This window comes from Mesorhizobium qingshengii, assembly GCF_900103325.1.
Lineage (GTDB): Bacteria > Pseudomonadota > Alphaproteobacteria > Rhizobiales > Rhizobiaceae > Mesorhizobium > Mesorhizobium qingshengii.
Genome location: NZ_FMXM01000006.1, coordinates 1 through 57,671, shown reverse-complemented (window position 1 = coordinate 57,671; position 57,671 = coordinate 1). Strand labels below are relative to the sequence as shown.

Sequence of the window (57,671 nt, the reverse complement as noted above, 5' to 3'; positions counted from 1 at the left end):
GGTCCGTTCCGGCCGCGCGCCGGCGCGTCGAAGGCCGTGAAGGCTTCGCTGCGGACAAAGCCCGGCAACAGCCCTCGATAAGACCAACGTTCGCCGCCGGCTTGCGCCCAGGGTTCGAAATCATCGGGATGGCCACGCACATAGGCCATGGCATGCAGGCAGCTCGAACCGCCGACGATTTTTCCGCGCGGCCATTCATGGACGCGGTTCGCGGTAAACGGTTGCGGCACCGTCCGGTAGGCCCAGTCGTAGGCGCGGCCTTGCAGCATCGTCCATTTCAGAGGGTCGGCGATATCTGGATCGGATGGCATGACGCCGGCCTCGATGAGGCCAACCTGGCACGAACTGTCCTCGCTCAGCCGGCTAGCCACCACCGCCCCGGCGGATCCCGCGCCGATGACCAGCACATCGAAATGACGCGTCAATTTGGAAGTCCCCGCGAGCAGGCTGGTTGGCTAGAACGCGCAACGATCATGCGGCAAAAGCGCCGGCATTCGACCGTTCCGTGATCTGTCTTTGCACGGACAGCAAATGCGCGCGCATGGCGGCTTCCGCCGCTTCGGGATCGCGCTGCGAGATCGCCTCGGCAATCAGACGATGTTCGCCATCGCGCTCGGCGATCCGCTTGGGGCAGGTGGGCGCGGCGGTACGTGCGATCTTCACCCGCGCATCGACCCCGACCTGACGCAGCATCTTGTAGAATTCCGCGGCGAGATGGTTGCGGGCAGCGGCGACGATGGCGAGATGAAAGGCGAAGTCGACCGCGCCCGAGGGGGCGTTCTCCGGCGTGGTAGCGGCGTCCATGATGCGCGCCGTCTCGAAGGAGGAAGCGCGCAGCGATGCAAGCCGGGCGAGGCCGGGCTCCATGAGCAGGCGCAATTCCAGAACCTCGATCGGGTTGGTTACCCTGACCAACTCCTCCCCATATCTCGGCAGGGCGGTCGGCGCCCGCCTGGCGCGCGCCGGCTTGAGGTCGCCTGAATGGCGCAGCACTTCAAGCGCCTTGCGAAGCTGATGGCGCTTAACGCTCAGATGTTCCGCAAGATCGCGCTCGGACGGAAGTTTGCCGCCGCCTTGTTGCAACTGGCGGACCGCGGCAATGATGTCGTCGAGATCCGATGGTTCGACCTGCAGCTCGAATGCGCTCAAAACCAAATCTCCTGTCCGATCGGCAGGTGCCGACTCAACGTCCGGTTATCATATTGTGACACGAAACCTGATGGAAACGGCACTCAACCAACTCAACCAATGTACATCTGCATGCGATGGTTGACAACACCAGTTGCGCGATGGTTGACTGACTTCGTTGACGGCTGCCATCGTGGCTGTCCTTCTCCCGAGGATCACGCATGCCGGCTGGCGAAACCTTTGACTACGTCATTGTCGGCGCGGGTTCGGCCGGCTGCGTGCTGGCAAACCGGCTGAGCGAGGACCCCGCGATTTCCGTGCTGCTGCTGGAGGCAGGGGAATGGGACCGCGATCCGATGATCCACATCCCGCTCGGCTGGGGCAAGATCCTGACCGAGCGCCGTCACGACTGGATGTATTTCTGCGAGCCCGAGGCCAATGTCGGCGGGCGCAAGGTCGAGTGCGCGCGCGGCAAGGTCATCGGCGGCTCTTCCTCCACCAATGCCATGGCTTACGTGCGCGGCAATCGCGGCGATTACGATCGCTGGGCGGCAAGCGGACTGACCGATTGGTCGTTCGACAAGGTGCTGCCCTACTTCAAGAAGCAGGAGCGCTGGGAAAAAGGTGAAAGCCGGTATCGCGGCGGCAGCGGGCCGCTGAGCACCCAGTTCTGCCGCTACAAGGATGAACTGATCGATGCTTTCGCCACGGCCAGCCGGGATGCCGGATATCCGCAGACCGATGACTACAACGGCGCCATTCAGGAGGGGTTCGGCCGCCTGCAGATGACAATTGCCAACGGCCGCCGCTGCTCGACCGCGTCCGCCTATCTGCGTCCAGCCATGCGCCGCGGCAACGTCAAGGTGCTGACCGGCGCGATGGCGACGAGGGTTCTCTTGAGGGACGGGCGCGCGACGGGCATCGCCTACATCAGGGGTGGCGCGACACACGAGGTTCTGGCGCGACGTGAGGTCCTGCTTGCCGGTGGCGTCATCAATACGCCGCAGCTCATGATGCTGTCGGGGATCGGTGACAGCGCCGAACTTGCGGCACATGGCATCGAGACCAAGGTCGATCGCCGGCAGGTCGGCAAGAACCTGCAGGACCATGTTTCGGTCATCCTGATGTATCGGCGCAAGCAGCCGGGACCGTTTCTCAAGATGATGCGGGCCGACCGCATCGGCCTCGATTTCGTCAAGACCTATCTCACCGGAAAGGGCTTTTCGGGAGATGTGCCTGGCGGGGTCGTGGCGTTCCTGAAAAGCGATGCAACCCGGCCGTTGCCGGATGTCCAGCTGCTTTTCACCGCGGCACCTCTTGCCGCGTGGCCCTATATGTCGCCGTTCAAGGCACCCTTCGCCGATGGCTTCGCGACACGCATCGTCGCCGTGCAGCCGGAGAGCCGCGGCAGCGTCAATCTGGCGTCGAGCGATCCGCTCGCCGCTCCGCTGATCCATCAGAACTTCCTGTCTTCGCAGCGCGACTGGCAGTCGCTTCGCGCCGGCTTTCGTGTCGCGCGCAACCTTGCCAGCCAGCCGTCCATGGCTCCGTTCGTTGGCGCGGAATTCTTCCCCGGTCCGAAATGCGAGAGCGACGACGAAATCGACGAGCATATCCGCAAGACATCGATCACCGTGCATCATCCGGCCGGCACCTGCCGCATGGGCGTCGATGCGGATTCGGTGGTCGATCCGGAATTGCGCGTGCGCGGCGTTGCCGGACTTCGTGCCGTGGACGCTTCCGTGATGCCGGATCTCGTCTGCGGCAACATCAATGCGGCGGTCATCATGATCGCCGAAAAGGCCGCGGATCTGATCCGCAGCCGCGCTCAACAGAGCGTAGCGGCCTGACAATGGCGGCTGGAATGCAACCAAAATCTTTTGGTTGAGATTAAAATCTGCATTGGTTGAGCTGCCATGTGATCGTGCATGGCCGTAGCGGGGTGGTCGCAACTCGCATCCATTAGCCCATTTTGTGCGCTCTTTGGCCATTTTCTGCCTATTTTCGGGCATTTGCTTCTGGAAAACGCACCTCAACCAAAAACTTTAAAATTTCGCAATTTGGGGATTGTCGAGCAAAACCAATGCGAATATGGTTGAGTTGGTTAGAAGCATTTTCTTCGCGATGAGAGGTGTCCGATATGTCCCTGGCGCAACCAGCTAACGATGGGCTCACCAACAAGAAGGCGGCCCTCAAGGGCCTCTATGACGCCCTCTACGAAAAGAACATGTTCCCATTCTGGGCGACGTCGGAAGGCGTCGACCATGACGAGATCAAACAGCTGATGGCGACGTCGAAGGCCATTCCCTTCGTTTGGTCCTATTCGGACATCGAGCCGCTGCTACAGCGCGCCGCCGAACTGGTGACCATGGACGACAGCGAGCGCCGTTCGCTGATCCTGGTCAATCCTGGCCTGGCGCCCAAGCGTGCATCGGTCAGCACCATGTACACCGCCTACCGCCTGAATGATCCGGACGAGATCATGCCGCCGCACAAGCATTCGCCGAGCGCCATCCGCTTCGGCCTGACCGGCAAGGGCAACTTCACCGGCGTCGAAGGCGAGGACGTGGTCTTCGGCCCAGGCGACATGGTGCTGACGCCCAACGACGCCTGGCACAATCATGGCACCGTCGGCGGTGAGCAGGCGGTCAACCTGTCGGTGCTCGACCTGCCGCTGGTCGAGACGCTGCACGCCGTCCATTTCGACCACAAATACACCGAGATGGTCGATGGCAAGGAAGTCGAGAAGAAGGTGCAGACCGCGCGCTATCCGAACGACTACTCACAGCGCATCTATGGCGAGGGTGGCCTGATGCCGCGCTTCGTCGACCATAAGCGCGGCGGCGGCCTGTCGTCGCCGATGTATGTCTATCGCTGGGAGAAGATGGAAGCGGTCCTCGACGCCCACAAGGATTGGGATGGCGACCCCCATGAGGGCATCGTCGTAGACTACATCGATCCGACCACCGGCGGACCGGTCTTCCGCACCATCAATTTCTACGTTCAGATGCTGCGTCCAGGTGAGAAGACGCTGCCGCAGCGGGAGACCGCCAGCCTGCTTTTGGCGCCGTTCCGCGGCAGCGGCCATTCGATCATCGACGGCAAGCGTTACGACTGGAACCAGTTCGACACCCTCGCCATACCGGGTGGCTCGTGGGTCGAGCACGTCAATGGCTCCGCGACGGAGCCGGTGATCTTCTTCGGCGCGACCGACGCGCCGACCCAGAAGGCGCTGCTCCTCTACAAGCGCTGGGGCCGCAACCAGGCCGGCGATCTGCTTCGCCTCGCCTGATCCCGGTCCTCCGGCAAGCAATGTCGCGCCGCCAATGGCGGCGCGGACATCGAAAAAGACGTTTCAGCAGCAAGGGCGTATGCATTTGGTTTCGGCGTTCAACACCAAGCAGATCGGCCATGTCGACTGCCCAGGCGGCGGCCAGGTCTGGGTCGACGGCAACATCCTCTATATCGGCCACATGCGGCCGCCGAGCGGCACGACGCTGGTCGACATTTCCGACCCGCGCAATCCGCGCAAGATAACGACGATCGATGTCCCGCCCGGCTGGCACTCGCACAAGGTACGCGCCAAGGACGGGCTGATGATCATCAACCACGAGCGCTTCGGCAGCGAAGGCCCGGCCGACTTCGGCGGCGGACTGGCACTTTACGACACCACCAAGCCAGCACAGCCCAAGCTCATCTCGAAATGGATAACCGGCGGCAAAGGCGTCCACCGCTACGATTTCGACGGCCGTTATGCCTACATCTCGCCGACCGCCGACGGCTATGTCGGCAATATCGTGATGATCCTCGACCTGATCGATCCCACGAAGCCGGTCGAGGTCGGACGCTGGTGGATTCCCGGCCAGTGGACCGGCGGTGGCGAAGAATACCCCTGGCATGACTATGTCACGCCGCGTTGCCACCATCCGCTGCGCATGGGCGACCGGCTCTATGTCAGCTACTGGCATCACGGCCTGTTCATCCTCGACATTTCGGACATCACGAAGCCGAAGCTGGTCTCGCACGTCAATTCGAGCCCGAGCTTCCCGCATCCCACGCACACCTGCCTGCCCATCCCGCAGTTGCTCAAGGGTCGTAACATCATGGTGGTGGCGGACGAGGATGTCGCCAAACTCCGACCCTCGGCGCCGGCCTTTACCTGGATCTACGATATCACCGACGAGACGAACCCCCTGCCGATCTCGACCTTCCAGGTGCCGGGCCTCGACACGGACGGCGCACCACAACCGCCGATGACGGGATGCCATCAGCCTTCCGAACGGTTCAAGGGCACGGTCATTCCGTTTGCATGGTTCGCGCAGGGGCTGCGGCTCGTCGACATCGCCGACCCGTTCGCGCCAAAGGAAGTCGGCCATTTCATGCCCGACGCGCCGGAAGGTGCGGAGCGGTCCTCGTCCAACGACGTGACCATCGACGACCGCGGCATCGTCTATCTGATCGACCGCATCCGTGGCGTCGACATCATCGAAACCAGTGTTCTCTAGGAGCAGGCATTGAGCGACAGCACGCGAAAATCCGCCAGCCACTACGCCATCGGCAAGAAGAATCCGAACCTGCCGTTTCATCCGGCGGTGCGTGCCGGCGACTTCATCTTCGTCTCCGGCCAGGTGCCGAAGGACGAGAACAACAACATGATCAGCGGCACGATCGAGGAAGAGACGCTGGCCACGCTGAAGACCATCGCGCGCGTCATCGCGCATGAAGGCGCGACGCTGTCGGATGTCGTGCGGATCACAACCTATCTCGAGGATACGCGCGATTTCGGCCGCTACAACAAGGCGTTCCTCGAAGGGATCGGCGACGCGGTGCTGGCGCGCACGACCGTCGAGGCCAAGGCGGTCATCAACACCAAGATCGAAATGGACGCCATCGTCTACAAGCCGCTGCCGGCCGGCAAGTAGCCCTGGACACAATCGAGGAGACGACATGTACAAGCTCTTAGGCCGCCAGACATCAGGCAACGTTCAAAAGGTGCTCTTCATGCTCGAGGAGCTTGGCGCCGCGTACACGCGCGAGGATTACGGCCGCCAGTTCGAGAATACGCAGACGGCGGAATACAAGGCGCTCAACCCAACCTCGAAGGTCCCGACGCTGGTCGACGGCGACACCGTGATCTGGGAATCCAACACCATCCTGCGCTATCTCGCGGCATCCGGCGGCGAACACTTGAATGGCGCCACGCCGGCGGAAAAGACCGAAGTCGAGCGCTGGATGGACTTCCTGCTGGCTGCCGTCAATCCCGGCTATCTGGCTGCTTTCAAAGGCGCGAAGCTTACGCCCGAGGAACAGACCGCCGAATACAAGGAACAGGTGAAGGACCTTGTGGCGCAGCTCAAGATCATCGACAGCCACCTGGCCGGCAAGGATTTCCTGGCGCTCGGCAAGCTGACCCTTGCCGACATCGCCTGCGCGCCAATCCTGAAGCGCTGCATCGACTTCAAGATAGACCGGCCGTCGATGCCCAATCTGGAGCGTTGGGTGGCCGCGATCGCCGCTCGCCCGGCCTTCAAGGCGGCAACCGCCGCGGCTCCGGCAAAGGCCGCATGATGATCAAGCGCGCCGCCCTCATCGGACTGGGTACGATGGGTCCGGGCATTGCCGCGCGGCTTTCGCGTGGCGGACTCGATGTCACGGCGTATGATGTTTCGCCGGCAGCAGTCGAGCGTGCCCGGGGCATGCTTGATCTTGCCGGCGGCGTGCTCGACCGTCTCGACATCAAATCGCCCGGAACTGGCGCCGGCAGCGTGCGTTTCGTCGAGACGATCGCCGAGGCCGTCGATGGCGCCGAGCTGGTCATCGAGAACGTGCCGGAGACTATCGACATCAAGGCGCAGACCTATCGCGACATCGATCCGCTGATCGGCCCGTCGGTCATCGTCGCGTCCGACACGTCGGGCATCCCGATCACCAAACTGCAGGCGCACATCTCGCATCCCGAGCGGATGGTGGGCATGCACTGGTCGAACCCGCCGCACATCATTCCGATGATCGAGGTGATCGGCGGCGAAAAGACCGCGCCTGAAACCGTGGCTATGATCCGTGACCTCATCCGCTCGATCGGCTTGCTGCCGGTGGTGGTGAAAAAGGATGTTCCGGGCTTCGTCGAGAACCGTGTGCTGTATGCGCTGCTGCGCGAGGCGGTCGATCTGGTCGAGCGCGGCGTCATCGAGCCGGAAGATCTCGACACCTGCGTATCCTGGGGCATCGGCTACAAGATCGCCGTCATCGGGCCCATGGCGCTGCTCGATATGGCGGGGCTGGATATCTACAAGTCCGTCTCGTCCTTCCTGAATGCCGACCTCTCCAACCGCGACGATGTCGCGCCGATGGTGCTGGAGAAGACCGGCGCGTCGAAGTTCGGCATCAAGTCGGGCGAGGGGATGTTCTCCTACACACCCGAGCAGACAAAGGCGCTGCAAGGCGAACGGGCACGCAAGCTCGTCGCGGTGCGCCGCATCCTGGAAGGCCGGGAGTAGCCAATGTCACACAGCGCGCGGAGGGCCGGCCGGTTTGGGGAGTTCCGTCGGTCGGCCGTTTGTGTGAAGGCCACCTTCGCAATCGAGACGGCGCGGGCGCGGCCGGAAACAGCGCGCGGGGCGACCAGCCATGCGCATTGAAACCATCCGGGCCGCCGGCGACAGACCGTCCCACATCCGCCATGACGACCTCATCTCGACCAAGGGTGTTTCGGTGGTCATGGGCCGGCAACTGGTCCTCCAGAACATCGATCTTTCGGTGCCGAAGGGGTCGTTCGTATCCCTCATCGGTCCTTCCGGTTGCGGCAAGAGCACCTTGCTCAAGGTGCTGGCCGGGCTGGTGCAGCCGAGCCAGGGCAGCGTTTCGATCGCCGGGCTCGCGCCGGCCGAGGCGACGCGCAAACGAATGATCGGCCTCGTCTTTCAGGACGCCAACCTGCTGCCGTGGAAGAACGCCGTCGACAATGCCTCGATGCTGCTGGGCATCGCCGACAGGTCGCTGTCGCGCTCGCAGTTGCGGGCGCGCGGGCAGGAGATGTTGGAGCTGGTGGGGCTGGGCGATTCCGCCCACAAGCGCCCAAACGAACTGTCGGGCGGCATGCGCCAGCGGGTCGCCATCGCCCGAGCCTTGGCGCTCGACCCGGCGGTCCTGCTGATGGACGAACCGTTCGGCGCGCTCGACGCCATCACCCGCGATTCCATGGGCCAATCGCTGCTGGAGATTTGGCAGCGCACCGGCAAGACGATCGTGCTCGTGACCCATTCCATCGACGAGGCCATTCACCTGTCGCGCCATGTTCATGTGCTGGGGATCAAGCCGGGGCGCATCACCGAGAGCCTCGACATTGCGCTGCCCTATCCGCGCGACCTGTCGGTCACCGAAGATCCGGAGTTCGTCAGGCTGGTGGTGCAACTGCGCACGATGCTGCGCTCCAGCCATCAGCCGGGAGGCACGTCTTGAGCGAGCAACCCATCACTCATCTTTCCGAGCCGCGGCTGGTCTCGGGCTGGAGTGCCGCGACGGGCAGCTGGCTTCCGGCAGTCATCCTCCTGCTGGTGACGATCGTGGTGTGGGAAGCCGCCGTGCGGATCTTTGCCATATCCTCCTTCGTCGTTCCCGCCCCGTCCGAGATCGCGCAATCGCTGGTCGCGCAATGGGGCACGCTGATGCAGGCGACGCTGGTGACGGCAGGCGAGATCCTGTTCGGCTTCCTCGTATCGGTCGTGGTCGGCATCGCAATCGCGCTGGTCATCGTGCGTTTCGATTGGTTGGGTCGAGCGCTCTATCCACTGGTGGTGCTGTTCCAGAATGTGCCCAAGGTGGCACTCGCGCCGATCTTCATCCTGTGGTTCGGTTACGGGCTCGCGCCCAAGATCGGCCTGATCCTCGTCATTGCCTTCTTCCCGGTGACATTGTCGATGCTGGCCGGCATGCAGTCGGTCGACCGCTCGCTGCTGTCGCTGATGAATTCGGTCGGTGCCAGTCCGACGCAGATCCTGTTCAGGATCCGCGTTCCGCACTCGCTGCCAAACCTGATGGCCGGAACCAAGATCGCCGCCACCTTGAGTGTGATCGGCGCCATTGTCGGCGAGTTCGCCGGCGCCTCCGACGGTCTCGGCTACGTCATCCAGTTCGCTTCGACCCAGCTCGATACGGTGCTGGTCTTTGCGGCGCTGCTGCTCGTTTCCGTGCTCGGCATCGCCTTCTACTACGCAGCCGAAATTCTCGAACGCATCGTGGTGCCGTGGGCGCCGAAATTCAGCCAGGCCTAGGCCCTCGAACAACCAACGTCACAAAAGGGGAACAAAAATGCTGAGACGCTCGCTTATCAAGGCCGCTACATTCGCGGCGTTTGTCGGGGCCATCGGCTTCTCCAATGCGGCCCTGGCGGTCGACAAGGTCAACGTCCAGCTCGACTGGGTGGTGCGTGGTAATCACGCCATGTTCTTCGTCGGCAAGGAAAAAGGCTTCTTCGCCAAGAACGACATCGATGTGGCCGAGATCCGCAAGGGGTCCGGCTCGCCCGACGCAATGCGGCTGGTGGGCAATGAGAACGCGGATTTCGGATTCGGCGATCTTCCCACGCTTGCCGTCGCGCGGTCGCAGAATGTTCCGGTCGTGGCGCTGGCGGCCGTCAACCAGCACTCGCCGCTGGCAGTCATTTCGCTGGCCAAGACGGTGAAGCTCGCAAAGCCGTCCGACCTCAAGGGGCTGACCATCGGCATTCACCCCGCAGGCTCCACCTACATCTTCTTCAAGGGCTTCCTGGCCGCCAACGGCCTGACCGAAAAGGACATGACGCTGAACAGCGTCTCGCCGCCCTATGAGAGCTACCTGCTGCTCGGTCGCGTCCAGACCGTGGTCGGCTATGTCGATGCCGAGGTTCCCGAACTGGAGGCCAAGGCCGGCGGTCCCGGTTCGCTCAGCATCATGATGGGCTCGGATTATGGCTGGAAGGCCTATGGTTCTGGCCTGTTCACCTCGCAGAAGATGATCAAGGACAAGCCCGAAATCGTTCACCGCTTCGTCAAGGCCTACAGGGAAGCCTTCGACTATGTCGTTGCCCATCCCGAAGAGGCCGCCGAGATCACGGCCAAGGCCGCCCCGGGGTATGCGGACAAGAAGGACGTCTTGCTGGCGCAGATCAAGGCCGACATCGCATCGACGTTCACCAGCCCCGATACCAAGGAACACGGTCTCGGCTGGATGACGAAGACGCAGTGGGAGGAAACCTTGAAGACGCTTACGGATCAGGGCGTGCTCAAGACAGCCCTGTCCGCGGACGATGTCTTCACCGACACGTTCCTGGCGAAAGAATAAGGGGCGCGCGGTGTTCGAGCGGACGGATCGATGACCGCCTACCGGCAGACGAGGCTGTCCTGCGCCATGGTGCAGGACACGGCACGCTCGCCTTTGGCGGCGTCGGCGCGGTCCAGCGTGATCTGCACGCGGGTGGCATATGCGCGGCCCGACAGGCCGCACCAAAGCCGCTCGACGGGCAGGTTCTCTCGCTTGTCGTTGAGGATCGCGAACGTGCCGGTCTTCGCATCGAACCATAGCTCGACGCGGGCGCTCTTGCCCGGTTCGACCGTCGCGATCCCGGCTGAGTACCAGTGGGCGAAGTCGGCGTTGCAGGACAGGCCTTCGCTGCCCGCATTCGAAATCGTCAACGACACCATGTCGAGCCCGTCAGTGCCGGTGCGGACGGTGACATGGTGCAACTCAACCGCGTTGGCGAAGGATGAGAACGCCAGCATCACCGGGAGGACATAACGGATTTCCACTTTGCCTGAGCTCCATATGTAATTTTCTTGGGCAGTCTATCTCGCTTTCGCGCAATAACAATAAGAATATTGATTGGTAGATCAAACAGAGAGGGTAACATGTTAAAGCTTCTTAAGAGCAGTGTAAGTGCAGTTATATTGAGCGGCGTCTTGATGAGCGGCGCGCTTGCCGCCGAGATCAAGTCGATTGCTATCCTGACGCCTGAAGAAGGCACGGATTATGGCTGGAACCAGCAAGGCATCGACGCCGCCAAGGCGGCGGGCAAGGCCGCCGGCGTCGAAGTGGTCGTGGCCCAGGGCCTCGGCTATGGCGATGTTCGTCCGACATTGCGCGAACTTGCCTCCGACGGCGCCAGCCTGCTGATTGCCCACGCCAGCGGCTACAACACCTCGGCGCCCGAGATCGCCAAGGAATTGAAAGTTCCGGTGGCGATCGTCGACACGCCGAATGGCCTGGAGAAGGGTCTCGTCGCCGACTACACGCTGAGCGGCCACCAGGGCGCCTATCTCGCCGGCCGTCTCGCCGCCAAGATGTCGCGGTCCAAGTCGGTCGGCATCGTGGTGTCGGGTGAGCCGCCATCGTGGAATTCGCAGTCGGCGGCGTTCGCGCAGGGCGTGAAGGCGGAGAACCCGGCCGTCAAGATCACCTATGCGGTGATCGGACCGGCCGCCTACAGCGATGCGGCCGGTGGCAAGCGCGTCACCGAAAGCGTGATCGCGTCGGGCGCCGACATCATCTTCGGGCAGGGCAACGGTTCGAGCTTTGGCATGCTGCAGGCGGTCGAGACGACCAAGGCAGCCGATGGCGGCAAGGTCTATTTCATCGACGTCATCGGCGACAAGTCGCCGATCGACAAGGGCTTCCTGCTGTCGTCGGTGGTGTGGAACATCGAGCCGGTTTACGCGGCGATGATCGCCGACCTGAAGGCCGACACGTTCGGCACCAAACACTATACGATCGGCCTCAAGGACGACTCGGTCAAGCTTCTCAAAACCGCCGCGATCCCGGATAATGTCTGGGCAGAAATCCAGGCGCTGCGCGAAGACGTCATTTCCGGCAAGATCGCGGTCGATCCGGTCTATGACGCGGCCGCCGTCAGGGCGCTGATGACAAGCGTCGCCCAGTAAGGCGACCAAGGTCGGCTGCCGGAGGGGTGATCCATTCACCCCTCCGGACGATTCCCATTTTCTGGTGCTGGGTTTTCATGAGCGGTTTTTCTTCATCGTCTGCTTCCGGGCGCGACATCGTCGCGCTTGAAGGCGTGACCAAACGGTTCCCCGGCATCGTCGCCAATGACAGCATCGACCTGGCGATCCGTCCGGGCGAGGTGCATGTGCTGCTTGGCGAGAACGGCGCCGGAAAATCGACATTGATCGGCATGCTGTCGGGCCTGCAGCAGCCGGATGAGGGACGCATACTGGTCGACGGCAAACCGACCCCGATCACCTCGCCACGCCATGCGCTGGCACTCGGCATCGGGACCGTATTCCAGCACATGATGCTGGTGCCGACGCTGACGGTGGCGGAAAACCTCTTGCTTGGCGGGCCGTGGTGGCAGCGCCCCAGGACCGAGGAACTGGCGGCGCGCGTCGCCGAGATCACCAGCACGCTCGGCATCACCATCAAGCTGCATGCCAAGGTATCGGAGCTTTCGCTCGGCGAGCAGCAGCAGGTCGAGATCCTGCGCGCGATGGTGCGCAACAGCCGGTTGCTCATTCTTGACGAGTCCACCTCCATGCTGACGCCGAAGGGCATCGACGAACTGGGCGCGCTGATGCGCCGCCTCGTCGAGCAGGGCCTGGCGATCGTCTTCATCACCCACAAGCTCAAGGAGGCGGCGGCCTTCGGCGACCGCATCTCGGTGCTGAAGCTCGGCCGCAAGGTGGGCGAGATCCCGCCCGAGCGGTTTCGGGCGCTGGGCGAGCAGGAGATCATCTCGGAGATCGTAGAGTTGATGTTCGGCCAGCAGAAGGATGATCCGGAAGCTGTCGAGCGTCCGGTCCGTACAGTCCACGCCGAAGCGGCTCCGCTGCTTCGGGTCGCGGATCTGGCGGTCGCGCCGACAGACAATGCACCAGGCCTGTCGTCGATCTCCTTCGACATCCGCCCAGGCGAGATCCTGGGCATAGCCGGCATCGACGGGAACGGCCAGAAACAGCTGGCGGAAGCGCTGGCCGGCCAGCGCGCGACCACCAGCGGTTCAGTGCGGCTGGACGGCGCCGCCATCGAGACGCTGAGCGTCGGCGAACGCCGTCAGCGCGGCCTTCGCTACCTGACCGACGACCGGCTGGGCGAGGGCACTGTCGGCACCTTCCCGGTCTCGATCAACTTCTTCCTCAAGCAGGTCGGCGCGGCCCCGTTCTGGAGCAAGGGCGTCGAGCAGCGCGCGGAGATCGACAAGCGCGCCGCCCAGCTCGTGCGCGAATACGACGTGCGCACGCCGAGCCTGAAGACGCCGGTCGCCCGGCTGTCCGGCGGCAACATCCAGAAGGTGCTTCTGGCGCGCGAACTGGCAGAGGGCGCCAAGGTGGTGATCTTCAACAAGCCGACCTATGGGCTCGATCTCGCCAACACACTGGCGTCGCGCCAGCGCATCCGCGACACGGCGGCGCGCGGCCTTGCCGTGCTGCTCATCTCCACCGACCTCGAGGAATTGCTGAGCATGTGCGACCGCATCGCCGTCATCGCGAACGGAGCGCTGGTCGGTATCGTCGACAATGCCGACGACGCCCGCACCAAGGTCGGCCGCCTGATGATCGGACTTGCCGCATGAGCATCGACACCGCGCCCACAGTCAGTGCGACCGCACTCGATGCCACGAGCGGGGCGGCGACGCGCCGCGACATCCTGCATCGGTTGCTGATGACGCTCGGCCCGATCCTTGCCGCTCTCGTCATCGCCGGCGGCATCCTGCTTGCCGTCGGCGTCGACCCGCTCGCCTACTATGGCTACGTGCTGGAGAAAGGTCTGTTCTCGCCGCTCGGCATCCAGCAGACACTGACGCGCATGGCGCCGTTGCTGTTTCTTGCCGCCGGCCTCATCGTGGCCTTTCGCGCGGGCATGTGGAATCTCGGCGGCGACGGCCAGTTCCTGCTCGGCGCGGTGACGGCGGCGGCCAGCGCTCCCGTGTTCGTTCAGATCATGCCGGCCTGGCTGGCGCTGTTCTGCTCGTTCCTCATCGCCATGGTGGTGGCGATGACCTGGTCCCTGGTGCCGGCCCTGCTGCGTGCCTATCAGGGCGTCAACGAGATCATCACCACGCTGATGATGACGTTCCTCGGCACGTCGCTCGCCAATGTGCTGGTCAAGCTGGTGTTTCGCGATCCAGGCACGACCGTGCCGCAGACCCGTACGCTGCCGGTGGAAGACCGGTTGCCGCGCCTGTTCGAAACGACCATCACCAGCGGCCTGCTGCTTGGGTTGGCGGCGATCATCATCGTGCATCTGGTGATGACGCGCACGGCGTTCGGGCTGAAGCTGAGGATCGTCGGTGCCAACCCACGCGCGGCGGTTCACTCAGGGCTTGGCGTCCCCGGCCTGACCATCGCTGTCTTCGCCATTTCGGCCGGGCTGGCTGGCCTTGCCGGCGCCGTCGACATCATCGGCGTGCAGGGCAATGTCCGTGCGGACTGGAATCCGGCCTACGGGCTTGCCGTGATTCCCGCCGTGTTTCTCGCCCGCATGAACGGCTTTGCGGCCATCGGTTTCGTGTTCCTGCTTTCGGTGCTGTCGATCGGTGGCGAGAGCGCGGCGCGGCGGCTTGGCGTGCCCAATCATTTCACCCTGGTGCTGGTCTCCATCGTGCTGATCGTGCTCGCTCTCGCCGAGTATGTCGATCACCGCTACAGCCAATCGAGAAAGGCCTGAGGCATGACCGGGCTGTTCAGCGAAGTCTTTCTCAGCGCGCTGCTGTTTGGCGCGGTCACCGCGGCAATCCCGCTGCTGCTTGCCGGACTTGGCGAGCAGATGTCGGAAAAGGCCGGCGTGCTCAACATCGGCATCGAAGGCATGATGCTGGCCGGCGCCTATCTCGGTTTTGTCGGCGCCTTCTATTCCGGGTCGCTGTGGCTGGGCTTTTTCGCCGGTGCGGCCGGCGGCGTCGCGGTGGCGCTTGTCATGGCGCTGCTTTGCGTGCGCATCGGGCTGAACCAGATCGTCATTGGTATCGCGCTGACGTTGGGACTGGAAGGTCTGACGGCACTGCTCCACCATTTCCAGTTTTCGCGGAGCTATCCGCGCCTGCCGGCGGCGGAAGTGACGGTCATTCCACTGCTATCGGACATTCCGGTGATAGGGCCGGCGCTCTTCAAGCAGCATCTCATCGTCTATCTGGCGGTCGCGCTGGTTTTCGGCATGGGCTATGTCTACCGGCGCACGCAGCTAGGTCTCAACCTGCAGGCCGCGGGCGACAAGCCGGCCGCGCTCGATGTCGCCGGCATCGACGTCGTGCGAACCCGCACCGTCGCCGTGTTGACGACTGGAGCGCTGGCCGGGCTTGGCGGCGCCTATCTGGCCAATGTCGGAGCCGGGCTGTTCATTCCTTTCATCACCAATGGTGCGGGCTTTCTCGGCATCGTGCTGGCCATGCTGGCGCGCGGTCGCCCGATATGGGTGCTGTTCGGCGCGTTGCTGTTCGGCGTCTGCTTGTCTTTGACGACCGCGATGCAGGTGGCCGGCATCAACATACCGACCGACATCATCCAGATGCTGCCGTTCCTGGCGGTGATGATCATGCTGGTGCTGTTCGGCCGGCGCGCCAGCCTGCCGGCGGCGCTTGGCATTCCATACGAGCGCGGCGCGCGCTGACCACAATTCATGCGCGGACGGGACCCGCGCCAAAACAGGAGGCAAGAATGTCGGATACCAAGGTCTACCTGCTCGACGGCGGCTCGCTCGTTCTCGACGGGTATCACGTGTTCTGGAACCGGGGCCCTGGCGGCGAAGTGCGGTTCCCCGTCTATTCGATCCTGATCGAGCACGCGGAGGGCCGGTTTCTCATCGACACCGGCTATGACTACGATCACGTGATGAAGGTGCTGCCTTTCGAAAAGCCGATCCAGGATAAGCACCAGACCATCCCCGGCGCCCTGGCGCTGCTCGGCCTCGAACCGAAGGACATCGACGTCGTCGTCAATTCGCATTTCCACTTCGACCATTGCGGCGGCAACAAGTATTTTCCGCATGCCAAGAAGATCTGTCACCGGAGCGAGGTGCCGCAGGCCTGCAATCCCCAGCCCTTCGAACATCTTGGCTATTCCGACCTGAGCTTCTCGGCTGAAGCGGCGGAGGCGCGTGGCGCGACCGCGCAGTTGCTGGAGGGCACGACGCGCGCCAACTCGACCTTCGAGGGCATCGACGGCGACGTCGACCTCGCCAGGGGGGTCAAGCTGATCTCGACGCCCGGCCACTCGATCGGCCACTACAGCCTGCTGGTGGAGTTCCCCAAACGCAAGCCGATCATGTTCACCATCGATGCCGCCTACACGCAGAAGAGCCTTGAAACGCTGTGCCAGGCATCCTTTCACATCGATCCGGTGGCGGGCGTCAATTCGATGCGCAGGGTGAAGAAACTCGCCGAGGACCATGGCGCCGAGCTGATGTATTCGCACGACATGGACAACTTCAAGACCTACCGGACCGGCACGCAATTCTACGGCTGACCGTTACCAATGCGGAGACAAGACCATGCGCTATTCCGACCATGCCGAACCGGTCATCACACTCACCTCAGGGCCGGTGAATGCCTATCCTGACGTACTGCGCGGCCTCGGTCGCACGGTGCTCTACGACTACGACCCAGCGTTCCAGCTCTTCTACGAGAAGGTGATCGACAAGGCGCAGAAGGCGATGCGTCTGTCGAACAGGCCGGTCATCCTGCATGGCGAGCCGGTGCTTGGCCTGGAGGCCGCCGCCGCCTCCCTGATCGCGCCCGACGACGTCGTGCTCAACCTTGCCTCCGGCGTTTATGGCAAGGGGTTTGGCTATTGGGCGAAGCGCTATTCGCCACACTTGCTCGAGATCGAAGTGCCCTACAATGAGGCGATCGACCCGCTGGCGGTCGCGGCAATGCTGAAGGCGCATCCGGAAATCACCGTCGTTTCCGTCTGCCACCACGATACGCCGTCTGGCACCATCAATCCGATCGACGCCATCGGCGCCCTGGTTTCGGCGCATGGCGGTTATCTCATCGTCGACGCCGTCTCGTCGTTTGGCGGCATGAAGACGCATCCGGAGGATTGCAGGGCCGATATCTATGTCACCGGCCCGAACAAATGCCTGGGCGCGCCTCCCGGCCTTACGATGATGGGTGTCAGCGAGCGGGCCTGGGCCAAGATGAAGGCCAATCCCCTGGCGCCGCGCGCATCGATGCTGAGCATCGTCGACTGGGAAAATGCGTGGTCGAGGGACGAGCCGTTTCCGTTCACGCCGTCCGTCTCCGAGATGAGCGGGCTCGACGTCGCGCTCGACCTCTACCTTGGTGAGGGACCGGAGGCGGTGTGGGCGCGCCACGCGCTCACCGCCAAGGCCATGCGCGCGGGCGTCGCGGCGATGGGCCTGTCGATCTGGGCCGCCAACGACAAGATCGCGTCGCCAACCACGACCGCCGTCCGCACGCCCGAAGGCGTCGACGAGAAGGCGCTTCGCCAAGCCGCGCGGGCGCGCTACGGCGTGGTGTTTTCGTCGGGCCGCGGCGAAACATTGGGCAAGCTGACGCGCATCGGCCATATGGGACCGACCGCCCAGCCGATCTATGCGATCGCGGCGCTGGCGGCACTTGGCGGCGCCATGAAAGCGGCAGGGCAGAATCTCGCGATCGGCAAAGGCATTGATGCCGCGCTGGCCGTGATCGACGCCGACGCCTGAACAGACATCACCAGATCACGGATTGAGGGAGTATTTTCATGACTGAACGGCTTGCGGGAAAGACGGCCCTGGTTACGGGCGCCGCGCAGGGTATCGGCAAGGCGATCGCGGCGCGGCTTGCCGCCGACGGAGCAACCGTCATCGTCAGCGACATCAATGCCGAAGGCGCCAAGGCGGCGGCCGCAGCGATCGGCGGAAAGGCGAAGGCGATCGCCGCCGACATTTCCGATCCGGCATCCGTCAAGGCACTCTTCGCTGAAATCCTGGCCCTGACCGGGGGCATCGACATTCTGGTCAACAATGCCAGCATCGTGCCGTTCGTTGCCTGGGACGATGTCGATCTCGACCATTGGCGCAAGATCATCGACGTCAATCTGACAGGCACCTTCATCGTCAGCCGCGCCGGGACGGACCAGATGCGTGCGGCGGGCAAGGCCGGACGGGTGATCAGCATCGCATCCAACACCTTCTTTGCAGGCACGCCGAACATGGCGGCCTATGTCGCGGCCAAGGGCGGCGTCATTGGCTTCACCAGGGCGCTCGCCACGGAGCTCGGCAAATACAACATCACCGCCAACGCGGTAACGCCCGGCCTGATCGAGAGCGACGGCGTCAAGGCGAGCCCGCACAATGAAGCGTTCGGCTTTGTCGAGATGCTTCAGGCGATGAAAGGCAAGGGCCAGCCGGAACATATCGCCGATGTGGTTTCGTTCCTGGCCTCCGACGATGCGCGCTGGATCACCGGCCAGACGCTCAATGTCGACGCCGGGATGGTGCGCCACTAGAGGGCATCGCGTCCCAATACCGCTGCACACTTTTGGGCGACCTGCATCGGGTCGCAACGGCGGACGGGCATGGCCAAAAGCCTATCCGCAAGGCCTGACATGGACGGCCAATCAAGGGGAATATCATCGTGAATTTCGGGTTCGACACGTCGATGTTCGACGGGCTGACAATTGCCATGCTGGTCGCCGGCATGGCTGTAACCGGTGTGGCGTCCGGCGTGCTGGCCGGCTTGCTGGGGGTCGGCGGTGGCATCGTCATCGTCCCCGTGCTGTTCTGGGTGCTTACGCTGTTTCACTTTTCGCCGACGGTGATCAGTCACCTGGCGGTCGCGACGTCGCTTGCCGTCATTATCCCTACCTCGATCTCATCGATGCGGTCGCACAACAAGCGCGGCAATGTCGATCGGCCTCTGCTCGATCTGTGGGGGCCGGCTATTTTCATCAGTGCCCTCATCGGCGGCATCATGTCGAAATTCATTCCGGGCGCCGGCTTGCGGCTGGTTTTCGGCGTCGTTGGAGTGCTGGTGGCCGTCAATATGGCGATGCCGAAGAATCTGGTGATCTCCGATCATTTGCCGCAAAGCGGCTGGATCAACCGTGCGGTTGCCTCTGTCATCGGCTTTGTTTCTTCGCTGATGGGAATTGGCGGCGGCACGCTCTCGGTGCCGACGCTTTCCAGCTTTTCCTTTCCGGTCCATCGGGCTGTCGGCACGTCGTCGGCGCTTGGCCTTCTTATCGCGCTTCCAGCGGTGGCCGGTTTCATCTGGTCGGGTCTCGCGGTTGCTGGCAGGCCTCCGCTCAGTCTCGGTTACGTCAGCCTGCCAGCGGTAGCCATCATAGCGCCCGTGAGCTTTTTGTTCGCACCCCTGGGCGCGAGGCTCGCCCACGCGCTCAACCCGCGCTACCTGAAACTTGCCTTTGCGTTCTTCCTGGCGATCACGGCCGGGCGGATGTTGCTTTCCTGAATCCTGGCTGTCGATCGCCTCGTTCAAGCTGATCGGAGCCGAACGGGATGGCCTTGGTTCGGGAGCGCAAGCTGGTCTCGACGGAGCCCGAACGCGATGCCGTCCGGCTTGGAGGCGAGCACGGTTCCACCTGCGTAGGGATCAGACCGACTCCGCCCTGGATGGTTTTCGTTCGAGACCCGGCTTCAGATCGAAGGGGCTGCCTGCCAGCCGGGCTTGCCATGGGCGTATCCATCGACGAGCGTGCCGGGCAGATCGAGGCACGAGAGGATGAAGCGTGCAGCCTTGGGGTCCTCTCTCCCATCGGCAAGCGCTCTATAGGTCTTTGCCACTTCGACCATGTCGCACGTGTGCGGAGACAGGCGGATACGCCGGACGCCTCTGGAGGTGAGATCCGCGGGTGCGGGGCAGAAGGCCTGCACCTGGTTGGAGAGCGTCTGCACGCCATTGATCGTGAGGAACTGCTGGTCGTCGAGCGTGTCCACGGCAAGACCATCCGGGTCCCGTTCGCAGGTAAACTGACAGGAATCCTTGTGCAGGCCGTGGATGCGGGCGTGATAGCATCGGCCGGAAAGCGCCAGCGGCAGCCGACCGAAGACGAAAATCTCGAATTCCGCCTCGGGACATGCGCCGGCCATGGCGCCGACGGCGGCGAGCGACAATTCCACGGGCGGGCATATCGTTGTGGCACCGCGCTGGATCAGGAACCGCGCGGAAGCCTCATTGTAGACGTTCAGGAACGGACCGGTCACGAAGGGCTTGCCGGAGCGTGAGGGCAGGGCGGTGACATCGTTGATCTCCACCAGCCGCTCGTCGGTGCAGAGATCCGCGATGCTTCTTCGTTCTCGAACGGTTGCCGGCGCCGCCAGCGTGGACAGCACCACTTCCTTTCCCGCACGCTCGAGGCGTTCGATGATCTCGGGCCATGCCGAGTCGGAAAACGGCATCCGCTTGCCGCATATGACTTCGCCGACATGAACGCGGTCGATCGGAGCCTCGTCTGCTATCCTGCGGTAGAAGTCCAAGAGGCGGTCGGGCGACCAGTGGAAGAACACCGGCCCAAGCGTCAACGCAATTGCGGACAAGATGCTATCTCCACTTCTTGCTGTACGCTCCTGCCGTCTGCCGGGAACCTTCCGACTGGCCAGCAAGAATCCGATCGATCTCGATCGCGTCGCCACCTTGCTCGACGGCGTCGACGGCCTTCCGGAAGGCACGGACCACTTCCGTCACGTAACCTTTGCCACGCTGGCGCCCTTCGATCTTCAAGGCGGTTACGCCGGCGGCTTTCAGCCCGGCAATCATCCCGCCGGCGTTCAGGCTGACGGGGTCCTCGAACAAATAGGAGGTCTTGCCGCCGGCCTTGAATTTGCCCTTGCACAAAGTGGGGTAGCCCACTGGCTCGCCAGGCTCGTAGCGGTCGATCGTGAACCCTGAAAGCCGCGCCGCCGTGCTGTTCGGCTCGTCGTCGTAGCTCACCATTTCGGGTGGCGAACAGACGCCATTCAGATTTGGCGATTTTCCTGTCGCGTATGAAGAGAGATAGCATCGGCCTTCGATCATCACGCAAAGGCCGCCGAACACGAATGCTTCCGTTTCCACTTCGATCGCACGGTTGAGCGCCGCGATCTCCTGAATCGAAAGCACCCTCGGCAGGACGACGCGACGGATGCCGAAACTGGTCGCGTAGAATCCGATTGCTTCCGGCGTCGCGGCCGCGGCTTGCACAGAGAGATGAAGACGAACTTGCTTGTGGTTTTTCGCGACGTGATCGAGGACGGCGATATCCGCCGCGATGATCGCGTTTGCGCCGCATTCGGCCGCCGTGTCCGCGGCCTTCTTCCACAGGTCGACATCATTGACCCGCGCGAAGGTGTTGATTGCGACCAGAACCTTGCTGCCGTGGTCATGCGCGAAGCGGACGCCCTCGGCCAGTTCTTCCCCGGAGAAGTTGAGTCCGGGGAAATTCCGGGCATTCGTTTCGTCGCGAAATCCGCAATAGACGGCGTCCGCGCCTGCCTGGACGGCTGCCCTCAACGTTGCGGGGGTTCCGGCCGGGCAGACAAGTTCCATGCGTCCGCTTGTCATGCCTCTGGTGCCTTGCTTCTGGAGTTGCGATCGGCCATTTGGCGCGCGACATCCAGCGCACCGAGAATTCCCGTATCGACAAGACGTGCCAGTGCGCCGCGCAAGCCGAGCAGATCCGCCGGGCGAAGCTCGGCATCCTCGATCGTGTTCCTCAGCGCGAGCACCGCCGCCGTGCGGCCGCTGATCGAGATGATCCGGCTGAAGAAAAGCGCGTCGCCATCGAGCGTGCCGTCGAGCAGGCTCAACAGTGTCAGAATAGGTCCCCTGATCTGGACGCTTGATGTCGCGGCCTCACTTTTCCCGACGACACGAACGATCGAGCGCTCCGCGTCCGGTACCACGGTAAATGCGAAGGCGAGGTCGATCGGGTCGATGAAATAGCAAGCTGTTCGATGTTCGCCGAGGCGATCGAACAATCGAGGCTGTCGCCCGGCCAAAGAGCGCAAGGACAGCGTGAGCAGCGGCCCGAGTGGCAGGCCGGCGAAGGCCGGAAAAAGATAGCGAACGACCGCCGGCAATCTCGGTTCCGTGTTTCCGGTCACCATTCAGTGCATCCTTCCGATATGGGGGGTCGCTCAAGCGGATTTCGCGGCGGATTACGTGCTGAGTCCGTTCTCGAGCAGATCTGCGAAATTCTGGCTGTTCGGACAGAAATCCTGATAGTGGCTTTCGAAATCGAAGGCGGCCAAGTGATCATGACACTGGCGGCGATGCGGGCAGGTGATGCAGGTGCGTGCCATGAAACCATGCGCTTGCAGCGATTGAAAACTGTCCGGATCGATGCCGGCTGAACGCATCGCCGAAGAAAGCAGGTCTTCCGAGGCGTATGGCAACCGCATGGCATCGTCGAATTCACGTCGCGACAGACCGATGTCATTCAAAATGCCCGTGCACTCATCCATACCCATTGCCCAAAATTCTCTTGTCGCTGCCCTGCTCCGGCGGCGGTCCGCGAGAAGGGAAATTACGGACCGCCAAGCTTCGACAGTTTCGCTAATCAGCTTCCCGGCCATGTGAATCCCTCATTATTGCCCGGCGCCGCCAACGATGGTCTGCCCGCCTTAGTTATCGTGGGGCGACCACTTCCGTACGGCCCGACTTCGAAAATTAGCGCGGACGGATCGATCGCTCTTTGCGCTAGCGCAAAGTTTCTCGTCGGCGCTCATGGCAAAATTATCCGCCCGACGATCCGGTCGAGCCGGAATTCGCCATGCATCACCGCTGCCTCCCGTCGTTTTCGGACCTCGGCTCATTCCTTTCGTACCTGGATGGGAATGGACAACTGCAGGACGTCGAGGTGCCTGTTTCGACACGGCTCGAACTGACCGAGATCCACAGGCGGGTGATCGCCGCGAAAGGCCTGGCGCTGCGCCTGACCACGCCGATCGACGATCGCGGCGTCAGGTCGGCCTTTCCGGTCGTCGCAAATCTATTCGGTACCCGGGAACGCGTCGCCTGGGGCCTTGGCACCGATCTTCCTGGGCTGGAAACCCTCGGCGCGCTTCTTGCGTGGATGAGATCGCCTCGGGCTCCACGGAACCTTCACCAGGCCCGACAGATGCTGCCGGTGGCGCGCGGAGCATTCGCGGCGCGGCCGAAGATCGTTTCCCCGCCCGGAGAGTGGCGGGAGGCCGATCCGGATTTTTCGCTTCTTCCCGTCCAGACGTGTTGGCCAGAAGACGCCGGCCCCCTCATAACATGGCCCGTGGTTATCACCCGCCCACCCGGCGAGGACGATCCGAGCACCTACAATCTGGGCGTATATCGCATGCAGGTGCTTGCTCGTGATCGCGCCATCATACGATGGCTGCCCATGCGAGGTGGCGCCGCCCACCATCGCATGTGGCAGGCGCGGGGCCTCGAGATGCCGGTGGCGGTTGTCATCGGGGCGGACCCCGCCACGTTGATCGCGTCGGTGATGCCGGCGCCCGAAGGCGTGTCGGAGCTGGCACTGTCCGGGATGATCAACAATCGCCGAGTCGGATTGGCGCCCTGCAAGAGCATCATGCTTCACGCGCCAACCAGTGCGGAAATCGTGCTCGAAGGTGTCGTCTCTCCAACCGAGACAGCGCTGGAGGGACCCTTCGGCGACCACACCGGATATTACAACGCGCCGGAACGATACCCCGTATTCAGCCTCAAGCGCGTTCGCGTCCGCGACGGGGCAAATTACCTGACCACGTTCACCGGTCGCGCGCCCGACGAGCCTTCGGTCCTCGGCGAGGCGCTGCTCGATGTCTACAAGCCGCTCCTGCGCCAACAAATACCGGAAATCGTCGATGTATGGCTTCCGCCGGAAGCCTGTTCCTACAGGATTGCCGTTATCTCGATCGCCAAGAAATATGCCGGACAGGCCAGGCGCGTGATGATGGGGTTCTGGTCCCTGCTGCCGCAGTTCTCGATGACCAAGATGATCGTCGTGGTGGATGACGACATCGACATTCGATCCTGGCCGGACGTGATGTGGGCGGTCGCCACCCGCATGGATCCCTCGCGCGATCTGATGCAGGTGGATCGGACCCCTATCGACCAGCTCGATTTCGCGTCACCGCTCGAGGGGCTTGGAGGAAAGATCGGGCTCGATGCGACGCGCAAGATTGGATCGGAAACCTCCCGCGAATGGGGAAAGGAGCTGACCATGTCAGCCGATATCGAGGAGCAGGTATCCCAACGATGGAACGAGCTTTTTTCGCAGACGACCGCTCGGGGGCAAGAATGACCAAACGGCTGATAGTCGGTGTCACCGGTGCATCCGGCTCCGTGCTCGCGCTGGAGACCATTCGTCAACTGGTCAGGGCCGGGGTGGAGACGCATCTCGTCGTTTCCAAGGGCGCGCGATGGACCGTCGCCCATGAGCTCGGCGTCGACGGCCTTGCCCAACTGACGTCTGTCGCCAACCACGCATATTCCTATCAGGACCTGGCCGCACCCATTGCCAGCGGCTCTTTCAGAACGGATGGCATGATCGTCGTTCCCTGTTCGATGCGGACCTTGGCGGCGATGGCGCATGGGTTGGGCGACAACCTTCTTACAAGGGCCGCCGATGTCGTCCTGAAGGAAAAGCGCCGGCTGGTCATCGTTCCGCGCGAGGCGCCGCTCCACGAAGGGCACCTCGACGCGATGCTCAGGCTGGCCCGGATGGGGGCGATCATCGCGCCGCCAGTGCCGCCATTCTACGTCAAGCTTGCCTCGATCGAGGAAATGGTGGTCGAGATGGCTGCCCGGCTGGTTGGCTGGGCGGGCGTGGACCCTGGCGACAAGCTGACACGGTGGGGTGAAGATAAGGTCAGCGTCGGATGAGCTTTATCGATGCGCACTTTGAGCCCCCTCATTCCAGGATCGCAGTGACCCGGCATCAGGCAGGCGAAGTCCACCTGACCGCGATTGGCTGCAGCCCTTACAAGTTCTTGCGGCCGAAAACCTATGGCCCGTTCTGCACCGGGGATAAACTGAGTTGCCGCATCGAAAATGCGCCTTCCTTTGCGATGTTCGCGATGTCGTCGAACAGGAGCGCGACATCCAGGTAGACGCTACGGTCTCGTTCGGCAGCCCCCATTTCGTCAAGGTCCTGCAGGAAGAAGAGAATGGCTTCGATGCGTTCGCGTTGGCCACGGGCATTGGCGAGATGTTCGCGGGCGATCCGTCGGATCTCCAGAGCCGCAAATCGCGCCAACGTCTCGTCGAGCCTGGAACGGCACTCACAATCCAGCTGGGCGTCGTTGATCAAGATTGCCAGCCGGCCGAAAAAGGCCATGTCGGCAAAGCGCCGGATGCCGTCGTCAATGCTACTCGATGGAACGTTCTGCTTCATATCTTGTTCGCTCCTATGCCAAGGCCAATCTCAATCCTGCTGACGTCCGATCGAGCTGTTGGCGCGGCGCGAGGGGAAACGTTTCGCGGCCGATTGCACTACGGATAGAGCGGCCCGTCTTATCCACTGATCCGGTCTCGAAAACTGGTCTTGATTATAGTCACCCGTTTTGAGGCCTGTTTGCGTTTGAGCAAATACGGAGATCGATCACCCACGCTATTGCCTTCGGATCGGCTTTTTTCGATCGCCGTTCTTGCGAACGGCGAAGCAGAACGAGAATCTCGTGTCAGCCATCCCCGTGGAGGAATTGTTGCATGGTGACTGACGGGAGTGCGCTCGCTTTCGATCCGAAGCGGATGCCGGCGCCGTTTCAGCCATTTTTTCTTATCGCCGGGCTGGACGCGATCGTGGGCGCGGCGGTCTGGCTGCCCTCGGCGTTCGGAATACAGGCCATCGGCCCGACCGGGATTTCTCCCGGCGATTGGCATCGTGACGTGCTTCTGTTCGGGATGGTTCCAGCCATCCTGACTGGTTTTCTGTTGACGGCGCTGCCCCGATGGACAGGACGTCGTGCGGTGTCGCCGCTCACCACGCGCTTGCTGGTCGCTCTATGGCTGTGCAGCCGGGGGACTTTCCTGTTCCTGTCGCATTCGGCCGGGCTTGCCCTCTCGGCGCTGTTGGTCCTGACACTCCTCTTGATCGCGGCGGGACATGTGATCGCCAGCCGGGACCGCCGCAACCTGAAGATAGTGTTTCTGCTGCTTATCTTTTGTGGCAGCAACGTGCTCACGGCAGCGTCCTATCAGGTAGAATTTGCACTGCGACTAGCCTTGGCTTCGATCATCGGCCTCCTCATGATCATCGGAGGACGGGTCGTGCCGGCTTTGACCATGGCGTACGTCGAAAGCGCCGGCGGCCGGATCTTCATGGATCGCTCCGCTGTTTTGGAGTACGCGGCAGCGGTCGTGGCAGCATGCGCCCTCGGTTCGTGGGTTGTCGCGCCGCAGGTGCAATTCACCGGCCTTGCCTGCGCCCTTGCCGCCTGCAGTCAGGTGATGCGGGTCGCCCAGTGGAAGGGATGGCGGATGGTGGCGTCATCGTCAGTTCTCGCTCTTCATATTGGGTACGGCTGGATCACCGTCGGTTTCGGGCTTCTGGCGATCGACATTTTCACGCCTGCAAGGCTGGGGCAGGCGGCTGCCGTTCATGCATGGACGATCGGCGCCATCGGCACGATGGCTCTCGCCATCATGGCGAGCATGATCCGCAAGCACAGCCACCGCGCCTTCGAGACGTCGGTTCCGGCGACAGGTGCGTTCGCAGCGATGACAATTTGCTGCCTGTCGCGCCTCCTGGTCGAATTGCTGCCCGTCTACGGCGTCGCTTTAACGAGCCTTGCAGGCACGTTGTGGGTTGCCGGCTTCGGCCTGTTTCTCATGGCTTTCCGTACAATGCTCATACCGCAAACGTGGCGGGGCGCTGACTAGGAAACGAGACCCTAGCTGCTTCGAGCCTATTTCAGGAATTGGCGGAAGCGGCGAAGCGAAAAGGCAAATAACCCAATGCCAATGGCCAGCAGCGCCGCAAGCTGCGGCCAGACGACGTCCAGGCCAGCGCCGCGAAACAGGACGGCCTGGGCCAGTATGACAAAGTGCGTGTTGGGCGCGGCGAACATGATGGCCTGGATGATCTCGGGCATGCTCTCACGCGGGGTGACGCCGCCGGACAGCAACTGAAGCGGCAGAAGCACCATCATGAGCAGCAAACCGAATTGCGGCATCGAGCCCGCGATGGTCGCAAGGAAGATTCCCAGACAGGTCATGGCGAATATGTCCAGGGTCGCTCCGGTCATGAACAGCAGCGCGGATCCGTTCGTGGGCACGGAGAGCAGGCCCTGCACGACAAAGACCAGCGACAGGCCGGAAGCCACCAGCACGACGAGACCCATCGACCAGACCTTGCTCATCATGATTTCGAACGGCTTTACCGGCATGACCAGCAGGTGCTCGATCGTTCCATGCTCGCGCTCGCGGATCAGTGCCGCGCCGGTCAGGATGATCGAGAGCATGGTGATCGAGGAAATCACATTGGTGATGGCGCCAAACCATCCCTTGTTGAGTTCGGGATTGAAACGCGCGCGCAAGTCAAGATTGACAGGCAGCACGGTCTCGGCGCGATAACGATCCAGAAATTCACTCACTTCCCCTGATACGATCGACTGGACATATCCCCCGCCGGTGAAGGCCTGCGACATGCGAGTCGCATCGATGTTGAGCTGGATCGTGGGCGATCTGCCGGCCAGGAGATCGCGCTGGAAGTTCGGAGGGATATCGAGCGCGAATGTGTCCATGCCGGAATCCATGCGCCTGTCCATTTCGGGCTGGGAGATGAGCTGTGGCGCCGTAAAAAAGGGAGGGTAGAACGCGGTTACGATGCGCGAGGACAGCGGCGACTGATCTTCGTCGACGATCGCGATCGGCGCGCGATTGAGGGTTTCCGGCATCGCCTTGGACGCTGTGTAGATCGCCAAGGTGAAAGCATAGGCGATCAGCACCAGCAGCATCGGATCGCGCGCAAGACCGCGCAGTTCCTTGATGCCGAGTTGGAAGATGTTGGCGAAACGCATTTCAGCGGGCCTGTTTCCTGAGAAGTGCCGCTCCGAGGCCGAGCAACACGGGGATGGCGATGAGGAGTGGCAAAAACGCGCTGGAAAGGTCGTCAAAGCCGAGTGCCTTCGAGAAGGCGCCACGCGAGATTATGACGAAATAGGTCGTCGGATAGATCTGGCCAATGAAGGCACCCACGCCCTGGAGCGACGAGACAGGATCGATCATGCCCGAATATTGCGAGGCCGGGATCATCGTGGCCAACGCGGTTCCGAAGATCGCCGCGATCTGGCTGCTCATGAAGGTCGAGAGCAGCAGCCCCATCCCCGTCGTGACGATGACGTAGAGAAACGCGGCAGCGGCGAAGGTTGCAAAACTGCCGGTGAATGGCACGCCAAAGATGAAGATGGCAAAGCCTGTCAGCAGCAGGAAATTCAGCATCGCGAGCACGACATAGGGAATCTGCTTGCCGAGCAGGAACTCGAACCTCGTGACCGGCGTGACGTAGAAATTGATGATCGAGCCGAGTTCCTTTTCGCGCACGACGCTCAGCACGGCCAGCATCGACGGTATCAACAGGAGAAGCATCGGGATCACTGCCGGAACAATAGCATCAAGGCTCCGGACATCGGGGTTGTAGCGGTAGCGGATCGCCAGCTGAAAATCACCGATCGTGGCCGCGTCGCCATAGATTTCGCGTGCCTTCTGCGCAAGCCAGCCTGCGTGCATGCCTTGGACGTAACCGCGCACCGTCTCGGCGCGCGTCGGCATGGCGCCGTCGATCCACGCGCCGATGGTAACGTTGCGGCCGCGCGCCAGGTCGCGACCGAATCCGGGCGGAATCTCGATCGCCAGGCTGAGTTCGCCGTCTTCCATGCGCCGGTCAAGATCGGCGTAGTCCGAGATGGGGGCCTTTTCGGTGAAATATCGCGAGCCGGCGATTTGCTGCACGTAGTCGCGGCTGATTGCCGTATCGTCGTGATCGAGGACGGCGAACGTCATATTCTCCACGTCCATGTTGATGCCGTAACCCACGACGAGCATCAGGATGAGGGTGCCGACGATGGCGAGCGTGGCGCGGATCGGATCGCGCAGGAGTTCGAGCGCCTCGCGCCGCGTATAGGCGAACATGCGGCGGGGATCGAAGAAGCGATTGCCACGCTTTTCCCGCGGATGCTTCGTCCACCCTTCCGGCGCCCCGGTGGCGTGTCCCGGTTCAGCTCCGGCATCTGGCGTTGCGGTCTCCTTCGCTCCGGCCGCGCTCTCCAGATAGCGGATGAAAGCCTCTTCAAGCGTCGGCGCCGCGCGATTGTGGACGATCATCGCCGGCGTATCGGTGACAAGAACCCTGCCGGCATGCATCAACGAAACACGGTCGCAACGTTCCGCCTCGTTCATGAAGTGCGTCGAGACGAAGATCGTCACGTTCTGCTTGCGCGACAGCTCGGAGAGGATTTGCCAGAACCCGTCGCGGGCGACCGGGTCCACACCGGATGTCGGCTCGTCGAGGATCAGGATATCGGGGGAGTGGATCATCGCCACGGCAAGCGACAGGCGCTGCCGGATTCCGAGCGGCAGGGCATCGGGAAGCGCATCCAAATGGCCGGCGAGATCGAAGCGCTGCGCCATCTCCGCGATCCTTTGCGGGATGACGTCTGGAGCCAGGCCGAAGAGCCGCGCATGAAGCTCGAGGTTCTGACGGACCGTTAGCTCGGAATAGAGCGAGAATCCCTGCGACATGTAGCCGACGCGCCGCCGAACCTCGATGTCGTTCGGGTCTATCTCGCGTCCGAAGAGCCGGGCCTTGCCTTCGCTGGCCTGAAGCAGACCGGTCAGCATCTTCATGGTGGTCGTCTTGCCGCAGCCATTCGAGCCCAGGAAGCCGAAGATCTCGCCACGCTCGATACGGAAACTCACGTCGTCGACGGCGGTGAAATCGCCGAACCGCATGGTGAGATGTTCTGCCTCGATGGCAGTTTCGCCGTCGGTGCCCACGGATCGGGGCGGGATCACCACCTGCTGATGGCCGTCCCGCCTTTCCTGCGGAAGGAGTGCGATAAAGGCCTCGTCGAGGTCAGGCGCGCCAGTCCGCTCAAGCAGCTCCGACGGCGATCCAGAGGCCAACACGCGGCCCCCGTCCATTGCGATCAACCAGTCGAATCGGGCGGCTTCCTCCATGTAGGCGGTTGCAACAATGACGCTCATTCCAGTGCGGCCGCGGCGGATCTGGTCAATCAGCTCCCAGAACTGGCGACGCGACAAAGGATCGACACCGGTCGTTGGCTCGTCCAGGATTAGGAGATCGGGATCATGGATAAGGGCGCAGCAGAGGCCGAGCTTCTGCTTCATGCCACCGGAGAGCTTGCCTGCCTGTCGGGCAGCGAAGGGCGCCAGCCCGGTGCTCTGCAGAAGCTCGCCGATGCGGCGCTCCCGCTCATCCCGGTCATGCCCGAACAAGCGGCCGAAGAAGTCGATGTTGTCGAAGACGGACAGCGTCGGATAGAGGTTCTTGCCGAGGCCTTGCGGCATATACGCAATCCTGGGGTACGTGGTCTGTCGATGGCGGACGTCGGCCATGTTGCCGCCAAGCACCTCGATGCGTCCTTGCTGTATTACCCGCGCTCCCGCGATCAAGGAAAGCAGGCTGGACTTGCCGACGCCGTCGGGCCCGATCAGGCCAACCATGCAGCCGGCAGGTATGTCCAAGGTGATGCCATCGAGCGCCCTGGTCCTGCTGTAGGAATGGCCGACTCCCTCCAGCCGTGCGATCGGCTGTGAGGGAAGGCTTGCGGTGGCGCTCGGCCACGCGCTCATTGAGCCAGCTTTCCCTGGAGTTTGGCCGGCCACGCAACCTGCGGATCCAGCCGGATATAGGCCACGCCCGGCAAGCCCGTCTTCACCTGCTGGATGTACTTGCGCAGCAGGTCCGGTGAAATCTGCGCCTTGATCCGGAACATCAGCTTCAGGCGCTCTTCCTCGGTCTCGACCGTCTTTGGCGTGAATTGGGCGACGTCGGCGACGTAGGTGGCCTTGGCAGGGATCACATATTGCGGGACTGCGTCGAGCACGAGGCGGACCTCCGTGCCGATCGCCACACGGCCTGCCTGGGCCGTCGGCAGGAAGAAGGTCATGTAGACGTCGCCGAGATCGACGAGATTGAGCACGCGCCCACCGGCGGACAGGACTTCTCCAGGCTCCGCCACCCGGTACTGCACTCGTCCGTCGCGCGGAGACTTGAGCGTGGAGTCATCGATGTCGGCATCGATGCTCTCGATCGCGGCCTGGGCCGCGTCGACCGCCGCCTTGGCGTCGATGACCTGAGCCTTTGCCGCGTTGATAGCGGCATCGCTTGCCGCTTGCTGAGCTTGTGCCGCAGCCACCGCAGCCTTTGCCCCCTGCTCGGTTGCCCGGTCGTTGTCGAGAACCTGCTGGGAAATAGTGTTGTTGGTGGCAAGCTGCTCAGTGCGCACCAGCGTGCGCTCCGCAGCGTCCAATTGGGCTTCGCGCTGCGCGACCACCGCGGCCGCGGCGGTCCTTTCGGCTTCGCGCTGCGTTACCAGACTATTGGCGGTCTCCACGCCGATCGCAGCGCGTTGCAACTGCGCTCCGGCCTGACGGCGCTGGGCCTCTAGCTGCACGGTGTCCATGCGGGCAAGCACTTCGCCAGCTTTGACAAAATCGCCTTCACCGACAAGGATTTCCTTGATCCGGCCTGGCGCTTTCGTCGACACGTCGATCTCGACCGCTTCTATGCGGCCATTCCCTCTCGCTATGCCTTCCGGCAGATCACCATCCTTGGATTTCTGCCATGCATAGTAACCACCCGCGCCAAGAGCGATCAGAAGGCCCGCGATCAGCCATGTCCGCCGAGAGTTCATCACCGAAGGACTCCCGCGGCACCGGCCGGCTTCGGAAACACTCTTCCCGGATTCGGGACGTCTTCCCCCACAAGGGCGCCCGCGATCTCACACCCCAGCCATCGCCGCAGTTCGGGCGAAGCGGATCCGATTTGTTCAGGGCTTGATGTGATGTCGACCATGGCGAGGACTCCGCTTGGGGTGCTGATTTGCACGAAGCCAAACCAGAGAGCCGCCGCGACGGCCTTGATCCGCGTCAAGGGCGCCTGAACTGCCTGGACGCCGACATCGTTCGCTGCGGCGCTTCGATGTTGTTTCAAGCTGGCCGATTTGAGCCATGTCAAAGGCTCGTGGCCGATAAGGCCTCACTGTGGGTCTTCGACGGCGTCACGCACTCGTTGCCGTCTATCCAATCAAGGTTTTGACACGTGAAATTGCAGGCGTTTCTCCCTCTCGTCACATACCCTGACAGCAACTCGGATGCGATCGCATTCAACGCGACAGCGATTGCGGCATATTTGGGCGCTGAACTTCATGCCGAAGTTATCGGCGCCCATATTTCAAACGCCTCGACCGTCATGTCGCGGCTACTGCCCAAATTGCCGGAGCTCATCCGCGAAGCCGAAGCGGCGAGCCGCCAGCGCGGCGAGCACCTGCTCGAGAAGATTCGTGAAGAAGCCGCGAAGAAACCGGTGAGCCTGACGACCGGCGTATCGTCGGCCGCGCTGTTGCTGATTGGCGAAGCCGCGGCGATAGAGGCACGGTATTTCGATATCTCGCTGCATGGATGGGAAACCGGCAACTCGACTTCACGGGCGACGGCGGAAGCCGTCATGTTCGGTTCCGGCCGTCCCGCTATCCTCTTGCCGGAGGCGCTGGCCATCGGAACGATCGGTCATGTTGCCATCGCATGGGATGGGAGCCGCGTTGCGGCGCGCGCGGTCGCGGACGCAAAGTCCTTCCTTGAAAGGGCGTCCAAGATCACCGTGTTCACCATCGTCGACGAGAAGCCGCTTACGGAAGAAGACGGCGCCGAGCGCCTTGCTGTGGGGCTCAGGAGGAGAGGGCTGGCCGCCGAAGCTGCCTCCATCGACATTGAAGACTGCCCGGTCGGGATCGGCCTGCAGGTGCATGCGCTTGAGCGCGGGGCCAATCTGTTGGTGATGGGCGGCTATGGCCATTCTGTCATTCGCGACTTCGTGTTGGGTGGGGCAACCGAGGATGTGCTGGATGATCTCAGGCTGCCGGTGCTCTTCTCACACTGAAGCGGGGGCGTACGGACGAGAGAAGCGAGTCGTCGTTCATGGTCATTTGTCGGTTTCCGTGGTCACATTGGCCCCGCCTGCCGACGGCAACTCCGCCTGAGGCATCGAAGTTGCCCCTTCGTCGAGAAACCCGATAAGCTCCCTTAACTGCGAGACGGCGAGAGATGCCAAAGCTGAGACAGATGTCCGACATCAAACAGATGCCCGACAGGAAACAATTGAGATTGCTCGGTGTCCTGGTCGCGACGGCAATCTGCCTGTATGTCTGCTACTTGCTGGCTCTGCCGTTCTTGCCCGCACTGACCTGGGCGCTGGTGCTGGCAATCGTCCTTTATCCGGCCCATCGGTGGGTCGAGGGAAGGCTCGGAAATCGAACCCTGGCCGCACTCATATCGGTAAGCGTTACGGCGGTTGCCGTGGGCTTGCCGCTGATCTTCGTAGCGCAGCAGATTGTTCGCGAGGCGATAAACGGAGCCACCTATCTCGAGGAGGTGATCCGTGGTTGGAACGCGGATGGCTTCGTGTCGAACTATCCCAGGCTTTCGGCCATTGCCGTATGGATTAAGGACCGGCTCGATCCTGCCGGCTCGGTCGCCGCGTTCGCACAATGGCTGACGGGACAAAGCACGTCGCTGTTGCGCGGTTCGATCAATCAGGTCGTGATGTTTGTCCTGACATTCTATCTGTTGTTCTATTTTCTGCGGGATCGCCAACAGGCCCTTCGAGGCGTCGAGAGCCTCTCGCCCCTGGACGCGCCGGAGACGGCATACATCTTGTCCCGCTTTGCCGAGACCGTACATGCGACCCTTCTCGGCACCGTGTTCGTCGCCGCCGTGCAGGGGACTCTGGGCGGCCTGATGTTCTGGTGGCTTGGCTTGCCCACTCCGGTCTTCTGGGGCCTGGTAATGGGACTTCTGGCCATCGTGCCTGTACTCGGCGCGTTCGTGATCTGGGTGCCGGCGGCTATCTATCTCGCGCTGGAGGGGGCTTGGGCCAGCGCCGTGACACTGGCCCTGTGGGGCGGCGTCATCGTCGCCGGCATCGACAATCTGCTCTATCCGATGCTTGTCGGGAACCGGTTGCGGCTCCACACGGTGGTAGCCTTCATCGGCGCGGTCGGCGGCGTCGTCCTGTTCGGAGCATCCGGGCTCGTCCTCGGCCCCGCGGCGATAGCCGTCGCCTTCAGCCTCATTGACATCCTCAAGAAGCGATTGAACGACCAACCCGGGACTGGGTCGGTTTCAGGAGGCGACACGGAGCTATCGCATCAGGCTGGAGCCGATTGAGCGCGCCGCGGCGCGTCAAGCTGCATGGACGCCGATGCGTGGGCCACGGCGCTCATGGTTCTCGGAGCGGTGGAAGGAAAGGCCCTCGCTTTGAAGCAAGGCCTCGACGCGCTGTTTATCCAGCGCACTGGCGAAGAGCTCGTCCAGATCGCTGTCGGCCCTGTCTTCGGGCTCGCCCACGAAGACAGGGTTGAAACAGATCGCTCGGCAATCAAGCATGCCGGTCGTGGCGGCGCTTGATCGATGTCAATGACACCTGCTCTGTACGGCGCAAGACGTGAGCTCTCACCTACCGGGAAAGACGTCGAACATCATGCGGCACATCAAGATTGCATTCTGGGGCCTGCTGGTGCTGCTGAGCATTCTATGGCTGGCTGCCGAACCTTCGGTATTCCAACCGGAGAGTTTCATGGCTCTTCGCGGTGCAATGGTCCAGTACAGCGGTGTCATCGCCATGGGCGTGATGAGCGTCGCGATGGTCCTGGCGCTGCGTCCGCGCTGGCCGGAACGGTGGTTCGGCGGGTTGGACAAGATGTACCGCTTGCACAAGTGGCTCGGCATCGCGGCATTGGTTGTCTCCGTGGTTCACTGGCTCTGGAGCCAGGCGCCGAAATGGGCGGTCGGGTGGGGCTGGCTGGAGCGTCCGGTACGCGGCGAAAGGCCAGCCGTCGAAAACCCGGTCGAGGCGTTCTTCATGAGCTTGCGCGGTTCCGCCGAAGGGCTGGGCGAATGGGCATTCTATGCCGCCGTGCTGCTGATCGCCTTGGCGCTGATCAAGTATTTTCCCTACCGGCTCTTCTACAAGACACACCGCCTTCTCGCCGTCGCCTATCTTGTTCTGGTTTTCCACGCGGTCGTGCTGACCGAGTTCAGCTACTGGACCTCGCCGATTGGCGTGGTGATGGCGCTCCTCCTGGTGGCGGGCACCTATGCGGCGGCGATCGTGCTGCTCCGTCGCGTCGGTGCCAGCCGGAAGGTTCAGGGCAGGATCGCCTCGCTTCACTACTATCCTGGCGTACGGGCTCTCGAGACCGAGATCGAGGTGCCGCACGGATGGCCGGGCCACAAGCCCGGTCAGTTCGCCTTCGCGACATCGGACAGCTCCGAAGGCGCGCACCCCTACACCATCGCCTCGGACTGGAACGACAAGGATCGCAGGATCACCTTTGTTACCAAGGAACTGGGAGACCACACCAGCCGGTTGCGCGAAAAGCTGCACATCGGGCAAGATGTAAAGATCGAAGGGCCATATGGCTGTTTCGATTTCGATAACGGCCAGCCCCGACAAATCTGGGTCGGTGGTGGCATCGGCATCATGCCGTTCATTGCCGGCATGAAGCACATCGCGCTGGAGCGGCATGCGAAGCCGGATCGGCCGTCACTGGCGATCGACCTGTTTCATGCGACCGCCGACTACGACGAGATTGCCATCGCCAAGCTGAAAGCAGACGCCGAGGCCGCAAACATCCGCCTGCATGTCCTGGTCGACACTCGCGACGGGCTCCTGACTGGCGATCGCATCCGGGCCGAAGTGCCGGAATGGCACGCGGCCAGCATCTGGTTCTGCGGTCCCACGGGCTTGGGCGAGGCGCTGCGCAAGGATTTTGCCGCGCACGGGTTGCCCGTCGAGGAGCGGTTTCACCAGGAACTGTTCGCCATGAGATAAGGGTACTCGCAAGCTTCTCTCCGGCAGAAGCGGTATTCTTGACGGTCTGCCAGGGAGGAGGCGCTGTTCGCATACCGCACTCACGACCATCCAACCGTCGGTGACCTGACCGCCGCAGGGACGCATTTTTGCGGTGGATCAAAGCCCGACTCGTCCATGGCGACTAGGAATGTTGCGAACGGTGGCCGTTTGGCCCTGCGGCAACGGAGGCGAAATCCAATGAAGCTTATGGCAACCCTCTGTCTGGCGACCTATCCAGATGCGAACTCCCCGGCCATTGCCGCGAACTCGGTTGCCGTCGTGAAGCAGCTTGACGCGACGCTTCATGCAATCGCCGTCAACGTCGATATTCCCGACGTCTCGAACGCGCTGTCACGCTATTTGCTCGATCTCCCCAGCAAGATCCGGGAGGTCGAGGCGACCAGCCGCAAGTTTGGCAAGACCTTGCTGGAGGCCGTGGCCAAGGAGGCCTCACAAGGCGCGGTGGCCCTGACCACGCAGGAGATCGCGGCGGCGCCGGCCCTGATGGGCGATGTTGCCGCAAACCAGTGCCGCTACTTCGATCTCTGTCTCGTCGGCCTGTCACCTGACAATCCGGCGGCGCGCATGACCGCCGAGGCCATACTGTTCGGTGCGGGCCGGCCGACGCTCCTTCTTCCCGACGCAACGGATGTCGGTGTGCTTGGCCATGTCGTCATCGCCTGGGACGGCAGCCGCGTGGCGGCACGGGCCGTCGCCGACGCACGGCCGTTCCTGGAGCGGGCCTCGAGGGTAACCATCGTCAGCGCGACCGACGAAAAGCCGCTGCCTGGAAAGGATATCGGCGAACGCCTCGCCGAGGGCCTGAGGATGCGCGGGCTGACGGTCGATGCCGCGTCGATCCAGGCCGGCGAACGTTCGATCGGCGCCGCTCTCCAGGAGCACGCCCTCAAGATCGGCGGCAACCTGCTCGTCATGGGTGGATATGGCCACTCGCGGGTCAGGGACTTCGTGCTCGGCGGCGCAACGGAGGGTGTCCTCGCCGACCTGCGCCTGCCTGTCCTGCTGTCGCATTAGGGATCGGTGGCATGAATCCTATTCTACGCTGCCACGGCGCCGCCCACGGCGTTACCGGCTCCTGCTATGAGATCGAAACGCCGCGCATCCGGATTCTCGTCGACTGCGGCCTCTTCCAGGGGTCGAAATCCGAGCGGGCGTTGAACTATGGCGCGTTCCCGTTCCCGCCGGAGGCGATTGACGCCGTCATCCTGACGCATGCGCATATCGACCACAGCGGGCTTCTGCCTAAACTGGTCAAGCAGGGTTTTTCCGGTCCCATCCATACGACCAGAGCCACGATCGATCTTTGCTCGGTCATGCTGCCGGATGCCGCCCATATCCAGGAGACGGAGGTGGAACATCTGAACCGTCGCAACGCGCAGCGCGGGTTGCCGCTGGTCGAGCCGATCTACAGGCTCCAGGATGCCGCCGCATGCATGACCTTGTTCCGGGCCCTGGAATATGGCGAATGGACCGCCGTCGCCGAGGGTCTTCGCGCCCGCTTCTGGAACGCCGGCCATTTGCTCGGTTCCGCCTCGGTCGAGCTCGAGATCGATCTCGATCATCAGGACACACCGATGCGCCTGTTGTTTTCAGGCGACATTGGACCAGGCCACAAGCTGCTGCAAACCGATCCGGAGGGTCCGGCTGGTGTCGACTATCTCGTCTGCGAATCGACCTATGGCGACCGGGACCGCCCGGATGTCTCGCCGGAACAGCGGCGATCCATGCTCGGCGACGTGGTACGCGGCGCCGCCGAGGCGAGCGGCCCCCTTATCGTTCCCTCCTTCGCCGTCGAGCGGACACAGGAATTGCTGGTGGACCTCTACCAGCTCATGAAGTCAGGAGAGGTGCCGACAGCCACGATCTTCGTCGACTCGCCGCTGGCGACCCGCGCCAGCGCGATATTCGAGCGGCATGCCGACGACATCGAACAGGGCGACGTTCTGCGTCAGGCTCTCGCTTCACCCCAACTGCGCTTCACCGAAACCGTGGAACAAAGCAAGGCGATCAACCGCCTGACCGGCTTCTTCGTGGTGATCGCCGCCAGTGGCATGTGTGACGCGGGCCGCATTCGTCATCATCTCAAGGCAAACCTGTGGCGCAGGAACGCCACGGTGATGATGGCCGGGTACCAGGCCCAGGGGTCGCTTGGCAGGATCCTGCTTGACGGCGCGCGGCGCGTGCGCATTCAGGGCGAAGAGGTCGAGGTCAAGGCACGTATCAGCCTATTCGACCTTTATTCCGGCCACGCCGATGCCGGCGAACTGGTCGCTTGGGTCAAGGTCCGAAGTCCGGTGAAGCAGGCGGTGTTCCTGACGCATGGCGAGGAAGCTGGACTCGGCGGCCTGCGCGCAGGGCTCGCAGGGTTGATCCCCGACGACAGGATCATCACGCCGAAGCTGGACGATGCTTTCCAATTGACGCCCGGCGGCTGTTTGCCGATCGACGTCAATGAGCCGCGCCGCCTGAAGCCGGAGAAGATTGCCCGCCTTGACTGGCACAATGATCTTTCAAAACTTCTCCTCGACGTCACCGAAGTGGTCAATGCCGCGGCCGACGACCGAGGTCGCGCCGCCGTCATCAGACGAATGCGGCGCGCGCTCGAAACCGACGGCCAGTAGAGGTTGATCGAACTTCCAAGCAAAGGTAGCTCGGCCGGTACCCAAGAAGGCGAAGTGCGACGCGGGGTCAGATCCTGGTCGAACAGCCGACTCTCGCCGTTCATCCTGAACTCAATTCGGCCGTCATAGGCCAGCCCTGTCAAAAGGTCGGAAAGCCAGCATCGAAGTCGAAATTGCTGGGTATCTCGCCACACTCCTGGGCGAGGATGCCTTCCCCAACGGGATCCAGGAGTTTGGGGAAGGTGGTAGCGGGAGAGCGCTACCGCCAATACAGCGCTGCAACCGAGTTCGTCTGTTGAAGGGACTTCGCAAGCGAAGTCAGCAGATTCAAATCCTGGCCCCGCAACCAAACTCATCATAAATCAATAAGCGTCCTGGTCTAACCGGGGCGGTTTTTGCGTTTCAAAGCGGCGAATGGGACGCAATGACGTTGCCCTGTTGGGCGGTTTGAACGACGGGCACAGGCGCGGAGCTGATCATCGTGCGCAGCGCTGCGTCCCGTCGCGGGGGGGAAGGTGTGGGCGAACTCGAAGGGGTCTGCCATCCGAGCCGCGAATGTGGGCTATTGAAGTTGTAACCTGCCCGCCAACTGGCCAAGACCGCGCGAGCCTGTGCCAATGAGGTGAACAGCATCTCGTTCAGCAGTTCGTCATGGAGGTGACCGTTGAAGCTGTCGATGAAGCCGTTCTGCATTGGCTTGCCCGGCGTGATATAATGTCAGTCCACGCGGCTTGCATTGGGCCAGGCAGGGATCGCATTGCTGGTCAGTTCGCTGCCATTGTCACTGACCACCATCTTCGGCTTGCCGCGTTCGATCATGAACCGATCGAGTTCGTGGGCAACCCTCACGCCGGACAGAGACGTATCCGCGACCAACCCTAGGCACCGGCGCGTGCAGTCGTCGACGACGGTCAATATCCGGAAGCGAGGGCCATCGGTCAGCTGATCCGACCCGAAGTCCAGTGACCAACGGTCGTTGGGTGCAACGGGAACCATCATCGGTGCCCGCGTTCCAATGGCTCGCTGGCGGGCCGACATCTCCTACCGACCGCAACATCTGCTGCAATGGGCAAAGAGGATCGGAGCTGACCGTCGGGGATTACGCAGTCGGTCCTTGCCGCCGATCCGAAGATCGTCGTGCGCATTGCTTGAGTCGAGAGGCGAAGGCGGGATAGCCCTTACTTTCTGCCCTTAAGCGCCTCATTCAGTTCCGCAGCCAGATGCAGGCCGCCTAAAGCCAGTTGCTGCATGACTACAGGATGGAACTTTTCAAAATACGCCTGATCCAGAATCACGGGATGACCAATATCCGACTTCAACGGGGTTCCTGCCGGCAAGGCCTGATACGCAGCCTCGGCTTGGCGGTGACATTCGGCAAGCCATTTCTCCGGTGTGTCGTCGGCCAGCAGGTCGGCCGCGAGGGTCGGAAGCAGCTTCTCGGCCTCGGCGGCCGCCAGCCCCCAGTCGTAGTATTTGAATGTAATGAGGTCGGTGTCCCAGACAGAATGGAAGGTCGTGAAATCCCTAAACGTCGAGTTGTCGGGCGCGGGCCGGGTGACGTTGAAGGTCACCGTCAGGGTGTTTCCTCCCTGGTCTTTCTGGCTCCCATCAACGCGCTGAACGCAATGCAGGGGCTGGGCCAAGTCGCCCGTCAGGTGGATCACAAACGCCAAGGCCTTCCACCGGGATTCATCATCCTTTGTTGCATCCGACAATATCGCTTCCTGGGCGGGCAGGGCCTTTAGAAGGCAGCTTCCATAGGTGGCGTCATCGGCACAATCACGTATCGCATCATAGTCGGTTGTAGCGCTCGATCCTCCGGGCAGCGATGCCAGCGGGATGTCAACAAAATGCCAGTTGCTGGTATCCTTGTGTCCGTCTGCCCGATAGTCGTCAGCCCAGCTGGCAATCGACGCCATCGAGACGACCTGCTGACCTGTCAGCCCCAAATGCGCCCGCAAGAGCCGCTGAACGACATCACTAGCCGATGAGGTGAGGCGGTGCTGCGCGATCTCGGCAACGGCCGCGTGACCTTCCTGACCCCACGCGAAGGCGTGCGTGGGGGACGCCAGGACCACCGCCGCCGCAATAATTTCTCTGACTTTCATGGTTTTCCTCCCGTAGAGACACGCCGTTCGGAGGCGTCGATGATCAATCATTTACCCCTGGCTGCGGGTCGTAACCCACCTCGGCCGCATAGTGCGTTCGCGTAGCCCTCATGAACCCGTTCTATCCAGGAAGAACGCTGCCCCGTGCCTGTCACGCTCGCTCAAGATGTAGTGGGCAAATACTGCGTTCTCTTCAACTGACTGTTCCATAAGCGCAGCCAAACGTTCCAGCGTGCGGGTCTGCTGAGCTGAGAGATTCTGACGGTCCTGAACAAGCTCCTCGCCGGCCGTGACGCAGACGTAGGTGAAGAACTTTCCAAGGAGACCAGCAACGACGTCAGACAATTGAATGCCCGGCTCGTCATGGGATGACGCGAACCGGTAGTTCGCCAAGGGCTTGGCCCCGTCCGTGAGCCCCAGTCCGGAGAGATAGGGCTCGATTCCGTATTCGTCGTCGAGAATGTGGGTCGAGTTTTTGAGCATGGCAATGCGCTCTAGATAGAACGGACCAAAACCCTCGATCAGGACATTTGGCGTCTCGTCTTCGAGGAAGGGCAGGGCGTCAAGACGGGTGGCGATTTGCAGGACGCCCTTCAGCATGTTTCGTCGCAGAGGCGGGAGAAGGTTTGCGCGATGCGTCAACAGATCCAGGAGCTCGTTGACAAACTCCCGGCGCCGGGCTCTGCCCACGTCCGGGTAGGTGTAGCGGCGGAACATGTCGACGGTGGTCTCATAGTCGTGTCGCAAGACCGTATAGAGGTCGTTCTTGAGGGCTTGGTTCCAAGGTAGGAGAGCATTTTCGCCGGCTTCAGCGAGGATCGAGTCAATGATGTCGACGATCGACCAGTACAGCGGGTCGAGGACGGTGAAGTGCGTGTACAAATCCTGGGCTGACAGCCAAGCTAAAAAGGCCTCCATCTTTGGCGAGGTGAGCGCCTCCAGAAAGCTACCAGTGGCGATGTGCTTCAGTTTGATCTCTTTGGCGCTGGCTTGGATCCTAAGTTCCGACCGAAGAGCCTCCAGTGATATCGGCCGAGGCGGTCCTCGGTGTGCAACACCGGCAATGACGAAACATTTTGGGTCTCGCTCGTTGAGACCGTCTGCGCGGACATGCAGTCGGCGGATGTTGTTCGTTTCATCGTAGTAAACGGCATAAGCGTGATCAGCCTTGACCAAACCGTGGAGTGCGATCGTAGGGTCCCGAAGCATGTTCACGTCACTCACGGTTCACCTTTGTGGGTCGCTTCTCGCATCCCGATTTGCCATAATGGATATTATCCGAATATTATCAAATAGTTAGAGAGTATCGATATTTTCACACTAACGCACTTGCGAGGCAAGAGCTTTCGATAGCAATATTTAACCCAAGCAACAACAATGCCAGAGGACCGGCCAGTAAGGGCGAAGTGACGAACCATGGGACGCCTTTCCAGACGAGCATTCCTCTCAGCTTCTGCCTCAGCGGCTTCATCGCTGCTGTTGCCATCGGGCAACGTCCCCACTGCACGAGCAGACGATAAAACTCCGCGAACTTACAGCGCAGTCGACTGCTACTCATACCCGGGCGACGACGCCATCAAGCAGCTCCGCGAGCAGCTCAAATTCGATATTGTCGGCTTCTATCTCAATCATGTCCGCGGTACGCCCGACCTCACCTGGACCTATGATCGGCGATCTGATCTGGCTATGAGCGGCTGGGGCTTTTTTCCCACGTACATCGGCGGAGATCTCAGCCTGATGGTTTCGAAGCCGGAGCTCGGCATAAAGCATGGGCTGGAGGCGGCGCAATTCATGACGGACGTTGGCTTCGGTCAAGGTTCTGTTGTGTACCTGGACATCGAAAAGCCGGCAGGGGAACTGCAGCTTTCCCCCTACCTCAACAATTGGATCAAAGCGGTGAAAAGCCGGAAATTTTACCCTGGGTTCTATGGATCTTACAGCATGGCCGATTGGCTGAAGAACCTCAGCAGCGCACTATGGTCGGTTGAGTTACCTGCGCCTGTGGCGGCGGTAAGCTACGACTCTGACGACAATCCAACAGGCCTCATCACGTCTCGCTGCATAGCCACTCAGTATCTGCAAAAACAGAAACTTGCGATTATAAAAGGAACACCCGGCGGTGATGGGACCTATGATTTGTCGCGCTCGCTGGCAGCTGATCCGTCGGACACCGCTTGCATTGCGGCGGCACTAAATATTAAAACATTGAAATGAGGTGTCCCCTACATTTATTATAGAACCAATTTTTCGCAACCTATTGGTTTTGATTAATTTTCTAAGTGCCGTAATTACACTTGTAAAAATTTGACTTTTCACTGTGATATATTAGCTTGTATGAAACACCCATTGCCATCAGGTGTTATCCTGCTCAATACGGCCAATGGAGCGTGTCTAGACCTATGCTAGGCTGTCCGTATCGTTTTGAGCCGGTGTGGCTCCAACTGAGAATGGCTGCTCGATCAGTTGCGGCTTGAGCGCTGATTGCGGCGTGTAGACTGGCGCCGGATTTCCCAGCTTCTCGGAATTAAGCCGCCAATCTCTCCGTTTCGGAACATCCGTGAGTCCAACCGGGAAGACGGTAACAGTATCCCCCTTGATCCGCATCCTCAGAAAATGGCGGTGGCTGTCGCGCCGCATGGAGCTGAAGGCGTCGTTGTGGTTCATGTTGAGCCAACGCGACGTCACGTAGAGATAGGCGCCAAATAGCGAGCCACCCACCAAGCCGCCGATCAGGATCGTCTCGGCAGCGGTCAGCAGGAAGGACGTCCGAGGCCACCCGCCCAGTCCGCCAAATCGGCCATTGAACCAAGCGACCAGAGTTACGGTTGCCGCGACGCCGAGACTGTGTACAATTCCGTTCGCCAACGACACCAGCCCCGTTTTGGCGCCACCACCTTCCTGGTTCTTTGTGTATCCCCAGAAACCTGCGACCAGCAGAATAGGGGCGATATAGTAGATGTCATAGGTCAGCGCTTTCCCCATGAGCGATATTAGCCAATAGGCAGCTCCCAGGACGAGCGCGAATGCCGGATTGTAAGCAACGAACACAAAGTTGCCTCGCAGCATCGACAGGCTGTCCGCCTTCGAGGGATAGACCGCCTCCCTGCCCTGTTCATTCGCGCCGAGGCGGAGTCCCTTGATTTGCCCGCTCAGCCAGGAATACCCATCACTGACCCGGTCGAGATTAACGCTCGGCTCGACCTGATGCGTGGGATGAAGGAAGGCCCCGCCGCCGCCCGACGTCACGAACTGCGCGCTGCCGTCGTCAGCGACGTATCGGCTATAGTGATGGGTGTCGCCGGACAGCACCAGCGGAATTGTCAGCCCACGGCGCTGCTTCAAGGCGATCGATCCAATGTAGCTCATGACTCTAAGCGCCCTGTTCCCAGCCTTGCCCGTATAGAGCCATCCCGGCTCCGGCCCGCAGAGAATGATTTTCGCGTTGTCAGGCATCGCCTTGGCTATTTCGAGGAAGTACTCTTTCTGGGGTTGATCGACATCGTCCACGAGCTGGGCATCGATCGCCCACAACCACCACTGATCCGTCAATTGCACGGCAAAATAGCTCCGGCGCTGATGTGTGCGCCAGCCACCAAGGTGCATGTGGTCCTTGCGGCAGAACAGGGCAAGAAACAGAACGAGACCGTCATACCAGTCATGATTGCCTGGTACTGCGTAGACCGGCGGCCCCTTGAGCAGCCCCGGATTAGGGTCTGGAAAGGCCCAGTCATACGGATCGCGGAGTTGCTTCTGATAGGTTTCGGAGGCGGCACGTGGATAAACTTCATCGCCTCCCATGACCAGGAGTTGCCCGCGCCTCGTCTGCTGTCCGCCGACGGTCAATGTCTCCTGGCTAATTAGCGACGCGATCGCGTAGGTCGCATCGAACCCGTCTCCCAAATCGGCCACGAAGTCGACCCAAACAGCTCCGTCGCTATCGGGACCGAAGTTCCAAACTTCCTGGTTGTCTTGCCCCGGCAAAAATTGCCTAGCCCGCTTCACGAGTTCGTCCTCGGGCACCGTGTCGAGGGCCGCCACGATAAGCCGCCTGTCCGCGTATTGGCCGAAAAGATCCGAGAGGACGACGCGCCACAACAGTCGCAGCAAGAGCCCTGGACTGAACCAACCCGTCATCTTGGGGTATCGAGCGAGTCCGGCTAGATCGGGCGGCGGCGTCGGCACGTTGGTTACCCCATCGCAGTTTCTGCAAAGTGGGAGCATATCGTTATTTCTATAGAAAAGGACTGTAATTCAACATAGTCCCCAAACATTTTGGCGATCAGTCATACGATTTTAACATGGCCAGTCGCGCCGCAAGGCGGCTGCAACTTGTCTTTCGGGCCGCAATGCTTGCGGGCGGCAATTGGGGACAGCAACTTGATCGCCTCCGAAGTCTCTGCATGGGTCACATTTTCGTGAATGCGACATGTGCTGAGCTTCTATCATCTCCTATATTCACAGCCAAATCGCTAGCCTTTTCAGTTGGTTCCTGCCCTGTCCGGGAACCGCTTTTTCACACCCGGCCCGGCGCGGACGACCTTCTTGGGGCATAAGGCCCGTATGCAAGGCGGATCAGATAGTTCATTCTACCCGCAGGTTCCATTTACATTTGGGGGGTGAAGAAATGTGTGCCGTTAGACTGAATCGCCGCTCTATTTTGTTATCCACCTTGGCTTCGGCAATCTATGTCGGAACAAACAATTCGCTGGCAAAGAAGGCCCCGGCGGGCCAGCTGCCGACTGACGATTTGACCAGAAGTGAGATATTCAACGAATACCTCGTCAAACCTTGGGATGCGGCAAATCCTGCCAACGGTGGGACACTCGCGATCCCAGCGAAATTCAGTTTCCCTGACGACGCCCTGTATGACTGCAAGGTCAACGCCCGGAATGAGTGCGTGACCGATCCAAAAACGCCTCGGCCCGCAGACATGATGTTCGGTATCGACATAAGTCACTACACGGATCCGAACTTCTCGTTCAACGAGTTGCGTAGCCAGCAAGTTCGTTTCGTGCAAATGAAGACAAGCCAGCGGCACGACATCAGGGATAAAAGATTCCCGGATTTTTGGAAACGCTGCGGCAGCCTGACGGGAGATGCCAAAGTCTATCGCGGTCCATATCATTTCCTGGCTTACGGAGCCAAGGGCAAGCAGCAGGCGGATTGGTTTATTCAATGCCTCGAAAATGCCGACCCCCACGGTCTCGGCCCTGAGGACATGGCCCCCGGCGTCGACCTCGAGTGGGACGTCTACAAGAGCACGGGAAAGACGGACCACTGGGCCGGCAAGGGTGCGGATCATATCCAGGAAGTCGCGCTGGAGTGCCTCGAGACCTTGAAGAGCCGTTTGGGAAGAACGCCCATTCTCTATACGGGAAAGAGCTGGTTTAGCGATCAGACGCTGCCCCTGGACCGCTTCAAGAACTTTGCTGACTACCCGCTCTGGGTCTTCGACTATAACCCTCGGCGCAAGATCCAAGAAAAGCCGGTGCTCCCGGATGCGTCGAAGCCGGCGGCGCTCTGGCAGTATACCGCTTCCGCAAAGGTGCCGGACTACAAGAAGACGGTTGACGCATCGGTGTTTTATGGCACGGAGGCCGACTTCCGCAAAACGTTCGGCATTGCCCCAGTTTGAGCCGCCGGCAAACAAGTTCGTCTAGCTCAGGGGGACAGATGCGCAAGATCGCCTTGCTTGTAGCGCTGCTTTTGGGAGCGTTCGTCGATGACGCCTCAGCGGCGTATGATTGCGAGAACCACCCTGTATCGGTGGCCGACGCTGACTGGTGCAAGTACTTCGATGAATTTCCATACACCCGGCAAGATGACCTTGGGAGGAAGGTCAATTGGCTGGTGAAGGAGTCGATGGCGGCAATCGACCTGCCAGATAAGGCTATCAGGAGCTACGCCTTCGTGGTCTCGGTGTGGGACTATCGCAAAGGCCAGGTCGATGAAGACGAGGTGGAGGGCATAAAGGCTGATAAGCCGGCCATCCTCAAGTTTATTTCGGGACAGGGCTTCGACGAGGCCATCGTCCTGAACAATGGCGACGCCACAGCTGATCGGATCAGGAAGATTTTCACGGAGTACTATATCCCTAAGTTCGAATCGGCAGCTGCCGCTGGCCAAAAGATCAGGTTCATGTTCATTTTTGACGGGCACGGATGGCAGCCGCGGACCAGCGGGGGCACCGGCGCCTTGGCGCTGGCCGAGATAACCGATGATCGCGACCTCGACTACGACCACCGCTTTTCACTGGCTGAATTGCGCGGGCTTCTCCAAGACGTATCGCAATACACGCAGGCCAGTATAGCGCTACTAGGTTCGTGCTATTCCGGCAGCGTGTTCGAGGACGGCGCCGGTCACGAAGAGGATTTCGCACCGGGCAGCGCCGCGTGGATCGCGGCGGCCGCTCCGCGCGGTATCGAAGCCTGGGAGCTCAAAGATCGCAGCGGCACCGTGTTTTTCACGAATCTGTTCCGAGCCGTGGAAACCTGGCACGGCGCAAGTGCCGATCTCGTACCGCAGGATCCTGGCGGGAATATCGCCCTAGACATGACCCAGTACGCGCCCACATTGCGGGACGTCACAACTCTGATCAATACTCGGAACTTCTTCGGCGGAAAGAACCCCGAAACCGGCCAGCCCTACCCGCCCTTTATGGTGGACACCATTGAGTTCAGCGGTGGCAAGCGTGCCGCGTATCGCTTCGTTGCCGGACAAGACCTGGCCGACAAGGTCGGGCAGAACATCGGGCTCAACCTTGACAAGGTTGCTTTCACAGGGTCGTCCATCGAGGGGCGCTCCGACATCACCGTCGTCCACACGCCTGCGACCTACTCAATTCGAGGAATCGATCTCTCGCCGGGAAACATAAAGGACAGTTTCGACTTCGAGAAAATCAAGAGCGAGGCCGGCATATCCTTCGTGTATTTCAAGGCAAGCGAGGGCCAGAAGCCTTCGAACCCCGAGGACCAAAGCAAGGAAGACCAGAAGTTTGGTTTGGTCAAGCGCGCGTGGGACAAGGCTCGAGCCGCTGGCTTGTCAGTCGGCACCTACCATACCTTTCGGTTTTGCGAAGAAGCCCAAGACCAGTTTGCATACATCAAGGAGCGCGTTCCGCGAACCGAAGGCATGCTCCCAATTGCGATAGACGTGGAATGGTACAACGGTGCACCCAACCCCCTTGTCGGAAACTGCGGCTCCACCGCCAGCAAGGCCCACGCAAAAATATACGAGCTGGCGCGCGATCTCGAAGACTACTACGGGAAGAAGCCTCTCATCTACCTGGTCTCGTCTTCCGTGAAGGAGATCGTTGGCGACAGCGCGGATTACCCGCTGTGGATCGCAAACTACAGTGCCAACGCGGCTGCAATCGGCCCTGGCGAACCTTGGACCCTGTGGCAATACACGGGCCGGGGTCGCATTCCGGGCAGCCAGAACGCCGTCGATTTCAACTATTTCTTCGGCAATGAGGCACAGTTCGCTCTATTTCGGAAGAGCGGAACGAATATCGCCGGGGAGGTTGCGAGCAAGTAGCCCTGACAATTCCACTTAGGCAGATTTGCCGAGTCCGCTCGTCGACGAGTCGACGCACAACATTGACCAATCGGGATCGTACGGCACCTTGTGAGGGGCTATTGTTCCCTGCACATGAAGGCTGGTTCCTGGTTTGAGGATGGCGCGGCTTCGGCCATTCGCCGCGCGTCAACCAGTTTGAAAACGAAACGGTTCGATTTTTGCCCGGTGGAACCGGGTGGCGCCTGCTCGAACGCAAAATACGTCGGCTCGGTTGGGGGTTGTAGCGAACGTTGGCGCAGCCATGAGCGACGCCCCGGCAAATGCCCACCCTGCGACCGATTGTATGAGAGCGATTTTCGGTGAGCCTCCTATTGGCAAGAACTCGGTATTCGTTCATCGGTCCAGATGTTGCCATCGCAAGCGCTCAGGTCCGCGACCGCCGCACGAAACAGTAGATTCCTTTCAGCTCGCCAGCCGGCCCGGAACGCTTGTCCGACTGCGAAGGCCCATTGGGGCGATCGGAGGTCTGCGTCGCCGAGATCACCAGTGCCGCCGGCCGCTGTGTAAGACTTGCGTGTTGCTGATACTGGCCTGCCGTAGGAAAACGCCTTCACCGGAGCTTCAAAAACGGCAGCGGGGGGCCCACAGGCCTTGTCAACCGCATGGGTGGTATCTGGATAGCTCGCGGTCGTCACGCTCACACCGTCACGAAAAAGGAAGCAATAAGATTCATTCGGGTACTTCCACTTTTTGTCCTGAGCGGGCTCCACGACGTAACCAGCGACTGGAAACTGAGCATTCGAAGCCATCCAGAGGCGTGATGCTAACCGACCCGTGCAAGTGGTAAGGTCATCCCGGCCGGCGTCGACGCATGCGTTGACGATCCAGCTTGCGAGCTGGTCTGCACTGGGAAACAGCAGATATGCGGTGGCCTTCACCGGATTCTTTGGAAACTGGGTGTCCGTATAGGTACAGACTTTAACAGGCAGGCCTTTCCAGTCGGGAAGCTGCTCCAGGTTTGCGTCCCTGCACCCCTGTCGCATGTACTGGCCCTCATGGTGGTCCTCGCTCACGTGAGGCTCCGCCCACGCCGCGATCCGTTGCTGCAGCATCGCCGGCGAAAGCTGACGAACTTTTGCCCGCGCTGGCGCCAATATTCCAAAAGCAGCCAGCAAACAGACCGCAGTCCGAAGTGCTTTCATCATAAAATAGTCCCCCCGCTCAACGGCGATAATGTCAGCACCACCATTTGATTTATTTCTGCTTCTTAGCACCCGTCGCTATGTCATCTGAGAGCATTCCTATCATTTTTTGTAAGGAACTCCACTGCCTTGCCGATCAAGCATTCGAGCCATCCTCCAGAATTCGTATACTTACTTTGTGTGAGGTCCAGGATTGCACTTTTCGATGAAACGCGTCACCATGCTTTGTCGCAGACTGTAATGGGGGGGACGGTCATGGCAAGCAATTTTCAGGCTACTGGAAGCAACGCTAAAGCCGCATTTACGCTCAAGGTTCATCGCGGCGAGAGAATGGCACTGGTCGCCATGAACTGGCGAACCGGAAAGCCGCCGACCAACTTCGTGGGGTTTGCCATCCAGTACCAAGCTCCGGGAGCGGCTAAGCCCTCCACGGTCTATAACAGGCTCAATTTTGAAGGCTCTCCGAATCCCAAGGGGTATAAGACGTTTCGGACGACCGAGGCGCCTATCCAGAAATTCAGGTGGGTTGTTTTCCCGCACGATGACCCGCCGCCGGGTCCGTACGCTTTTATAGTCACCCCCATGTTTATGGATCCCGAAGGTGCTCTTTCCCCGGGCGAAGCTCAGACTGCGACGATCGATCTCGGGAAGGAAACCTATCCTGGTCAGATCAACGTGGCGTTCACACGGGGCTATGTGGCATCTCAAGCTTTCGTAGATAGGTATCAGGATGGCGGCTCTCTAAAGACACTTCTGCCTGCCCGGGTAGATCAAGGCACTAAATTTGTCCCAACGCATCCGAAGTCGGCAGAGGCCTACGAATGGATGGGTTTAGAGGCCCGCAAGGAAATTCTCGCCCTGCTGGATGCGGCGGTGGCTGACGCTACCGCCAAGGTCAGCATGGTCGCTTACGACATGAGCGAGAAAGAGATCATGGACCGCCTGCTGGCGCTCGGTCCGCGCCTCAGGATCATCATTGATGACAGTGACAAGCACGGGCTAAAAACTAGCGGTGAAACCCAGTCCGAAACATTACTCATCGCCTCCGCAGGCTCCAGCAACGTCAAACGTGAACACATGGGCGGCCTGCAGCATAACAAAATGATAATCGTCGACACGGCGGTGCCGCGCGCCGTCTGCGGATCAACCAATTTCAGTTGGCGCGGTCTGTATGTCCAGTCGAACAATGCTTTGCTCTTGACCGGAGCTCAAGCCGTGGCTCCTCTCAAGGCAGCGTTCGAAGATTATTGGAAAAAAGATGGATTCACAGGCAGTCCCTCACCTGACTGGCATCCACTCGGCTTGGCCGGCATCGATGCCAACATCACTTTTTCGCCCCATGACAAAGCCCGCGCGCGCCTGGCCGAGATCGGCAAGGACGTTGAAAAGGCCAAGACCTGCCTGCTGTATTCTCTGGCCTTTCTGAGTATCACGCCCGGAGCTGTGACCGATGCCGTCGAGGCTGCTACCAACAGTCCGATCTTCACCTACGGAATTTCTGACAAGAACACCGGTGTCATCGTGCATAAGCCCAATGGCAATACGGCGCCGGTCTACTTCGCCCGGCTCAACAAACACGTGCCGACGCCATTCAAGGTCGAGCCTTCCAGCGGGATAGGGCCGAACCTGCATCACAAGTTTCTGGTTATCGATTTCAACACCCCCGACGCTCGGGTGTGGACCGGGTCCTACAATTTCAGTGCCGCAGCAGACCTTCAAAATGGGGAGAATCTGTTGCTCATACGCGATCAGAAGATCGCGACATCGTACATGGTGGAAGGGGTGCGCATCTTCGACGACTATCATTTCCGCGTTACGCAAGAAGACGCAGCAAAGGCGAAGAAAACGTTGTCACTGCAAAAAGCGCCTCATGCTGGCGAAGACCCGTGGTGGGCAGAGGACTATAAAGATCCGTTCAAGATCCGAGACCGCGAGTTGTTCGCTTAGGCGCCTTGATCCGGCCAAAACGCAGAGATTTTCTGGGGTATTTTGATCCGCAATCGTCAACGACAACGCACCATGGCGCCGGCTATTTCCGGCTGGGGAGGCTTGATTGCCTACAAAACTGAGCGGTTCTGACGGAACACCTATTACCATCCCGGACGGATGGACAGGACTTCAAGGCAGGGATGGGAGAATGGTGCCGATCCCGCGTGGCGGCCTGGGCCTACAGGGGCGTGACGGCCGCATGGTAGCTGTTCCCAAAGGAGCGCTCGGCCTGCAGGGCAGAGATGGCCGCATGGTTGCCATCCCTAAGGGCGCGCTTGGACTTCAAGGCAAGGATGGACGAATGACCCCCATTCCATCCGGTGCCTTGGGTTTACAGGGCAAAGATGGCCGCATGGTCGCGATTGCCAAAGGATGTTTGGGTCTCCAAGGGCCAGATGGACGCATGGTTGCCATCCACCCTGGCAAGATAGGCGTACCGGACGCAAACGGAAGAATGAGAAACAAGTGACGCTGCCAAAGCGGCGGTCAATCAAGCAAAGCAGGACCCTCGTTCCGCCCTTGTGGATGGCAGAACCGTTCTCGCAAGTATTTTGTGTTGACGTACTTTAAATCTTTGCGCGAAGTTGCTAGCCTTCCTAATACATAGGGCTGGGGAGCCGAATAGGTGCGGGGTACATCAATGGCTAGGAAAGTAAGTGACGCTACGGCGCCACCTGAGGGAGCACGTGTTGAAGCGAAGACTCGCCGCAGAGGGATCTCCGACCAAGGCGCGCTAGTTACTGCGTTGGAGTCTCATACAAGGGCGCTCCACCGGATCTCGGATGTTCTTGAGAAGGCGAATTTCGATACACTCCTCAAGAAGATCCCGCCCCCGCTTGATAACGCAGGCATTCTAAGAGTGCTTGCTACGTTTTTCCACAGACCGGACCTAAAGACAGGTATGGCTTTCAACCTCATCTCTCAGGGAGCCCCTCTATCGCTTATCGCGAATGTCTTCAACAATATCAAGGAGTTCAACGACAGAGGGTTGGCGATTCAATCCAACGATATCGATGACATCAACACAGTTGGTGAGTTGGTTGGCCGCATCAAGGGAAAGCTCGACGAAGCAAGAGGTAAGCTCTGATGAGCGGGATTGGCCTGTCTGCTTTGAAGAGACCTGCAGCGGCGATGGCCATTGGTTTGGTGGCTACACAGCCCGTGTTTGCCTCCCAAAGCAGTGAGCTCGCAAAACTTCGGGCTGAGAACGCCGCGCTGAAGGCTGAGCTCACCGCCCTGAAGTCACAGCCTCAGCCGCCGTCCCCAACGCCTAGCGCCGACGATCCGGCGAAGAAAGCGAAGGCCTCTGCTGAGCGCAAACGGCTCTTCATCCGCAAAGATCACTTCGAGACGGTTTACTACATCGCGCCTGGCGGAATGCCCGAGGGTAAGGGAGCAACGGTTTCCTACACCGAGGACTACCTGAAGAATGCAGGAGCTCTAACGGTTCAAGCGTTCGGCAGCTATGTGCTTATCGACAAGAAATCTGATTTCAAGGTTGAGGCCCATCCTGGGCAACCCACGATGCCGCCACTGCATCTGGCGGAATACACGATGGCGCCGTTTATCTACACGAACGGTACGATCAATGCGCCAGCCAAGGCCACTGAAAAAAGCACGCTGCAAGTGGGTATCGACAACGAGTTCGAGCTGCCCGGCGGCCCAGTTTTCGACAGCCAGGTCCTTCGGATCTCGCCCTATTTCCAGACCGACTTCCGGGGACAGGGAGACATATACGGCATCGGCACGGCCTGGGAGCCAATCAAATTGCTGCTTGGCGGGCACGAGCTCAACCTCGGCATCACCGCCGATAGCAGCCCTAAGCTTGTCTCAATGTACTGGCGCGTGATTGGCGAGGCCAACGTCTTCCATGTGGCCGACGCGGGCCTCTCAAACTGGCAGCCAGACACCACCTACGCGCAGCTAGGAGGCAGGGTCGCCCTCTACGGCATCCTCTTCCAAAACATGAAAGAGGCGGGTCCGTTGCTGTGCGGGCGCATCGGTTTTAACACGTCCTTTGAGTATCTGCGCGACCCCATAAATGGGCGCGGGCAGCACGATTACCATGCCGAGGTGGATTACGCGTTAGGCGCGAGCAAGGCGACTTTCGGCAACGATCTGTGCGACGGACCGGAAGGCGGGGGGGTTGGCACGTCCACGCTCGCCTTGACCTACGATAACGGTACCGACAAGGACAGCAATGAGACCCGCGAGCAGATGAAGCTTGCTCTGACCTACCAGTACTAGCCAGATGGGGCAAAATCGCACTCCCGTTGCGCCCTCGATCGGGCCCAGCTATCAGCTGCCGATCGGGGCGCTGAACCGCTGCCTGGCAACCCTCGCGCTGGCGAGCGGAAGCATTAAATCGGCGTTAACCGCACTTGCCCCATTATTGCCGTCGGAGGTCCGGGGGATTGACCTCATGCCCTTGTGCTCCAGTTTTCTGTGTGTTCTATGAGTATCGCCACTTTTGCGGCTAAACTGGTGTGATAGGCTGTAGACATGGCTTCGCAGAACGAATTGGCTGCCTTCACGCCCCAACGGGAACAGTTCTCCTACTGGGCGCCTTTCCTTTGGGCTCACCACCTCTTGCACGGCACGCCCCCCTCCCACAAAATCCGCCTTGAAGTCGCGTCCTGCTACGACGCTGCGGCTCGCGGGTATGACGACTGGAACTGGCAGTCGGTTTGGGCCAAGCTCGAGTGGCCAGCTCTAAGCAATTGGATCGGCAATCCAGAAACCGTTCTAGAGTTTGGCATAGGAACCGGCTCAGTCGCGATGCGCATTCTCGACAAAGTAGGATCCCACCGCCTTAGACAGTACGTCGGGGTGGACCTCAGCGAAGGCATGCTCGAGGTTGCTAAGATCAAACTGGGCGACCGCGTTGAGTTGATCAAGGCTGACGCCACGACGATAGACCTTGGCCGCAAGTTCGACTTCGTCCTGATGTGCCGCATTCTGGGGCATGTGGAGAAACCTGGCGACCTGTTCAGGTCCGCCGTGAACCACCTTAATTCGGGTGGAAGGGTCGTGGTAACCGACCTGGATCCTCATTACCCGTACGCGGCGACGCGCGTGCCTACGCCAAGCGGCAAAATGCTTGTGCCCACCTTTAAGCACGAGGGCACCGAAGTTATTCTGGCTGCAGAGAAAGCCGGCCTTCGTCTTATCCACCTGACATGCACATACACCGACCAGGCCCGCGCCCTGAAAGGGATCGAGCCGCCGCAGTCTTTGCGCGAGGCGTCAGGTAGGCTTTCGAACGTGCTGGTATTCGAGAAAACACCCGTCTAGTCCCTAAATATCGCTTGACGTCACCCCTGAGCCGGCTAGCTTCCGTGTGGGCGGGGGGGCGAAGTCTTGGCGTTGGAACTAGAGAGTTATTACCAATCTGTGCTGCCGTTGCGGGAGTCGCTTGTCGACGATGTTGAACGTGGAATAAAGGACCTTCTGTCTCTATTTGGAAACGTAGACTTCGACCGTACGAAGGCGGCTTGGCCTTATTGGGTCGGCGAGCAGACTAGCAGTAAATCCAACAGTGAGCCTAAGTTCTCGCAGAGCACGACTTCGATGGTGGCGGCTGCGATAGCTGCCACAGGACCAGTCCCTAGTCAGCGTTTCGCCAATGGCTACAGCTGGCTGCGTTCGAGCCGGCACCCTGAGTTCGGGGTGCCGGACAAGGACAGGAAGCGGGTTGCTGATGCTCGCAAGATGCTGCTTGACGCCTGGCGTCTGAATGCAAGCACAACGTCTTCAACGTATGGCAAAGACGACATCCTGACCCTCAGCTGGCACCTTGACCTGTTTTCTTCAGATATTGATGCCCAGGACGTCGTCGAGGCGATCCACGAGAAGATACTCGAGAGATGCAAGCGGCTGGCGAAGTACGAAAGCCTGACCAACTTTCGGGATGCCTTGAACGCCGGATTTGCCGACGACCGCGACTGCGGCACTTCCGCTTATGTACTGCTTCGTTTCGTCAGGTGCGAGCGACAGCTGCCGAAGGACCGGGAAGTCGGGGTGCGCACGGAGTTCCGCAAACGGGCGCATGACAGCTTCCTAAATGGCCTTCGCGACCACCTGTCATTCGCCGACGGCAGCGACAGCCGATTCGACCCTTGCGAATTGGCTTTCTGCCTTGAGGGCCTGCTCCACATCCGGCCCGACGCGGTCGACGACGCCATGGCCTCGCGGGTGTTCACCCTTATCTATCAGGCGCAGGAGCACTCGGCCGGTTGGCGGCCGCAGACCCCGTTGACGACTTCGCACCGCGGCGAAGTCCTGTACCCCATTGGTGTCGAGACGGGAACGTCCGTGCTGTGCAGCCTGTCGCTGCTCGACAAGAGGACGGTCAAGCGACGGTCAGCGGCGTTGGGTCACACCCATTTCCGGCTGATAGAGAAGTACTGGCACTGGCTGCGGCCACGCCGGGTGATGCTCGCGCTGCCGAAGGGCCGCGAGCTTGCAGGTTGGCGGTCGGAGCGCCTTGGCGGCCAAGTGCTGCATATCTGGGAGAACAGCCAGATCCTCGAGTTCTTGCTTCTGTTCCACGACTATCTCAAGAGGCACATAGCCGGCGAGCTGCTCGAACTATCAGAACTCGACGTGTATCCTCCAGAAGTTTCCGGAAGCTGGGAAGAGATCGAACAGAAGTTTGAGCCAATCAAGGAGGCGGACGCCCCGAAGTTCTACCAGGAAATTGGCCAGAAGTTCGTGCAGCCGAGGCTGGAGGGCTCCAAGTCGGGCCTCTGGTCAATGCTCCTCTATGGTCCACCAGGGACTGGAAAGACAACGACAGCGAAGAACGTCGCTAACGCGCTCTCTTTGCCTCTTATTCGAGTGACAGTAAGCGACTTCCTTGCCGACGGGAACTTCCGGATGGAACGCCGAGCGAAGCTGCTATTCGAAGTCCTCAGGCGGCAGTTAATGTCGGTGGTCTTGTTCGACGAGCTCGATCAACTGGTGTTGGATCGTGACAGTGAGATGTTCCGCACCGCAGACAGCGTATTCCAGTTGCTGACGCCGGGAATGCTGACGAAGATTGCCGACCTCCATGATTCCAAGTCCGTGATCTTCATCCTGGCAACCAACTACGAAGATCGCATCGACAGCGCCATCAAGCGGAGCGGGCGGGTCGACGTGCTTTATTTGTGTCTGCAGCCGGATCTCGCGAGGCGAAAGGAGGTCATTGCACAGACGCTGAAAGCCTTTGGCGCGCCCGCGAACGGGCGACACCTTGAGTTGGCGGCTCGTAATTCCGTGTTCCTCAGCCATTCCGATATCAAACGCGTATGTGGGCTCGTTAAGCAGTGTACGCCGGACCTTTGCGAACTGCTTGACCGCGAGCCACGCGACATCCAGTTCCCGGCTTACCTAGAGCGTTACAAGGCCAAGTCGAGCGCCCAGGGGCTTCAGCGAGAGCTTAAGGGCCTCGCTCGCCTGGCCGCTGAATCTATGGTTCCCGGCAATGTCGGCCAGCCACGGTTCGTAGCCCGCTTTGGCCAGCTGGTGAAAGAGCTGGAGGACGCCGGAGCCACGTTCTTCGGGGACTACCCTGGCGACGGCTTGGAGGAGGGTCAGCTCAACAAGCTGAAAAAGGTGTCCCGATCCAGCGAGTGAACCGTGCCCGTCTAGGGTGGGGTGGGAGCGCGAGGGTCGGGTCCAGGGGACCCTCGCTGGAGACTCGTCGACACCGGACCAATCTCGAACAACGTGCAAAAGCCGGGACATCGATGTCCCGGCTTGCTTGATGAGATCGTCTTGTTGATTTCCGCCGAGAACCGACCCGGGATTGGGCGGTTTTTCCATTGAGAAGTGACCCATGTTTGAACCCACCCCTGCTGGCTGATTGCAGGGGACTTTGGAGTGATAGACATGGCGTTATTGAGCGTTATCCGGCGCTGGCACCTGAGGGACGGACATTCGATCCGGGAGATTGCACGGCGCACGGGACTGTCGCGGAACACAATCCGCAAATACCTGCGATCCGACGAGGTGGAGCCCCGCTTCCAGGTGCCGGAGCGGCCGAGCAAGCTTGATGCCTATGCCGAGCGGTTGTCGGCCTGGCTGAGGACGGAAGCAAACAGG

The 57,671-nt window shown here is 60.9% G+C and carries 51 protein-coding genes and 1 pseudogene (1 of these 52 running past the window's edge); 36 read left to right on the top strand and 16 right to left on the bottom strand.

What is annotated here, in order from left to right:
- Both BLS48_RS11435 and BLS48_RS11430 read right to left on the bottom strand, forming a co-directional pair.
- On the bottom strand, positions 1-425 hold the 5' portion of the coding sequence (locus tag BLS48_RS11435; RefSeq protein ID WP_167365044.1) for a GMC family oxidoreductase. Its footprint begins 1,123 nt before the window's first position; only the first 425 of its 1,548 coding nucleotides appear in the window; its start codon is at positions 423-425; the stop codon falls past the left edge of the window.
- A gap of 46 nt (positions 426-471) precedes the next feature.
- Positions 472-1,149, bottom strand: coding sequence for a FadR/GntR family transcriptional regulator (locus BLS48_RS11430; protein ID WP_091577701.1), 678 nt, complete (start codon positions 1,147-1,149; stop codon positions 472-474).
- A gap of 200 nt (positions 1,150-1,349) precedes the next feature.
- Here BLS48_RS11430 and BLS48_RS11425 point away from each other — a divergent pair, with 200 nt between their 5' ends.
- From BLS48_RS11425 to BLS48_RS11385, 9 genes are all read left to right on the top strand, one after another.
- Entirely contained in the window at positions 1,350-2,978 is a 1,629-nt protein-coding gene (locus tag BLS48_RS11425; RefSeq protein WP_091577699.1) for a GMC family oxidoreductase, read from the top strand.
- Between the two features lie 290 nt (positions 2,979-3,268).
- The gene (locus BLS48_RS11420) at positions 3,269-4,420 is read left to right on the top strand and encodes a cupin domain-containing protein (protein WP_091577698.1); all 1,152 of its coding nucleotides are present in this window, start codon (positions 3,269-3,271) and stop codon (positions 4,418-4,420) included.
- A 79-nt stretch (positions 4,421-4,499) separates the two neighbouring features.
- Complete coding sequence (locus tag BLS48_RS11415) at positions 4,500-5,633, top strand: LVIVD repeat-containing protein (protein ID WP_167365043.1); 1,134 nt, start codon at positions 4,500-4,502, stop codon at positions 5,631-5,633.
- 9 nt (positions 5,634-5,642) lie between these two features.
- A complete protein-coding gene (locus BLS48_RS11410) occupies positions 5,643-6,050 on the top strand; it encodes a RidA family protein (RefSeq protein WP_091577694.1) in 408 nt (135 codons plus the stop codon).
- Between the two features lie 25 nt (positions 6,051-6,075).
- Positions 6,076-6,696 (top strand): glutathione S-transferase family protein, encoded by a 621-nt coding sequence (locus BLS48_RS11405; RefSeq protein WP_091577693.1) that lies wholly within the window; start codon positions 6,076-6,078, stop codon positions 6,694-6,696.
- Entirely contained in the window at positions 6,696-7,625 is a 930-nt protein-coding gene (gene fhmpcd1 / locus BLS48_RS11400) for a 5-formyl-3-hydroxy-2-methylpyridine 4-carboxylate 5-dehydrogenase (protein ID WP_091578038.1), read from the top strand. The genes BLS48_RS11405 and fhmpcd1 overlap by 1 nt, the downstream gene beginning before the upstream one ends.
- Before the next feature lie 130 nt (positions 7,626-7,755).
- Positions 7,756-8,586: an ABC transporter ATP-binding protein gene (locus BLS48_RS11395; protein WP_091577691.1), complete on the top strand. Its 831-nt coding sequence runs from the start codon at positions 7,756-7,758 to the stop codon at positions 8,584-8,586.
- Positions 8,583-9,398 (top strand): ABC transporter permease, encoded by an 816-nt coding sequence (locus BLS48_RS11390; RefSeq protein WP_091577690.1) that lies wholly within the window; start codon positions 8,583-8,585, stop codon positions 9,396-9,398. The genes BLS48_RS11395 and BLS48_RS11390 overlap by 4 nt, the downstream gene beginning before the upstream one ends.
- A gap of 37 nt (positions 9,399-9,435) precedes the next feature.
- On the top strand, positions 9,436-10,446 hold the full coding sequence (locus tag BLS48_RS11385) for an ABC transporter substrate-binding protein (protein WP_091577688.1): 1,011 nt from the start codon (positions 9,436-9,438) through the stop codon (positions 10,444-10,446).
- 38 nt (positions 10,447-10,484) lie between these two features.
- Here the strand turns inward: BLS48_RS11385 and BLS48_RS11380 are convergent, their stop codons facing one another.
- Positions 10,485-10,910 carry a hypothetical protein gene (locus BLS48_RS11380; RefSeq protein ID WP_091577686.1) on the bottom strand — a complete coding sequence of 142 codons (426 nt, stop codon included), beginning with the start codon at positions 10,908-10,910 and terminating at the stop codon, positions 10,485-10,487.
- Positions 10,911-11,063: 153 nt separating this feature from the next.
- Here BLS48_RS11380 and BLS48_RS11375 point away from each other — a divergent pair, with 153 nt between their 5' ends.
- The 8 genes from BLS48_RS11375 (at position 11,064) to BLS48_RS11340 (ending at position 19,525) form a co-directional block, all read left to right on the top strand.
- Positions 11,064-12,038: a putative B6 ABC transporter substrate-binding protein gene (locus BLS48_RS11375; protein WP_244529561.1), complete on the top strand. Its 975-nt coding sequence runs from the start codon at positions 11,064-11,066 to the stop codon at positions 12,036-12,038.
- Positions 12,039-12,115: 77 nt separating this feature from the next.
- Positions 12,116-13,684: a putative B6 ABC transporter ATP-binding protein gene (locus BLS48_RS11370; protein ID WP_091577682.1), complete on the top strand. Its 1,569-nt coding sequence runs from the start codon at positions 12,116-12,118 to the stop codon at positions 13,682-13,684.
- Positions 13,681-14,778, top strand: a complete 1,098-nt coding sequence (locus tag BLS48_RS11365) for a putative B6 ABC transporter permease subunit 2 (protein WP_091577681.1) — start codon at positions 13,681-13,683, stop codon at positions 14,776-14,778. Before BLS48_RS11370 ends, BLS48_RS11365 begins: the two co-directional genes overlap by 4 nt.
- A gap of 3 nt (positions 14,779-14,781) precedes the next feature.
- Positions 14,782-15,717, top strand: coding sequence for a putative B6 ABC transporter permease subunit 1 (locus tag BLS48_RS11360; RefSeq protein WP_091577679.1), 936 nt, complete (start codon positions 14,782-14,784; stop codon positions 15,715-15,717).
- A 47-nt stretch (positions 15,718-15,764) separates the two neighbouring features.
- Positions 15,765-16,571, top strand: coding sequence for a 4-pyridoxolactonase (pldA, locus tag BLS48_RS11355; RefSeq protein WP_091577678.1), 807 nt, complete (start codon positions 15,765-15,767; stop codon positions 16,569-16,571).
- A gap of 25 nt (positions 16,572-16,596) precedes the next feature.
- Complete coding sequence (gene ppaT, locus BLS48_RS11350; RefSeq protein WP_091577675.1) at positions 16,597-17,775, top strand: pyridoxamine--pyruvate transaminase; 1,179 nt, start codon at positions 16,597-16,599, stop codon at positions 17,773-17,775.
- A gap of 38 nt (positions 17,776-17,813) precedes the next feature.
- Positions 17,814-18,560, top strand: coding sequence for a pyridoxal 4-dehydrogenase, SDR-type (pldH, locus tag BLS48_RS11345; RefSeq protein ID WP_091577674.1), 747 nt, complete (start codon positions 17,814-17,816; stop codon positions 18,558-18,560).
- Between the two features lie 128 nt (positions 18,561-18,688).
- Positions 18,689-19,525: a sulfite exporter TauE/SafE family protein gene (locus BLS48_RS11340; RefSeq protein ID WP_091577672.1), complete on the top strand. Its 837-nt coding sequence runs from the start codon at positions 18,689-18,691 to the stop codon at positions 19,523-19,525.
- 185 nt (positions 19,526-19,710) lie between these two features.
- On the opposite strand, the gene ubiV is transcribed toward BLS48_RS11340, so the two are convergent.
- From ubiV to BLS48_RS11320, 4 genes are read right to left on the bottom strand one after another with little or no spacing between them, the layout of a single operon-like run.
- Positions 19,711-20,610, bottom strand: a complete 900-nt coding sequence (gene ubiV, locus BLS48_RS11335; protein WP_091577671.1) for a ubiquinone anaerobic biosynthesis protein UbiV — start codon at positions 20,608-20,610, stop codon at positions 19,711-19,713.
- A 4-nt stretch (positions 20,611-20,614) separates the two neighbouring features.
- Entirely contained in the window at positions 20,615-21,613 is a 999-nt protein-coding gene (ubiU, locus tag BLS48_RS11330) for a ubiquinone anaerobic biosynthesis protein UbiU (RefSeq protein WP_244529560.1), read from the bottom strand.
- Positions 21,610-22,158 (bottom strand): ubiquinone anaerobic biosynthesis accessory factor UbiT, encoded by a 549-nt coding sequence (gene ubiT / locus BLS48_RS11325; protein WP_091577667.1) that lies wholly within the window; start codon positions 22,156-22,158, stop codon positions 21,610-21,612. Before ubiT ends, ubiU begins: the two co-directional genes overlap by 4 nt.
- 51 nt (positions 22,159-22,209) lie before the next feature.
- The gene (locus BLS48_RS11320; RefSeq protein WP_091577666.1) at positions 22,210-22,626 is read right to left on the bottom strand and encodes a hypothetical protein; all 417 of its coding nucleotides are present in this window, start codon (positions 22,624-22,626) and stop codon (positions 22,210-22,212) included.
- A gap of 197 nt (positions 22,627-22,823) precedes the next feature.
- On the opposite strand from BLS48_RS11320, the gene BLS48_RS11315 reads away from it, so the two are divergent.
- Positions 22,824-24,332, top strand: a complete 1,509-nt coding sequence (locus BLS48_RS11315) for a UbiD family decarboxylase (RefSeq protein WP_091577664.1) — start codon at positions 22,824-22,826, stop codon at positions 24,330-24,332.
- A complete protein-coding gene (locus BLS48_RS11310; protein WP_091577662.1) occupies positions 24,329-24,913 on the top strand; it encodes a UbiX family flavin prenyltransferase in 585 nt (194 codons plus the stop codon). Before BLS48_RS11315 ends, BLS48_RS11310 begins: the two co-directional genes overlap by 4 nt.
- Before the next feature lie 121 nt (positions 24,914-25,034).
- On the opposite strand, the gene BLS48_RS11305 is transcribed toward BLS48_RS11310, so the two are convergent.
- The gene (locus BLS48_RS11305; protein WP_091577661.1) at positions 25,035-25,424 is read right to left on the bottom strand and encodes a hypothetical protein; all 390 of its coding nucleotides are present in this window, start codon (positions 25,422-25,424) and stop codon (positions 25,035-25,037) included.
- Between the two features lie 314 nt (positions 25,425-25,738).
- On the opposite strand from BLS48_RS11305, the gene BLS48_RS11300 reads away from it, so the two are divergent.
- Entirely contained in the window at positions 25,739-26,911 is a 1,173-nt protein-coding gene (locus BLS48_RS11300; protein WP_091577659.1) for an NnrS family protein, read from the top strand.
- 26 nt (positions 26,912-26,937) lie between these two features.
- Here BLS48_RS11300 and BLS48_RS11295 read toward each other — a convergent pair whose 3' ends face one another.
- The 3 genes from BLS48_RS11295 to BLS48_RS11285 are packed head-to-tail and all read right to left on the bottom strand — an operon-like array spanning position 26,938 to position 31,908.
- Entirely contained in the window at positions 26,938-28,050 is a 1,113-nt protein-coding gene (locus BLS48_RS11295) for an ABC transporter permease (RefSeq protein WP_091577657.1), read from the bottom strand.
- Position 28,051: 1 nt separating this feature from the next.
- Entirely contained in the window at positions 28,052-30,844 is a 2,793-nt protein-coding gene (rbbA, locus tag BLS48_RS11290) for a ribosome-associated ATPase/putative transporter RbbA (protein WP_091577655.1), read from the bottom strand.
- Positions 30,841-31,908, bottom strand: coding sequence for an HlyD family secretion protein (locus tag BLS48_RS11285; protein ID WP_091577654.1), 1,068 nt, complete (start codon positions 31,906-31,908; stop codon positions 30,841-30,843). The genes rbbA and BLS48_RS11285 overlap by 4 nt, the downstream gene beginning before the upstream one ends.
- Positions 31,909-32,315: 407 nt before the next feature.
- Between BLS48_RS11285 and BLS48_RS11275 the strand changes: the two genes are divergently transcribed.
- From BLS48_RS11275 to BLS48_RS11250, 6 genes are all read left to right on the top strand, one after another.
- Positions 32,316-33,152: a universal stress protein gene (locus BLS48_RS11275; protein WP_091577651.1), complete on the top strand. Its 837-nt coding sequence runs from the start codon at positions 32,316-32,318 to the stop codon at positions 33,150-33,152.
- A 182-nt stretch (positions 33,153-33,334) separates the two neighbouring features.
- Positions 33,335-34,438 carry an AI-2E family transporter gene (locus BLS48_RS11270; RefSeq protein ID WP_244529559.1) on the top strand — a complete coding sequence of 368 codons (1,104 nt, stop codon included), beginning with the start codon at positions 33,335-33,337 and terminating at the stop codon, positions 34,436-34,438.
- A gap of 24 nt (positions 34,439-34,462) precedes the next feature.
- On the top strand, positions 34,463-34,678 hold the full coding sequence (locus tag BLS48_RS11265; protein WP_091577647.1) for a hypothetical protein: 216 nt from the start codon (positions 34,463-34,465) through the stop codon (positions 34,676-34,678).
- Positions 34,679-34,751: 73 nt separating this feature from the next.
- Entirely contained in the window at positions 34,752-36,104 is a 1,353-nt protein-coding gene (locus BLS48_RS11260; protein WP_091577645.1) for a ferredoxin reductase family protein, read from the top strand.
- Between the two features lie 219 nt (positions 36,105-36,323).
- The gene (locus tag BLS48_RS11255) at positions 36,324-37,160 is read left to right on the top strand and encodes a universal stress protein (RefSeq protein ID WP_091577644.1); all 837 of its coding nucleotides are present in this window, start codon (positions 36,324-36,326) and stop codon (positions 37,158-37,160) included.
- 11 nt (positions 37,161-37,171) lie between these two features.
- A complete protein-coding gene (locus BLS48_RS11250) occupies positions 37,172-38,767 on the top strand; it encodes an MBL fold metallo-hydrolase (protein WP_091577642.1) in 1,596 nt (531 codons plus the stop codon).
- 402 nt (positions 38,768-39,169) lie between these two features.
- On the opposite strand, the pseudogene BLS48_RS11245 reads toward BLS48_RS11250, so the two are convergent.
- The 3 genes and pseudogenes from BLS48_RS11245 to BLS48_RS11235 all read right to left on the bottom strand — a co-directional run.
- A pseudogene (locus tag BLS48_RS11245) lies at positions 39,170-39,796 on the bottom strand (integrase core domain-containing protein); the annotation flags it as partial.
- Positions 39,797-39,945: 149 nt separating this feature from the next.
- A complete protein-coding gene (locus BLS48_RS11240; protein WP_167365042.1) occupies positions 39,946-40,875 on the bottom strand; it encodes a S1/P1 nuclease in 930 nt (309 codons plus the stop codon).
- Positions 40,876-40,983: 108 nt separating this feature from the next.
- A complete protein-coding gene (locus BLS48_RS11235) occupies positions 40,984-42,099 on the bottom strand; it encodes a DUF3800 domain-containing protein (RefSeq protein ID WP_091577639.1) in 1,116 nt (371 codons plus the stop codon).
- A 192-nt stretch (positions 42,100-42,291) separates the two neighbouring features.
- On the opposite strand from BLS48_RS11235, the gene BLS48_RS11230 reads away from it, so the two are divergent.
- On the top strand, positions 42,292-43,089 hold the full coding sequence (locus BLS48_RS11230; protein ID WP_080680385.1) for a glycoside hydrolase domain-containing protein: 798 nt from the start codon (positions 42,292-42,294) through the stop codon (positions 43,087-43,089).
- 183 nt (positions 43,090-43,272) lie between these two features.
- Here the strand turns inward: BLS48_RS11230 and BLS48_RS11225 are convergent, their stop codons facing one another.
- On the bottom strand, positions 43,273-44,913 hold the full coding sequence (locus BLS48_RS11225) for a metallophosphoesterase (protein WP_244529558.1): 1,641 nt from the start codon (positions 44,911-44,913) through the stop codon (positions 43,273-43,275).
- A gap of 631 nt (positions 44,914-45,544) precedes the next feature.
- Here BLS48_RS11225 and BLS48_RS11220 point away from each other — a divergent pair.
- Positions 45,545-46,510 carry a glycoside hydrolase family 25 protein gene (locus BLS48_RS11220; protein WP_157279975.1) on the top strand — a complete coding sequence of 322 codons (966 nt, stop codon included), beginning with the start codon at positions 45,545-45,547 and terminating at the stop codon, positions 46,508-46,510.
- Between the two features lie 38 nt (positions 46,511-46,548).
- Complete coding sequence (locus BLS48_RS11215) at positions 46,549-48,411, top strand: glycoside hydrolase family 25 protein (protein WP_027033119.1); 1,863 nt, start codon at positions 46,549-46,551, stop codon at positions 48,409-48,411.
- A gap of 350 nt (positions 48,412-48,761) precedes the next feature.
- On the opposite strand, the gene BLS48_RS11210 is transcribed toward BLS48_RS11215, so the two are convergent.
- Positions 48,762-49,598 carry a hypothetical protein gene (locus tag BLS48_RS11210; protein ID WP_143019412.1) on the bottom strand — a complete coding sequence of 279 codons (837 nt, stop codon included), beginning with the start codon at positions 49,596-49,598 and terminating at the stop codon, positions 48,762-48,764.
- A gap of 252 nt (positions 49,599-49,850) precedes the next feature.
- On the opposite strand from BLS48_RS11210, the gene BLS48_RS11205 reads away from it, so the two are divergent.
- The 7 genes from BLS48_RS11205 to BLS48_RS11180 form a co-directional block, all read left to right on the top strand.
- On the top strand, positions 49,851-51,542 hold the full coding sequence (locus tag BLS48_RS11205; protein ID WP_091578036.1) for a phospholipase D-like domain-containing protein: 1,692 nt from the start codon (positions 49,851-49,853) through the stop codon (positions 51,540-51,542).
- 190 nt (positions 51,543-51,732) lie between these two features.
- Complete coding sequence (locus BLS48_RS34900) at positions 51,733-52,053, top strand: hypothetical protein (RefSeq protein WP_143019411.1); 321 nt, start codon at positions 51,733-51,735, stop codon at positions 52,051-52,053.
- A gap of 171 nt (positions 52,054-52,224) precedes the next feature.
- On the top strand, positions 52,225-52,671 hold the full coding sequence (locus tag BLS48_RS11200; protein WP_143019410.1) for a hypothetical protein: 447 nt from the start codon (positions 52,225-52,227) through the stop codon (positions 52,669-52,671).
- Positions 52,671-53,831: a hypothetical protein gene (locus BLS48_RS11195; RefSeq protein ID WP_143019409.1), complete on the top strand. Its 1,161-nt coding sequence runs from the start codon at positions 52,671-52,673 to the stop codon at positions 53,829-53,831. The genes BLS48_RS11200 and BLS48_RS11195 overlap by 1 nt, the downstream gene beginning before the upstream one ends.
- A 255-nt stretch (positions 53,832-54,086) precedes the next feature.
- A complete protein-coding gene (locus tag BLS48_RS11190; RefSeq protein ID WP_091577629.1) occupies positions 54,087-54,878 on the top strand; it encodes a class I SAM-dependent methyltransferase in 792 nt (263 codons plus the stop codon).
- 66 nt (positions 54,879-54,944) lie between these two features.
- On the top strand, positions 54,945-57,203 hold the full coding sequence (locus tag BLS48_RS11185) for an AAA family ATPase (protein ID WP_091577628.1): 2,259 nt from the start codon (positions 54,945-54,947) through the stop codon (positions 57,201-57,203).
- 255 nt (positions 57,204-57,458) lie between these two features.
- A partial coding sequence (locus tag BLS48_RS11180) for a helix-turn-helix domain-containing protein (protein ID WP_143019408.1) occupies positions 57,459-57,671 on the top strand: 213 nt, incomplete at its 3' end.

Bases quoted from the DNA above. Each gene is read 5' to 3' on its own strand.
- BLS48_RS11425 (WP_091577699.1), top strand. From the start codon at position 1,350: ATGCCGGCTGGCGAAACCTTTGACTACGTCATTGTCGGCGCGGGTTCG.
- BLS48_RS11420 (WP_091577698.1), top strand. From the start codon at position 3,269: ATGTCCCTGGCGCAACCAGCTAACGATGGGCTCACCAACAAGAAGGCG.
- BLS48_RS11415 (WP_167365043.1), top strand. From the start codon at position 4,500: ATGCATTTGGTTTCGGCGTTCAACACCAAGCAGATCGGCCATGTCGAC.
- BLS48_RS11405 (WP_091577693.1), top strand. From the start codon at position 6,076: ATGTACAAGCTCTTAGGCCGCCAGACATCAGGCAACGTTCAAAAGGTG.
- fhmpcd1 (WP_091578038.1), top strand. From the start codon at position 6,696: ATGATCAAGCGCGCCGCCCTCATCGGACTGGGTACGATGGGTCCGGGC.
- BLS48_RS11395 (WP_091577691.1), top strand. From the start codon at position 7,756: ATGCGCATTGAAACCATCCGGGCCGCCGGCGACAGACCGTCCCACATC.
- BLS48_RS11385 (WP_091577688.1), top strand. From the start codon at position 9,436: ATGCTGAGACGCTCGCTTATCAAGGCCGCTACATTCGCGGCGTTTGTC.
- BLS48_RS11375 (WP_244529561.1), top strand. From the start codon at position 11,064: ATGAGCGGCGCGCTTGCCGCCGAGATCAAGTCGATTGCTATCCTGACG.
- BLS48_RS11370 (WP_091577682.1), top strand. From the start codon at position 12,116: ATGAGCGGTTTTTCTTCATCGTCTGCTTCCGGGCGCGACATCGTCGCG.
- BLS48_RS11365 (WP_091577681.1), top strand. From the start codon at position 13,681: ATGAGCATCGACACCGCGCCCACAGTCAGTGCGACCGCACTCGATGCC.
- BLS48_RS11360 (WP_091577679.1), top strand. From the start codon at position 14,782: ATGACCGGGCTGTTCAGCGAAGTCTTTCTCAGCGCGCTGCTGTTTGGC.
- pldA (WP_091577678.1), top strand. From the start codon at position 15,765: ATGTCGGATACCAAGGTCTACCTGCTCGACGGCGGCTCGCTCGTTCTC.
- ppaT (WP_091577675.1), top strand. From the start codon at position 16,597: ATGCGCTATTCCGACCATGCCGAACCGGTCATCACACTCACCTCAGGG.
- pldH (WP_091577674.1), top strand. From the start codon at position 17,814: ATGACTGAACGGCTTGCGGGAAAGACGGCCCTGGTTACGGGCGCCGCG.
- ubiU (WP_244529560.1), bottom strand. From the start codon at position 21,613: ATGACAAGCGGACGCATGGAACTTGTCTGCCCGGCCGGAACCCCCGCA.
- ubiT (WP_091577667.1), bottom strand. From the start codon at position 22,158: ATGGTGACCGGAAACACGGAACCGAGATTGCCGGCGGTCGTTCGCTAT.
- BLS48_RS11320 (WP_091577666.1), bottom strand. From the start codon at position 22,626: ATGGCCGGGAAGCTGATTAGCGAAACTGTCGAAGCTTGGCGGTCCGTA.
- BLS48_RS11315 (WP_091577664.1), top strand. From the start codon at position 22,824: ATGCATCACCGCTGCCTCCCGTCGTTTTCGGACCTCGGCTCATTCCTT.
- BLS48_RS11310 (WP_091577662.1), top strand. From the start codon at position 24,329: ATGACCAAACGGCTGATAGTCGGTGTCACCGGTGCATCCGGCTCCGTG.
- BLS48_RS11305 (WP_091577661.1), bottom strand. From the start codon at position 25,424: ATGAAGCAGAACGTTCCATCGAGTAGCATTGACGACGGCATCCGGCGC.
- BLS48_RS11300 (WP_091577659.1), top strand. From the start codon at position 25,739: ATGGTGACTGACGGGAGTGCGCTCGCTTTCGATCCGAAGCGGATGCCG.
- BLS48_RS11295 (WP_091577657.1), bottom strand. From the start codon at position 28,050: ATGCGTTTCGCCAACATCTTCCAACTCGGCATCAAGGAACTGCGCGGT.
- rbbA (WP_091577655.1), bottom strand. From the start codon at position 30,844: ATGAGCGCGTGGCCGAGCGCCACCGCAAGCCTTCCCTCACAGCCGATC.
- BLS48_RS11285 (WP_091577654.1), bottom strand. From the start codon at position 31,908: ATGAACTCTCGGCGGACATGGCTGATCGCGGGCCTTCTGATCGCTCTT.
- BLS48_RS11270 (WP_244529559.1), top strand. From the start codon at position 33,335: ATGTCCGACATCAAACAGATGCCCGACAGGAAACAATTGAGATTGCTC.
- BLS48_RS11265 (WP_091577647.1), top strand. From the start codon at position 34,463: ATGGACGCCGATGCGTGGGCCACGGCGCTCATGGTTCTCGGAGCGGTG.
- BLS48_RS11260 (WP_091577645.1), top strand. From the start codon at position 34,752: ATGCGGCACATCAAGATTGCATTCTGGGGCCTGCTGGTGCTGCTGAGC.
- BLS48_RS11255 (WP_091577644.1), top strand. From the start codon at position 36,324: ATGAAGCTTATGGCAACCCTCTGTCTGGCGACCTATCCAGATGCGAAC.
- BLS48_RS11250 (WP_091577642.1), top strand. From the start codon at position 37,172: ATGAATCCTATTCTACGCTGCCACGGCGCCGCCCACGGCGTTACCGGC.
- BLS48_RS11240 (WP_167365042.1), bottom strand. From the start codon at position 40,875: ATGAAAGTCAGAGAAATTATTGCGGCGGCGGTGGTCCTGGCGTCCCCC.
- BLS48_RS11230 (WP_080680385.1), top strand. From the start codon at position 42,292: ATGGGACGCCTTTCCAGACGAGCATTCCTCTCAGCTTCTGCCTCAGCG.
- BLS48_RS11215 (WP_027033119.1), top strand. From the start codon at position 46,549: ATGCGCAAGATCGCCTTGCTTGTAGCGCTGCTTTTGGGAGCGTTCGTC.
- BLS48_RS11210 (WP_143019412.1), bottom strand. From the start codon at position 49,598: ATGATGAAAGCACTTCGGACTGCGGTCTGTTTGCTGGCTGCTTTTGGA.
- BLS48_RS11205 (WP_091578036.1), top strand. From the start codon at position 49,851: ATGGCAAGCAATTTTCAGGCTACTGGAAGCAACGCTAAAGCCGCATTT.
- BLS48_RS34900 (WP_143019411.1), top strand. From the start codon at position 51,733: ATGGTGCCGATCCCGCGTGGCGGCCTGGGCCTACAGGGGCGTGACGGC.
- BLS48_RS11200 (WP_143019410.1), top strand. From the start codon at position 52,225: ATGGCTAGGAAAGTAAGTGACGCTACGGCGCCACCTGAGGGAGCACGT.
- BLS48_RS11195 (WP_143019409.1), top strand. From the start codon at position 52,671: ATGAGCGGGATTGGCCTGTCTGCTTTGAAGAGACCTGCAGCGGCGATG.
- BLS48_RS11190 (WP_091577629.1), top strand. From the start codon at position 54,087: ATGGCTTCGCAGAACGAATTGGCTGCCTTCACGCCCCAACGGGAACAG.